The organism is Rhizobium sp. P1_B8, assembly GCF_056406515.1.
The window spans coordinates 57,672-103,401 of sequence record NZ_JBFTZZ010000021.1; the positions used below are offsets into that span (position 1 = coordinate 57,672).

A 45,730-nucleotide genomic window follows, 5' to 3' on the forward strand; every position below is an offset into this window, starting at 1 on the left:
CCCCGGCCTTTCGGCACTTGTGGCCACCGACAATTACCAGGCCGGCTATGTGTCGGGAGAGATGGCCGCGAAGCTACTGCCGAAGGACCGTCCGGCAAAGATCGGTATCGTCATGGGCGATCCCGCCTATACGATCGTCAAACTTGACACCGATGGTTTTAAAGCTGCGCTCGATAAAGCCGGTGCGAAATACGACGTCGTCGCCGAGCAGCCGACCAATTGGACGCCAGATGAAGGCGAAGCGGTTTGCCAGAACTTTCTGACAGCCCATCCGGACATCGACCTGATTTTCAGCCACGCCGACGACATGGCGATTGGGTGCGCGCGTGCCATCGAGGCCTCCAGTTCCAAGCCGATCCTGATTGCGACCGGAGGCGGGTCAAAACTGGGCCACGATGCGATCCTAGCCGGCGAAATGTATGGCTCCGTCTGCACTCGTCCTAAGCTTCTCGGTTCGCTGATGTTCAAGGCGATGTATGAGGCGGCAACCAATCCTGACACACCAAAAGCTCGCTTCGTCTCCTACGACATGCCCGCGATCACGAAGGAAACCATCGACGCCTGCCCTGAGCAGTGGTGAAATAGCCTTGTGAAGAAGAGCCAATGGGAGGCTGAGCCGATGCAACACGAAAACCCAATTATGCAACTGCGCGGTGTCGTGAAGGGGTTTCCCAATGGAACAATTGCCCTGCGCGGTGTCGATCTTGAGATCGAGCAGGGAAAAGTTCATGGATTGCTCGGCGCCAACGGCGCCGGCAAGTCCACCCTTATCAAGGTTTTGTCCGGTGCTTACTGGCCAACGCTTGGCGAGATTATCTGGCGTGGAAAGCCTGTCATCTGGGACAATCCCAAAAACGCCAACGACATGGGTGTTGCCACCGTTCACCAGCATATCCCTCTGGTTTCGACGCTGTCGGTTCTTGAAAATGTCTACCTGGGGGAAACAGGTTTTTGGCGGAATTCCGCCTCGATCAGACAACGTTTCGACGAGCTCTGTCGGCGACTGGGCTATTGGGTGAATCCAGATGCACCTGTCAGTTCGCTATCGATAGGCGAGCGTCAGATGGTATCGATCATGAAGGCAGTTGGCACTGGCGCCGACTTGATTGTGATGGACGAACCCACCGCCTCTCTTGCCGCGCAAGAGCGCGAACTCGTCTATGAGACGGTAAGACGGCTGTCGAAGGTTGAAAAAAAGGCCATCCTGTTCGTCTCGCATTTCCTGGATGAAGTGATGGCATTGACGGACCACGTAACCGTCCTTCGTGACGGCGTGGCGGTCATGCGCGCCCATACGTGCGACCTCGATGAGAATAAGATCGCGGAAGCCATTGTCGGAAAACAGATCGTTGCACTTGAGCGCCAAGCGCAAGACCGTCCGGCTTCCGGAACGGTGACAGCAGCGACAAGGCTGCAACTGAAAGATCTGGCCTCGAAGGGAAAACTATCTCCCGTGTCATTTGATCTCCGGCAAGGCGAAGTCATCGGCATCGCCGGCTTGCTGGGCTCTGGTCGCAGCGAATTGCTGCATGCAATCTATGGCTCTGACAAATATGCCACCGGCTCGGTCATTTTCGATGGACAACCGATCGCACGCAACACAGGTGCGGCCGTCCGCGCCGGCATTGGCATGGTTCCCGAGGATCGTATGGCCCAGGGTCTGGTGCCGGATTTCGAGATTTGGCGCAATACCACGCTTCCGGCACTGGGTGGCGTGTCGGTTCTCAATTCTTTGCCTGTTGCCGAACGGGAACGCGAACGCGGTTGGGAGGCAATCCGTCTGTTATCGATCAAGGCAAGCTCGCCTGATATTCTCGTGCGCGACCTTTCCGGCGGCAACGCCCAGAAGGTGACGATTGCCAAGTGGCTTTTCAGCGATGTGAAACTCTTCCTGCTGGATGAACCAACAGCAGGCATCGACATCGGCGCGAAGACTGACATCTTACGGCTCATCCGGCAGCTCGCCAGCCAGGGGAAGTCGGTGATCGTCGTGTCATCTGAGTTTGAAGAGCTGCTTGCGGTTTCCGACCGTATTTTGGTCATGCGCGACGGGGCCTGCGTTGCCGAACGCAACACCTTTGAAACATCCGAGCACGAACTGCTTCTGCTTGCCGGCGGGCAAAGCGCAGCCCCTGCAGGGGCGCACCACCAGCCGGCGTCCCATTAAAAGCGAGACTGATCCAATGACGACCACGACACAGACGAAAATTGAGCCCGCAGCCGCGATCGCCCCAACGGAGCAGGTTGACGGCAAGACAAATTGGCGACGCTTGTTCGGCCTGCGTGAGAGAGGTGTGTACTACGCACTGTTGCTGCTCATTACCGTGCTGACAATTCTGACAACTTACCTTGGCCAGACCAATTACCTCAGCCTGCTCAACCTCTCCAATGTCGTCTACCAGTCATCGCTGATGGCGATCATGGCGGTGGCGATGACCGTGGTCCTGATTAGTGGCAACTTCGATCTTTCTGTCGCTTCTGTCGCAGCTCTTGCTGCCGTTGTCCTAATCGGGAACGCTGATGCCATTGGCTTTGTGCCCGCCGCAGCGCTTGCGCTTGCCGTCGCCATGGGTGTTGGTCTGCTGAATGGTGTGATCGTTCAATATGTCGGGATCAACGCTTTCATCGTTACTCTTGGCACGATGACGGCGGTACGCGGCCTGGTGTTGATCTACACCGACGGCCGCTCATTGTCGGCCAGCAATCCCGACGTGATTGCTGCCATGAGAGCGTTCGAGGGAGGCCGACACGAGGTCTATTGGCTCGTCCTCGTGACCGGCGCATTGCTGCTTGCACTCGGCGCCATTGCGCTCTTCAGAGCCTGGAGCGCTGGCAAGGCCCTGCGGCCCTCCGCGTTCGGGATGGCAATCGGCGGTATCTTGTTCCTATTGATTGCCTACGCATCGGACGGTGAACTGTCCTTGCGCAACCCGGTACTTTACCTTGCAGTCTTTACTGGCATTGTCTGGGTTGTTCTCAGCTTCACCATGGTTGGGCGCCGCCTGTATGCTGTCGGCGGCAATCCGGAGGCTGCCCGCCTTTCGGGTATCAATGTCATGCGCTACAAGCTTCTTGCCTTCGTATTCTGCAGTGGCACTGCCGGATTTGCCGGTGTTCTCTTTGCGAGCCGCCTGCGGTCCATCAATCCGGCAGGTCTGCAAGGCGCCGAACTTACCGTGATCGCTGCGGCCATTCTTGGCGGGACATCGCTGTTCGGCGGCGCAGGCAGTGTTATCAAGACGCTTGCCGGTGCACTTCTGCTCTTTTCGCTGACGAACGGGTTCAACATGCTCAATCTGGGGGCAAACTGGCAGGGTTTGATCGAGGGCATTGTGGTCGTGGTTGCGGCAGCGATCTATACGGTTGGCGACAACAAATCGAAGTCGAAGACGGGCGGCTAGAGAACGACGCTGTCCTTCGCGCATTGCTCCGGTGAGCTCAAACCGGGCGTGCCGAAACCAAGGCAATAATAGAAATGCGAGAGACCATGACCAATATACCGACGATCGATTTTTCCGGCAAAGTAGCGTTCGTCACCGGCGCAGGCAGTGGTATTGGCCGCGCGACGGCGATAGCCTTTGCCAAGGCGGGAGCTTCCGTCACCGCTGTCGATATCAGCGAAAAGGGACTGGCGGACACGGTCGACCTTCTGAAAAGCGTCGGCGCCAAGGTACTGCCGGTCATATGCGACGTGACCAGTGGTGCGAGCGTCAAGGCTGCACTTGATGAGACGCTCAAATCCTTTGGGCGGCTGGATGCTGCGTTCAACAATGCCGGGATCGAGCAACCCGCTCAGCCCCTTGCCGAACTTTCCGAGGAGCTCTTCGACCGTGTTATCGCGGTCAACCTGAAAAGCGTCTTCCTGTGCATGAAATACCAGATCGAGATCATGCTGCGCCAAGGCAGCGGGGCGATCGTCAACACGGCGTCCGGCGCAGGCGTGCTTGCCATCCGCGGCCAGTCCAGCTATTGCGCATCGAAGTTCGGCGTCGTCGCTGTCAGCAAGGTTGCGGCACTCGAATGTGCCGACAAGGGCATCCGCGTGAATGCAATATGCCCGGGGATCATCGACACACCCATGATTGCTCGCTACACCGGCGACACCGAGGCAGGCCGCGCCAATATCATCGCTCAGGAACCGATCGGTCGTATGGGCCGGCCGGAAGAGATCGCGGGAACGGTGCTCTGGCTTTGCTCAGACGCTGGCGGCTTCGTGACGGGGCACGCCATGGTCGTGGACGGGGGCCAAACAGCCGGGATTTGATCCCGCCGTTTAGCCAAGGCATCGGATCAGCTCTGTCGCGTCGGACAGCTGCTCCAATCTCCAGGCGAGGTCTTGCGCCTTCGCCTGGTTCCCATCCGCAACAGGTGTGGCAGCAACAGAGCAGCATTCCCGGAATTTGCCGCAAATATCTTCCCAACTCATCGGATTCTCCGCGTTTCCCGGAACATTGCGGCCTTCCTCGATCCAATAACGACCGTCGGTGGCAACGATTTCGACGCGGCCCGGCGGCAATTCGAGTTTCCAGTCGAGCGCAGAATTCCTCACCAGGCTGATCCTGCGCCCGATATCAAGGACCTGGGGATCGCGCAGGCCGACCTCGGAAAAATCAGACACACTCATCCCGCCTCGCGCAATGGCTACGGATACAAGAAATGGCAGACTGAACTTGGCATCTGCGAGCGTCGCTGGAGCGCGGCGTTCCTCAAGCGGTTGACACATCAGGTCATGGTAGTCGCCGACGTGCAGCCGAATTTCTAAAATGTCGTCAAGTTCCAGATGGTTGTTGGCGACAATATCGATGGCCGCTTTCATGTGGCTATGCGCGGTGCCCACGCAGGGCCAGCGCTTATAGAGTGTGCCGCTTCCGAGGAACTCTTTGCCGAGATCCTGAAGGATGCTCTGCCGATCATAACGGCCGGCAAAATAGGTGTTCATGAAGCCGTATTCGCCCTCAAAGGCCTGATCAATGCCGGAGATGCCCTTCTGCGCCATCATGGCGGCGAGAACTGCACCTTTTGCCGAAAAGCCCGCATACATGCCGCGCAAGTCACTGCCGCGACCGGCAACCATCTCCATGATGCCGCTGGACTGCATTGTGGCAATGCCGATCGCATGCCCGAGGCGCGCCGGGGAAAGTCGCATAACGCGGCCAGCCGATGCCGTGGCTGCAAAGACTGCAAGAACGGTCGAGAGATTCCAATCTTTCTTCCATTCCACATTGCAGCGCAGCCTGGCGAAAATATCCTGTCCGGCCGCGACCGCAGCAATAAGATCACGGCCTGACACGCCACCTTGTCGCTCCGCGACCGCGAAAGCAGCCGGAATAATGGAGCTTGCCGTGTGCTGTCCCCACGGCGTCTGGTCGTCATAATCAAGGCAATGGGCGAGCGCCCCATTTGCTAGCGCTGCCATCATTGCCGGCGCCCTGCCCCCGAAACCCAAGAGTGTACAGTTTGGAGTTCCACCGCTTTCTTTGACGATTTCCACGAGGCCGCGCACCGCTGGTTCCGTCCCGCTTGCTGCGAGAATGACGCCCAGGGTGTCGAGGATAGTTTTTTTAGCCGCCAAACGCGCGGCTTCAGGTAAATCCTCATAGTTTAGCTTGGCCGCGTAATCCGCGAAGTGATGAACAAGGTCGCGTTGATCGGGCACGGCAATTCCTCCGGCAATAAAGACTGATGGGCTTTAGGGGCCAATTGTTTCGAACAGAATGTTTCGCATGTTCCGTGTTGATGGGCATCCGCAAGTTCCGTCGGTGAAGGACCGAAAACGCGTGTGATATAAGTTTGTATTATAGGGGAGATGTGCCGCGTTGCTTTTACTGTTCTCATTTGATCCCCAAGATGAAATCTAGTGGACTTTGAATCGTTCAGGAGGAGGCGACCGTGGGAATTCTAGCTGACAAGACCGTTTTGATCACCGGAGCACTGGGCACAATCGGGACGGCATTGGTGGCGCGCTACGTCGAAGAAGGCGCCAATGTCATCGCTTCGGACCGGCCCGGCGTTGAAAATGTCGACGAAAAGCTCGGCCAGGGCATACGCTATTTGGGCGTGGACTTGAACGATCTGGCAGGCACGGAACGCGCGGTCTCGGAACTGGCGGAGACGCTTGGCGGGATCGATATTTTGGTCAACAACGCCGCCTTCGTCGTCAACAAGCCGCATGAGCAGTTTTCGATCGAAGAATATGAGGAGGAAATTCGCGTCAACTCGTCGGCTGCCTTCGTCTTGTCGCGCGCGTGCAGCGTGCATATGAAACGCAAGAAATACGGCAAGATCGTCAATCTGACGTCGTTGACCCTCACTGGCCACTGGGAGGGATTTGTTCCCTATATTGCGTCCAAGGGCGCGATGTACGGCTTGGTCAAGGGCATGGCAAGGGAACTGGGTCATCACGGCATCAACGTCAACGGCATTTCGCCAGGCGCCGTGGTGTCTGATGCCGAGTGGCGGCACTTTGGTGAGAAGCGCGAGGCTTATCACCAGTGGATCCTCGAGCGGCAGAGCCTTAAACGCCGGATCGAGCCTATTGATATCGCAAACCTGGCGATCTTCCTCTCATCGCCGCAAGCAGACCTTATCAGCGGGCAGAACATCCATTGCGATGGCGGCTGGTGAACCGGAGGCAGGACGTCATGGAAACTGCCGTGAACCATCTTGAACCGGCACTTTTCGCCGATGGTTTCTTGTTCCTCGAGGCGCCGAAATGGCAGCACGATGAACTTTGGGTGTCCGATGTGTTCGACCACAAGGTTTACGCTTTGTCGTCCGTTGGCCAGCGCGTCAAGACGATCGAAGTCGCCAATCGACCTTCCGGGCTCGGGTTTCTGTCAGACGGTAGCCTCATCATTGCCTCGGCAAAGGACCGAAAATTGTTGCGTTTCGACGGATCCTCTTTGGGCGAGTATGCGGATCTTTCCAACCATGCAGCGGCGTGGCTGAATGATTTTGCCGTCGACCCGCAGGATCGTATCTACGTCGGCGATTTCGGATATGATTTCGTGGGAGGTGAGGCGCGAAAGCTGACCAACTTGCACCGGGTCGACGCTGATCGGTCGATTTCGAAAGTAGCATCGGGGCTCGATTTTCCCAACGGTTCGGTCGTGATCAATCAGGGGCGGACCCTGATCGTGGCCGAAACCTGGGAAGCTCGGCTAACCGCGTTTGATATCGACGACAAGGGTCAACTGAGCAACCGGCGGGTGTTTGCCGACTTGCACGGGCGCCAGCCGGACGGAATTTGCGCAGACGCCGAAGGCGCGATCTGGGCAGGAATCTACAATACCGGTGAGTTTATCCGTGTTCTGGACGGGGGAAGGGTGACGCACCGCGTTGCGTTTGACGGCTCCGGCATATCCTGCACGATCGGGGGCCCAGAGGGGCGCACCCTTTTCATGACTGTGTTCGTGGGAACCAATGACGATATCGCTGCTGGCAAGCGCAATAGCGCTGTTTTCACGATCAATCTGGAAATAGGCAATGGGGTTCGGCCCTAATCCGTCTGTTTTGTTAACATATAAGCAAATGTTATAACTGCCGCTGGCTTGATGCGCTGCACGGTTGATCACGAGGTGACGCGTCGATAGCGTCCGCACAACCACGGAAGAATAGGTAAGCCGACATGCAGCCGATTATCGCCTTTCCCGCCCTTGCGGGCATGACATATCCGCAACTCGAGGCGCGCGACCTGATGCGCATTGTGCCGGGCCTTGATGACATTCCCACCCTGCCGGAGGCAGAGCGCGCTGCGGTGCGCGTTCTTATGACAAGCGCGACGCGCGGATGCACCGACGATATCGCCGCTGTCCTGCCAAACCTCGGTTTCGTCATTTCACAAGGCGCAGGAAACGACCGTATCGAGACAAGCGCTCTTGAGCGCCGCGGCGTCAAAGTCCGTTGTGTTGGCGAAGCGCTGACCGACGATGTCGCCGATCTGGCTATTGCTCTCACCCATATGATATCGCGCAGCCTCGTACGGGCCGATGCTTTTGCGCGCAACGGAACTTGGCAGCAAGGGCGCTTCGAGGTTGGCGACAGTCTCGTCGGGATGACAATGGGTATTGCGGGATTGAGCGGACGGATCGGTCAGGCGATCGCCGCTCGCGCTCGGGCGTCGCGCATGAAGATTGCTGGGCTCGATCGGGGCTCGAACGCCGGTCTCGATGCCTCGCTTCACGACGGATGGCGTGCGTTGGCTGCGGCAAGTGACGTGCTTGTGCTGGCCGTACCAGGGACTGCCGATCTTAAGCACGTTATTGGCGCTGAGGAGCTTGCAGCACTAGGCCCAAAAGGTCGCCTGGTTAACGTCGGTCGCGGTAGTCTTGTCGACACGAACGCCCTGATCGCCGCGTTGGAGAACGGCACGATTGCCGGCGCAGCTCTGGACGTCCTTGATACTGAACCCGTCATTCCAGAACGATTGGCGGCGTTGGCCAATGTCGTGCTGACACCGCATATTGGCGGCCAGACATGGGGGCAACGTGCTCGTGGTGCAAAGATTGCCGAGGATGAGGTGATTGCTTTCCTGAAGGCCAAGGACGCTCTGCCGGCCGAGCGGTAAACACGCACGATTTTCTTCGGCGGTACAATCTTAACGAAACTCGGTCGGCACTATTGAAGCGGCGCGGCTCGAATGAGGATCAAGTAGCATGAACGACAAGCAACGATATCCCTATCCCCGTGTCGGCCTCCTGATTGACGGCGAGTGGATCTACGACCGCCCGGCACTTTGCGACGTCGAAAATCCGAGTGATGAAACCATCCTGGGTCAGGTGCCCAAAGCCACGCCGCAAGATCTCCAAAACGCCCTTGAATCGTCTGCGCGCGGCTTTGAGATCTGGCGCAAGACACCGCCGTCTGAACGCGCAGCGCTGATGCGCCGGGCGGCCGCCCTGGTGCGGGAAAGGGCAGCCGAAATTGCCCCGGTCTTTACGCTTGAACTTGGCAAGACGTTGAACGAATCTTTGGCCGAGATCGAGCGGTCCGCAACATTCCTGGACTGGGACGCAGAGGAGTTGCGTCGCATGTACGGCCGTATCGTTCCGACCGATCCGCCGATCCAGCAATATGTCGTGCGCGAGCCGATCGGTCCGGTCGCGGCTTTTACGCCTTGGAATGTCCCGATGAGTGCACCCTCACGCAAGATCAGCGCGTCCTTGGCAGCAGGGTGCTCGATCATTCTGAAGCCTGCAGAAGAAACGCCGGCCACCGCATGCCTGTTTGCACAGTGCTTTTTGGATGCGGGTCTACCAAAAGGCGTCCTCAATGTCGTGTTCGGCGACCCGGACGAGGTCTCCCGCGCGCTCGTTTTGTCGCCCATCACACGCCTGGTCACGCTGACCGGATCGATCAATGTCGGCAAGCATCTGACGCGCCTTGCAGTCGAGACGATGAAACCGGTCTTGATGGAACTGGGCGGGCATGCTCCCGTGCTGATCGATGAGAACGTGGATGTTGACGCGGTCGCCCAGATGGCGATCAATTGGAAATTCAGAATGGCGGGGCAGTTTTGCTCGGCGCCGTCGCGTTTTCTCATTCATCGATCCGGCTATGAAAAATTCGTTGAAAGCCTTGCCACCAAAGCGAGCAAGTTGAAGGTCGGAGACGGATTTATGGAGGGCGTGCAGATGGGACCCCTCGCCAATCGTCGTCGTCTGGCGGCGATGCAGGACCTGGTGGACGATGCCGTGGCTAACGGCTCGAGACTTGCCACAGGGGGGCAGCGTGTCGGCAATCGCGGCTGGTTCTACGCGCCGACCGTGCTGGCCGATGTTCCTCTGGATGCCCGGATCATGAGCGAAGAACCTTTCGGCCCACTTGCGCCTTGCGCACCGGTGGATTCGATGGACGAGGCGCTGACGATCAGCAACAGCCTGAATATGGGGCTGGCAGCCTTTGTGTTTACGAATTCCATGGAACGGGCGGACCATCTGAGCAGGGAACTCCAAGTCGGCTCTGTGGCGCTGAACGTGTTTACCAGCCCAGGTGCAGATGCGCCGTTCGGCGGTGTCCGTGAAAGCGGAATTGGCCGGGAGGGCGGACCGGAAATGTATCACAGCTACACAGTCGCCAAAACCATTGCTGAACGGCGCGTCCGGGTCTAGGCTAAGGTATTGAGGTGCTTACACTCCTCTTAACAGATGAAGAGGAGTAGAGTTCGTTCAATGACAATGGAAATCGATCCGAAAAAGCTGCTTTACTTCGCAGCCGTCATTGAGCATGGCAGCTTGAACCGTGCGGCAAAACTGCTGGGCGTTTCACAGCCGGCTTTAACCACATCGATGGATCGTCTCGAGGCTGAGGTCGGGGTTCAACTGCTCGAGCGCAGTCCAAAGGGAATCGTCGCCACGCGCAGTGGCGACATCCTGTATTGCCATGCGAGGCTCATTCGCGAAGAAATTCAGCTGGCAGAACGTGATCTCTTGAATGCCAGTGATAGCCGCAGCGAGTCGATCCGGATCGGAAGCCTGCCAAGCCTGGCAAGCAAGATCGTGCCCATGGCCCTGAGCAAGTGGCGTGAAACGCACAATGATGGTCACCTGGAGATCGTCGAGAATGCGCAAGTCGACCTGTTGACGGGCCTGTTGCGTCGCGATTTCGACTTCGTTATCGGCTTCACCAAGGTTTTTGACATGTTGGATGGACTGCGCCAACGGGTGTTGTTCCGTGACACTCTGTGCGTAATCGCAGGTCCCAACCATCCGCTACGTTCACGGGAGACCCTCACCTGGAAAGACCTTGTTGCCTATCCCTGGATCAGCCCGACATCCCGGCGCACGCACACGGTTTTGGAGCACATCATGCAGACGATGGATGCACCCTTGCCGCAGATCACGGTTTGCGGATCGGTGTCGCTGCTGAAATCTCTGGTAGCAGAAACTGAACACCTTGCGCTCTTACCCGCTCATGCCGTCAGCGAAGAAGTCGCCGAGCAACGTCTTTTTGCACTGCCTTTTTATGATCCAACGCTCAACCGCGACATCGCCGTGTTCTTTCGCGAGGGATATGTGATGGATCAGCCGCGCCGTGACTTGGTGACGTGCGTTACCGAAATTGGTCTTGAGCTCTGCCGCGATAAAAATGGCGACCAGCACGCGTAAGCGCCCGAGCCATCGCAGAGATCATTCATCCACGGAAAGAAGTTTGCTGGCGCAAAGGATTTTGCGCCAGCAGCGTGTCTTAGAACTTCGGTAGTGTCACCGTGAAGAAGAGCGCCTCTTCACTGGCCTTGATGTCGACCGGTGCGTCAGACGGAAGAAGCTCGATTGCCGTCTTTTCTCCATAGGTCTTGCCGTCGACGGTGACATTGCCCTTGCTCATGAAGAGCACTTCGATCTGCCCACGTGAACCCGTGTTAAAGGTGGCGCCGGCATCGACTTTGATAAAACCGATGTCGATGTTGCGTTCCGTGAAAGTCCCCAGGCGCTTGGTTGAAACACCCGGTTGACCGGTCGCAATCCAGTCGTAGCCCTTCGGATCCATCATAATGATATCGTCGTAGCGCGGCGGGGCAAGCACCATCTTTTTGCCCATCGCCTCTTCGTAGCACGCAGTCGCACCGTCCTGATTGTGCGTCTGGCCCTTCTCGTCAACCCACGTAAAAATGCCGTTCTTGAACTCGCCCTTTGCCTTCAGCGCTTCGTTGGCAGCTTCGCGTCGCGGCGTGCTCAAGAAGCCCGCTCCGCTCGCTCCGCCGAACTGGATGACCATCATTTCGAGACCTTCCGGGCGGTCCTGCGGACCGTAGTGGACGCTCTCCGGAAAGTAGGCGACAGAACCTTCATCCATGATCTTATGGGGCGAAGCAGGATATTTGCCCTTCAAAACATAGCGGATCTGATCGAAGTTGTGCCGATGGCGTGGTGTTCCCCAGCCGCCGCCGCCCGTCAGACCGACGTTGAGCAGATAGTTGTTCGGGGACCCGTCTTCTCCATACAGCAGGAACTTCTGGTCGAGCTTTCCATCGCGCATTGAACCGACGGCACCGCCCTCTGCGGTTGATGCTTCTGAGATACGCATTGTCACTCCTCTCGTGTCTCAAGTTTCGAATTGGATTGGCTTTGCCCAGATAATAGGAAAGTCTGGTGCTCTGACATCCTCTAAATTTTTCACTTATAACATTATGTTATCGCTGCTTCGCCGCTGGCTGGATGCAGGCTTGATAAGCAGGACCATAGACTGCAAAACCATAGGGACCGCGCACCGAATGAGTGCGCCAATGCAGTGCGCGATTGCTTCGCGAGTTTTGGATCCCCTATGACCGGTTTGGAAATTCCGACAAGAAACCTGATGAAGGCGAAGATGGACGCCGGCCAACTGGCGGTCGGAATGATCGTCCGCCTGATGCGCAATGTTGAGATTGCCGCCATTGCCAAGAGCGCCGGTTTCGATTGCCTCTACATCGACCTCGAACATTGCAGTTTCTCACTGGAGACGGTCAGCCAGATCAGCATGACGGCTGTTGCCTTGGGTGTGACGCCGCTTGTGCGTGTGCCAGGGCTCGACAAAGCCGAGATCAGCCGGACGCTTGAGGCCGGAGCGCAGGGCATTATCGTCCCGCATCTCGAAACGCAGGCGCAGGCCGAGGATGTCGTCGATGCAGCAAAATTTCAGCCGAAGGGAAACCGGTCGCTTCTTGGAGCCAATCCACACACTCTCTTTCGCGCCGGTCCCGCTGCGGAAACGATGGAAAAAATGAACGAGGCAGCGCTGGTTGTCGGGATGATTGAATCGGTGCGCGCCGTGGAGAACGCGGAGGAGATCGCCTCGGTCGACGGCATGGATATGCTTCTGATCGGCACCAACGACCTTTGCAACTCACTCGGCCTGCCCGGTCAACTCGATCATGTTCGGGTGCGCGAAGCCTACGAGCATGTCGCCGCCGCGTGCCGGGCAAAGGGAAAGCATCTCGGTGTCGGCGGTCTGAACACCCGCCCGGACGTAGCAAAAGACATGATTGCCCTGGGCGCCCGCTATGTTTCGGCGGGCAGTGACACCGGCTTCTTGACCAGCGCGGCAAATGCCACCGCGCAGTTGTATCGGTAGCTTGCAATCAGCCTGCGCGATGATGTGTGCCTATTCAAGCCCGTCGGCTCGAACCTGACAGACCGATCCTTTATTTTTGGAGATCAACCGTGAACATCGACACCGCCTCACAATCGCCTGAAGACGCTGAGGTACCTGCAGCCGCCCGCGACTTCAGCGTCAAGGACCGCGTTATCATCGTCACGGGGGCCGGACAGGGCATCGGCCGTGAAATCGTGCGCCAGTTTTCCGCAGCCGGAGCCGTCGCCGTCATTGCGGATCTGAGCATCGAAAATGCGCAAGCGGTGGCAGGCGAAATCGAAGCGGCGGGCGGCAAAGCTCTTCCCCTGCAGGTCGACGTTTCCAAACGGGAATCAGTTGATGCGATGGTGGCTGCAGCCCTGGCGGCATTCAAGCGCATCGATGTCCTGATCAATAACGCCTCCCTCTTTTCGACCCTGACCAAACGGCCATTTGAGGAAATTCCTTCCGCCGAATGGCAAAAGGTGATGGAGGTCAATATCAACGGCACGTTCTTCTGCGCCTCTGCGGTCGTGAAATCCATGCGTGAACAGCGCTTTGGCCGCATCATCAATATCTCTTCGGCCTCCGTCCATCGCGGCACGAAGAATTACCTGCACTATGTCACTTCCAAATCAGCCGTCATTGGCATGACAAACTCCCTGGCACGCGAGGTTGGTGCCAACGGCATTACCGTCAACTGCATTCGCCCGGGCACCGTTGCGACGGAAGTCAAAGCACGGGTCGCCAGCCTTACCGCAGACATTCGCCAGCGCAATATCGATCTGCAGTGTATTCCGCGAACCATCGTACCATCCGATCTGGCGGGGCTTGCCATGTTCCTCTCCACGCCGGCCGCAGCCTTTATCACCGGTCAGACGATAGCCTGCGATGGCGGCTACACCCACAGCTTTTGATCGAGCGCTTGCCGAGGAGATCGAACGTGAAACACTACGGAAACCTTTATATTGACGGCATGTGGGTGGCACCTGCCAATGCCGGTCAAAAGCCTCTCATCAACCCGTTCACGGAAACCGCCTTTGCAAGCGTTGTCACGGGCGGCGGCGTCGATGAAGTCAACAAAGCCGTCGTCGCGGCTCGCCGCGCATTCTCCACCTACTCGGCGACGACACTTGATGAACGGGTGGCGCTTATTGACCGCATCATCGCGGCTTACGAGGAACGCGCCGACGAGATTGCCGATATTATGGCGCAGGAAGTCGGCATCCCGGTCAGTGCCCGGGCACAGACCACCGGGCCAATCGGCCATATGAAAGTCGCGCGCGATCTCTTGAAGACGTACCACTTCGAAAGGCACCTTGGTGATACGATCATCCGGCGTGAGCCCATCGGGGTTTGCGCGCTGATCTCTCCTTGGAACTGGCCGGTTCAAACACCAGTCATAAAGGCGATCTACGGACTGGCCGCTGGCTGTACGCTCATCATGAAGCCCTCCGATGCTTCACCGGTCAGTGCTATTGTGCTCGCCGAGATTTTCGAGAAAGCCGGCGTTCCACAGGGTGTTTTCAACCTGATCATTGGCCGAGGCCGCGACGTCGGAGCCGCAATGGCCAGCCATCCGGACATCGACTTGGTTTCATTTACCGGTTCGACGCAGGCCGGCGCACAGGTGGGCGAAGCAGCAGCCCGTACGATCAAACGGGTCTCGTTGGAGCTTGGCGGGAAGTCGGCAAACATTGTTCTCATGGATGCCGATCTGGAAAAGGCAGCGCGTTGGAATATCCAGCGGTGTTTCTTCAACACCGGACAGTCCTGCCATGCTCCGAGCCGCATGCTCGTGCATGAAAGCCAGATGGATGCGGTGGTGCCCTATCTCGTCGATGAGGTTGCCCGGTATCGCCTGGGTGATCCCAAAGATCCCGAGACCACGATGGGACCAGTCGTCAATCAGGCGCAGTTCGACAGCATCCAACGCCATATCCAGATCGGTATCGATGAAGGCGCTCAGCTTGCCTGTGGCGGGACCGGCAAGCCCGACGGGCGCAATCAGGGCTTCTTCGTAAAGCCCACCGTATTTGCTGGTGTGTCACCAGACATGACCATCGCCAGGGAAGAAATTTTCGGACCGGTGCTGGCGGTCATACCATACAAAACCGAGCAACAGGCGCTCGATATTGCCAATGACAGCATCTACGGACTGGGCGGCTACGTTTTCGGCGGCGACCGCAAGAAAGCCTATGACTTTGCCTCCGGCCTTCGCGCCGGCCGGATCTGCTTCAATGGTGCAGCCACCAATTCGCTGACACCGATGGGCGGATACAAACAATCCGGTATCGGACGGTCGATGGGAAGTGTTGGGCTTGAAGAATATCTCGAAATCAAATCCGTGTACGGGTTCGATGAGGAAGCGAGCCGCTTGCCCGAGTTCACATTCTGATGCGTACCGGGATGCGCTCCTACAAGATTGCAGCTATTCCAGCCGATGGTATTGGACCGGAAGTCATCGGGGCCGGGCTCCAGGTGCTCAAGGCCCTGGCTGCGCGCAGCGGGGACCTCTCATTTGATATCACGCATTACGACTGGGGATCGGACTACTATAAAACGCACGGCGAGATGATGCCCTCCGATGGGTTGGCCCGGCTGAAAGCGCACGACGCGATCTTGTTTGGGGCGGTTGGCTCCACGGACGTCCCGGATCACATCACGCTGTGGGGACTGCGGCTGCAAATCTGCCAGGGTTTCGATCAATATGCCAATATCCGCCCGACGCGGATCCTCCCGGGGATACCGACCCCCCTGCTCGGCAAGGGGGTCGGTGACCTCGACTGGGTTATCGTGCGGGAGAATTCGGAAGGCGAATATTCCGGTCATGGCGGGCGCGTCCACCGAGGCCTGCCTGAGGAAGTGGCAACCGAGGTTGCCATCTTCACACGCACAGGCGTGGCGCGGATTATGCGCTATGCGTTTCGGCTGGCACAGGCCCGGCCGCGTAAGCTCCTGACGGTCGTCACCAAATCGAATGCGCAGCGGCACGGCATGGTCATGTGGGACGAGATCGCCGCCGAAGTGGCGCGGGAATATCCTGACGTCACTTGGGACAAGATGCTTGTCGATGCAATGACCGTGCGCATGACGCGAAGCCCTGAAAGCCTCGATACCATCGTCGCGACAAATCTGCATGCGGACATTCTGTCCGATCTGGCGGGTGCACTGGCTGGAAGTCTGGGCGTCGCTCCCACGGCCAATATCGATCCGGAGCGGCGCTTTCCCTCAATGTTCGAGCCAATTCACGGTTCGGCTTTCGACATCGCTGGCAAGGGTATCGCCAACCCAGTTGCGACGTTCTGGACCGTCTGTCAGATGCTCGAGCATCTGGGTGAAATGGAAGGCGCTTCGCGCCTGATGAAAGCAATCGAGGACGTCTGTGCTTCCGGCACAATGACGCCTGACGTCGGCGGACAGGCGACAACGCAGCTCGTGACCGATGCGGTCATCGAGGCGATCCGCGCGTCCAATGCCTGACATTGAACAAAAAATGGGAGGACCTCACATGAAAATCGGCGTTGTTGGGCTTGGCTCGATGGGCTACGGGATTGCCGCCTCGCTTCTGCGATCCGGGCACGAAGTGTTCGGCTCCGACGTGAATGTCGACGCCATCAAGCGGCTGCGTGCCGAGGGCGGGTCGAATGAAGATATTGCAGCCGCTGCACCTCGGCTTGATGCGCTCGTCGTGGTCGTCCTTAATGCAGCCCAAGCTGAGGACGTTTTATTCGGGAAAGAGGGGCTGGTCGGCTGGCTGCCGGCGGACGCTGTTGTCATGCTTTGTGTGACCGTTGCACCGGACTTTGCACGCAGCGTTGCGCAAAAATGCGCGGAGAATGAGGTCCATTTTCTCGATGCTCCAATCTCCGGGGGATCCGTCAAAGCCGCGCAAGGCAAGCTTTCGATCATGGCCTCCGGGACACCCGAAGCATTCACCAGAGCCCGGCCTGCACTTGATGCAATGGCCGAAACCGTTTTCGAACTGGGCGACACGGCCGGTGCTGGATCTGCAATGAAGGCTGTCAACCAGATGCTCGCTGGCGTCCATATCGCGGCGATGGCCGAAGCGATCACATTCGGCATGACGCAAGGAATTGATCCGGAAACGTTCATCAAGGTCATACCCCGTTGCGCCGGAACGAGCTGGATGCTGGAAAACCGTGCGCCGCACGTGGTGTCAGGCGATTTTACCCCTCACTCCGCCATCGATATCTGGCCGAAGGATCTTGGCATCGTTCTGGATGCAGCCCGGGCTTCAAAGTTCGCCGCACCGATCACGGCCGCAGCGCTTCAGCAATTCCTCGCAGCATCCGGGATGGGATTGGGGCGTGAAGACGACGCGGCAGTCGCCAAAGTTTATGCCCGCAATGCGGGACTGACATTGCCTGGCACAGGTAATTGATCTGCCATTGGTGAATTATCGCAGGACGGGATGCTGGCATGACAACATATTTCGGTGCAATCGCTGACGATTTCACAGGCGCGACCGATCTTGCAGGCCTTCTTGCGCGTTCCGGTGTCGAAGTATCCTTGCGCATCGGCGTCCCTGACAGCCCGCCCGCCAAGACAGCGCCACTTGAGATTATCGCTTTGAAATGCCGGACCTCGCCGGTCGATGAGGCAATAAAGGAAACCCGAGCTGCGCTCGACTGGCTTCGCGAGGCCGGCGCCAAAAGGTTCTTCTGGAAATATTGCTCTACCTTTGATTCGACGCCTCGCGGCAATATCGGCCCGGTTGCCGAAGCGCTTATGACGGCCCTCGGAACCGATCAGACGATATATTGCCCCGCCTTTCCGGAAAATGGTCGGTCGATCTTCATGGGCAATCTGTTTGTCGGCGAGCAACCATTGGCCGAAAGCCCAATGAAGGATCATCCGCTCACACCAATGCGCGATTCCAATCTCATGCGGCTGTTGGAGCCACAGGTCACCTTGCCGGTCGGACTTGCCAACCGTCACGCCGTCGCTAGGGGACCGAACGCGCTTCGCGACAGGCTTGCAAGCCTCAAAGCAGATGGCGTGGCACATGTCGTTGTCGATGCAGTTGCAAATGACGACCTTTCCATCATCGCTGATGCCTGCCAGGATTTGACGTTCTTGACAGGCGGTAGTGCAGTCGCGATGCCTTTGCCCAAGATCTGGCTGAGCCAGGGTTTGGTCAAAAGACGTCACGGCGAAGGTGAACACCGTTTCGAAGTCGGCCCTGCGATCGTTCTCTCAGGCAGTTGCTCGGCAATGACGAACCGCCAAGTCGCAGCCTTTCTCGGCCAGGGCGGCCGGCCCAGCTTGAAGTTGGACCCCCTGGAACTGGCCGAAAACGGGCCCGGCCCTGCCCTCGAATGGCTGTCGCACCAGGACTTAACGAAGACCCCAATTCTCTATGCCACCGCGGCGCCAGATGCCGTTCGGGCAGCCCAGGAGAGATTGGGTAGCGATCGGGCCGGCGCCCTGGTCGAAGCCGCTCTTGCCGCATGCGCCGCTGCGGCCAGAGACTTGGGCATCCGCCGCTTTGTCGTGGCAGGAGGAGAAACATCGGGTGCCGTCACCAAGAGCCTCGGTGTGACACGTCTCGATATTGGATCGGAAATCGCCCCCGGTGTTCCCTGGTGCTTTGCGCGGAGTGGAAACCACGACGTCGCAATCACCCTGAAGTCAGGCAACTTTGGCAGCGAAGACTTTTTCGCAAAGGCTTTGGAGGTGCTTGACGCATGACCGAAGAAACCCGCTTGCGCGACTTGATTTGCACGCTTGCGAAATCTCTGTTCGACCGCGGCTTGACGCATGGCTCGACGGGCAACATCTCAGCCCGAACCCACGACGGCGGTCTTCTCGTCTCGCCGACGGGATCCAGCTTCGGACGACTCGATCCCGGCCGGCTCAGCCGTTTCGATGTCAATGGCCGGCATCTGAGCGGCGATCAGCCCACCAAGGAGATGCCGCTTCACAGTGCCTTCTACGATACGCGCAGCCAAGCCGGTGCAGTGGTTCATCTGCACTCCTGCCATGCGGTCGCATGGTCACTGATGCCCGACGTCGACGAAGACGACTTTCTTCCGCATCTGACCCCATATGCCATTATGCAGCTTGGACGGGTCAAACTTCTGCCCTTCTTTCGTCCGGGCGATCCTGCCATGGGCGATGCGGTCAAAGGGTTGGCCGGCAAGCGCTCGGCGGTGATGCTGGCAAATCACGGACCGGTGGTGGCAGGCAAGGACGTCGAAGCGGCATGCAATGCTATCGAGGAGCTAGAAGCCAATGCGCGGCTAGCTGTGCTGACGTGCGGCTGTCGTCCGCGGCTTTTGAACAGGGGGCAGGTCGCCGGCATCGTGACCAGTTTCAACGTGGAGTGGGAGGCATGAGATTTTCCGCCAACCTTGGCTTCCTATGGACCGATCGACCGCTTCCAGATGCCATTCGGGCAGCGAAATTGGCCGGGTTCGACGCCGTTGAGTGCCACTGGCCCTATGCTGTCCCCTTTGCCGATACCAAGGCTGCGCTGGAGGAAACGGGTTTGACGATGCTTGGGCTGAACACCAGCCGGGGCAATACGGCAATTGGCGAAAACGGCCTAGCCGCCCTACCCGGCCGCGAAGCCGATGCTCGAGCGGCCATCGACGAAGCCCTTGCATATGCTGCCGGGCTTTCCGCACCCAGCGTTCACGTCATGGCCGGTAATACGGGTGGACCGCGCGCAAGAGGCACTTTCTGTGAGAACCTCGCCTATGCTTGCGATGTCGCAGGCGATAAGACGACGATCCTCATCGAGCCGCTCAATCCATACAACGCACCGGGCTATTTTCTAAACAGCACGGAACAAGCGGCAAGCATCATCAGGGAAGTGGGCAGGCCGAACCTTAAGTTGATGTTCGACTTCTATCATATTCAGATCATCGAAGGGGATGTGACCCGCCGCTTTGAGACCCTGCTGCCACTGATCGGGCATGTTCAGATCGCGTCGGTGCCTGATCGCGCCGCCCCCGATCACGGCGAACTGGACTATGCGTTTGTTCTGCACAGGGTGCGCAAGTTGGGCTGGGATCAACCCATCGGTGCGGAATACCTACCCGAGACGGGTATGCCCCCCGATACATCGTGGCTGAGCAGATACACGGCACTCTAGCGACCAACTTCACCGGCAAGGGAGGAATATAGAATGAGCGATAAACCAATCGTTGGATTCATCGGCGTTGGCCTTATGGGCCATGGCATGGCGAAAAACATCAGGACCAGCGGCTATGAGCTTTGGTACCTTGACCAGAGGCCGATCGACAGCCTCCTGAAACTGGGCGCGCGCGAGGCGGCAAGCGCGAGGGATATGGCGCAGAAGTGCGATATAATCCACATCTGCCTGCAGAATTCTGGCCAGGTCGAAAGTGTCATACGCGGTGACAACGGTATTCTTGCGGGTGCGCGGCCCGGACTTGTGGTGATCGACACATCGACCTCCGACCCCGCCTCGACGTTGAAGCTTGTTGAAGAGGTAAAGGGAAAAGGGATATCGATGATCGACGCCTCTCTCGGCCGCACGCCGAAAGAGGCGGAAGAAGGCACGTTGGATGCCATGGTCGCTGGCGACGACGAGATATTCGAACGCGTCAGGCCTGTGATAGAATGCTGGGCGGGCCGTATCATCAGGGTCGGCGCTGTCGGTAACGGGCACAAGATGAAGCTTCTGATGAACTTCATTGGTATGAGTTATGGCGCGCTCTATGCTGAGGCGGTCGTGCTCAGTGCTAAAATCGGCATCTCGCCTCAGACGCTGCGGGAAGTTATTGCCCCGAGCCGGATGGGCAGCGGCTTCTTCGATACATTTATGAAGTACGTCGTTGAGCGGGATCGGGATGCCCACAAATTCGCAATTTCATTTGCCGCCAAGGATCTGCGCTACGTCAACAATATGGCGGCTGAGTCGAAGATGATGAGCATTATGGCGTCAGCTGCTGTGCAATATTACGCTCATGCCGAGTCAACAGGCCATGGCAGTGACTATGTGCCAATGTTAAGCGACCTCGTGGGCGCGTTGAATGGAGTGGACATGGCAGAGGAAGTGCGCAAAGGCGCACATAACGTCGCCCTTTAAGCGCCCAATGCAACACGCATCATTGATTGAACCACAAGATGCTGAAACCCTCGGAACTGCAAGTTCCCTGGCGTAAATATTGTGAGCAATACACCTGTGGCACCAGCAACAATGGCTCACAGGTTCATCCAGTCATTCGATCGATATTCAGTCACCGGCGGTTTCACCCTCGCCGCATACAGTCTGTGGATCATTGCCGCCGATATGGGGATCGTCATGACGATCCTGCGCTATGCCGGCCCTAGCTGCTTTTGAGCACACTTCCCGATGCGGCCTTGCGCGCATGAAGAACAAGACGGCCAGTTGCGGTTTGGCAACCTTGGTTGAAGAAGGATAGCCGAAATCCTCCCGAGCAAGGTTATGATCGCGCCGCGCGCCGCAAGATGATGGTGGCGATTGGCGCCGCGCACACGACAAACAGCGCGCTGACCAGGAAGATTGCAGATAAGCCAGCGGCACTTCCCAGAAGGCCAAGCAGCGGTCCGCTGGTTGCGATCGTGAAGTCCAGGCAAGCGGAATAAAGACCCATGGCCATACCGCGATTGTCTGCCGGTGCGGCTGCGACGACCGCCACACCAAATCCTGGAAAGACCAGCGAGTAACCGACGCCGACTGTGGCCGCACCGATCATGCCAATGATCGGCTCCGGCGCAATCCATATGAGGAGCAAGCCCGCAACCTCAACCAGTACGAAGACCAATGCGGTCAACCCGCCGCCAAGTTTGTCAGGTAAGTGGCCGAGAAATGTCCTAGCCACGACGAGGGCAGCAGCAAAACACGTGACCGCTAGCCAAGGATTGGGCCACTGCCGACTTGCAAAAAGAAGAACGGAAAAGGTCAAAATGGCGGAGTAGCCGACGCTGCTGAAAGCCGCTCCCAGGCCTGGCAGCCAAACCGTGCCGATCACCTTTCGAAGCGACCCAGGTTGAGCGGGCCGTCCCGCCACGGGTGGCAAGGGAGCGATGATCAACGCCGTCAACAATGGTAGAACGATGGTGGCGGTCGCAATCGCGCCAAACCCCATGGACGAATACAGCGCGGTTCCAACCGGAGCGCCGGCAGCCAGCGCGCCAAACATAGCCGTGCCTACCCAGGCAATCACTTTGCCGGCGTTCTTCGGACCGGCGGTCGCAAGGCCCCAAGCCACTGACCCCGTTAGGATAAGACCTTCGCCAGCACCGAGTACAGCGCGGCCCATCAAGAGGATGGTGGCTGACGTGCCAGGCTGCTGCATAAAAAAGGTCGATACCATGTAAAGGCCGCCAGCTATAACCGCACATCCCAGGCCCAACGACACCGCCCTTTTCGGCCCGCGACGGTCGGCATAGTTCCCCGACCAGAGTCGCATCACAAACGACGCTGCAAACTGGCTGCCGCTGATCAGTCCGACCACGAACGTTCCAAACCCGAGATCGTTGTGGACATGCAAGGGCAGCACCGGCATGGCCATGCCAGCGATCAGGAAGCCGACGAAAACGACAATCATTTTCGGCAAAAGTATTTTAAAGACGGAGCTGTCACCGTCGGCATCAAAAGGGACAGGATCTGACAAACGGAATTCCAAACTAGCTGTTAGTTACCCGAAATCGGGCGCAGACGGATGACGATGTCGATGTTGACAATGTCGAATCCCTCCGGTGGGTCGGGAGGATTAAGAACCGCGATCTTCTGGTCGGGTACGTCGAGGATTTCCCCACGACCTTCAACATAGAAATGAAAATGCTCAGCGACATTGGTGTCGAACCAGGTGCGCAACCCTTCCACAGCGAGAACCCGCACGAGCCCCGCATCGGTGAATTGATTGAGAGTGTTGTAGACAGTAGCGAGAGACAATATGAACCCTCCCTCTCTTGCCTCTGCGTGAAGCTCTTCAGCCGTGACGTGCCGGTGCCCGCCTGCAAACAGCAAATTGGCAAGCGCGATACGTTGTTGCGTCGGTCTCAAGCCTGCTGATCGGAGGCGTTGGAGGGTTGTCGTCTGATGGGGCATGCTATTGGTCCATGTGAGCAGGTGCCACTGTAACAAATCAAGCGCATCGTCCGTACCTTAGTTATGCAAGCGCCGATTTGGATATAAGATCATGTTATCGCTCTGACGTCCCCGACGCAGGAGCAGGGGCCGGTGACGGCTGGGAACGTCATTGATCGGATGGAGCGGCATGCTTCGACGGCGGGCCGGAAGTGCGCTAGGCGGGATGGAAGCGGTTCGGCGCTCGAATTGCGAAAAAGCACCTCGCCATTGATGAACGGTGCTCATAACAGCAACCATTTTAATAGCGGTAGTAAGGGGCGGTCCCTCTCCCTACCTCTGCTTTCACCGCAAAGAGATGCTCGAGGGCATCGACGCGGCGAGCAACGACTGTAGTGGAGGGACAATGCGTCTCAATAGAACGATCATGGCATCGGTGCTGGTCGCCGCAACCGCCTTTACATCTCTTACCGACGCCAACGCCCAAAGCATCAATGCCGGCGAGCGTGGTGAGAGCACGGTTCGCCCGTTTACGAGCCGCGCGATTGCGGAGTTCGACAGGCCGTGGGCGCTAGCATTTCTACCCGATGGGCGCATGGTCGTGACTGAAAAACTCGGGAAGATTTTCCTTGTCACCCAAACCGGGCAGAAGACAGAAGTGGGTCACGTCCCCGTCGTTGCCGCAGCTGGCCAAAATGGTCTGCTCGACATCGCAGTAGCGCCCGACTTCCCGACAAGTTCACGACTTTATTTCACCTACACCGAGCCCGGCGATAACCGTAGCAGGCTTGTTTTGTCCCGAGCGACCCTGGCAATATCAGACAGCGGTGCATCACTATCCGACGGCAAGGTGATATGGCAGCAGTCACCATCTGGCGGCGGCGGCCAGCCTGGCGGGATCATTGCCTTTGATCCGGCGGGGCTTCATCTCTTTTTGACCGTTGGCGACCGCATGCAGGCAAGCACCGCGCAGGATCCCGATCAGGCGCGAGGAAAGGTCCTGCGCCTCAACCTCGATGGGAGCGTGCCAGGTGATAATCCGAACGCCGCCGCCGGCGGCGTCGCCGCGCAGACCTGGAGCACCGGTCACCGCAATCCATACGGTCTTGCATTCGCCGCGGATGGCCGCCTTTGGCTCCATGAAATGGGGCCGCGTGGCGGCGATGAACTGAACCTGATCGAGCCCGGGCGGAACTATGGCTGGCCGGACGTTTCCAATGGCGACAATTATAGCGGCACGCCGATACCGCGCCATGCCACGAGACCCGAGTTCGCAGCACCTGCCGTCTATTGGACCCCCGTCATCGCGCCTGCCGGGCTCGCCTTCTATGAAGGTAACCTCTTTGCGAAATGGCGAGGGTCCGCCCTGATCGGCGCGCTGGCGGTCCAATCTCTCGTGCGGATGAACTTCGATCCTTCTGGCCGAGCCGATGAAGTGGATCGCTGGGACATGGGCGCGCGCATTCGGGATGTGGCCGTGGCGCCGGATGGCGCGGTTTGGCTGATTGAGGACGGCAGTTCCGGCAACCTGTTGCGTCTGACGCCGCGAGATTAGTCCCCGTTTGTCGCAAAACGACCTGCCAGGCCACGCGCATGGCCGGGTGACCGCTCGTCGTGTCGGGCGCCGGTTCGCGAACCGTCGTTGCAAAGCCCGTTCATTCATGAGCGGTCCTTCTGACGACAAGCAAAATGAGCGGCCTAATATAGCTGCTTCGGATGAGTTACATTTGCTGTGTGGCGAAGTCAGGAGCTCGGTCGTCATATTGGGCTCCACGCCAACCGGAAATCTTTGCGGGAGATCAACGCCTGGTCCTTACCCCACACGTCGTGGCCCTCTTCGACCCTTGGCCCAGATCCTCCCCATTGGCGGGGCGAGAAGAGCAAAATTGGCCTAACGTGTGACAAGGGGCGCTCCATTGGAGCGCCCCTTCGTCATTTCGACCTACGCTTTTATCCGCGCTTGGCAGCCAGCTTTCGAACGCATGGCACCATTCCTGGCAGACCGTGCCGCTCAGCCCGGAGCGACACGGCCGCCGCTATCTTCAGCGCATCTGAAGTACGATTGGATTGCTGCTCGCCGGATCTGTGTGCTCACGCAAAGCCTTCACATCGTCGATGCTCACCGGTCCGCCGTGATTTCCCCAACTCGAACGCACATAGGTCAGAACATCGGCGATTTCCTTGTCTGACAGTTGCCCACGGAACGGCGGCATGCGGTAGGCATCAGGGATCCCCTTGGTGATGACACGCGCCGAGCCATTTAATGTCACGTTGATCTGCGAGGCATTCTCAACGGTCAGCGAAGACGCGGCACCCGCCAGGGGCGGGATCCACTGGTTCTGTCCTACCCCCTCCGGTCCGTGGCAAAATCCACATCGGCTGGCATAGGTTTGGGCTCCTGGAATTTTCAGACGATCGGAGACGGATAGGCTCGTGGCAGGTGGGACATTCCGGGGCCATGGTGCTCCATCGCGGGAAGGGTCACCTGGCAGCGATTTGAGATAAACGCTGATGGCCCGCAAATCTTCGTCGGTCATGAAAGCGAGCGAATTGTTGTAGGCCTCTGCCATCGAACCGAAGACGACAGCATGCTGGTTTCTGCCGTTCTTCAGGAAAGCGAAAATGTCATCCTCGCTCCAGCGCCCAAGACCGGTGTTGTGATCCTGGCGGAGGCTTGGCGCATACCAGCCATCAAGGAGTGCGCCGGCGAGATAATCCGGGCTGCTCTCGTCGAGCGCCTTTTCGTTCATCGTGAGGCTGCGCGGCGTATGGCAGCTGCCACAATGGCCTGCACCTTGCACGAGATAGGCGCCACGGTTCCAGGCGACGTCCTCTGAGGTCTTCTGCTGATAGGTTTCGCCGACCGTGAAGATCAGATTCCACATTGCCAGCGGCCAGCGCATGTTCATCGGCCAAGAGATCTCTGACAGAGCGTTCGGCTGGTTGACCGGTGCAACATCAGTCATGAAGAACGCGTAGAGCGCTCGGACGTCGTCGTCGGTCATCTTTTCGTAGGACGGATACGGCATCGCCGGATAAAGGCGCCGGCCATCGGGGGCAACGCCCTTGCGCACTGCACGGTCAAAATCGGCCAAGCTGTAATTGCCGATACCTGTCTGTTTGTCGGGCGTAATGTTTGTCGCGAAGATGGAGCCCAAGGGCGTTCCCATTTCAAGACCGCCTGCAAACGGTTTGGCGTTCGGCAAGCTGTGACAGGCCACGCAATCTGACAACCGGGCAACGTACTCTCCTCGTTGCGCAAGATCGACGGACGGAGGCGGCACTGCCATTTCGTCGAACGGAGACGGCGGCAGACGTGTCACGAACCACGCCAGACTGCCGCCGCCGACAACCACCAAAATGACGATGAGCAGGAGTATTTTTTTCAAGGACAATCCATCCTGTAATATGAGCAAAGAAACCAAAGCGGCCGGTATCGTCGCTGCAGTCGCGACCCATCGCACCGCCGAAATTTAGTGAGATGGGTCAGTCCGATGCTACGACGGCCGGCGGTCTAGCTCTCGAACCTGTATTGCGACAACGGCATGCTGCGGACACGCCGACCTGTCAGGGTGGACACGGCATTGGCCACTGCCGGAGGGATGGCAGGAAGTCCCGGTTCGCCGATGCCGCCCATTGCAGCGCCGCTTTCGACGATGCGGGCATGAACCCGCGGCATCCGGCTGGGCGGCAAGATGGGGTAGAGATCATAGTTGCGAGCGACCGGCTCGCCCTGCTCGTAAATGGCTTCCTCGATCAACACTTGCGACACTCCGAGGGCGATTGCCGAGTTGAGTTGCGCTTCGATGATGGCCGGGTTGACGATGCTGCCCGGGTCGATCGCTTCCCACACATCGTGGACGACCACTTCGCCAGCACGGATCGACACTTCCGCGATAGCCGCCGCGTGACTGCCGAAAGGCGACGCCATGGCGATGCCGCGCGCACGACGCGAGCCGTCCTCCGCCGTAAAAGGTCCCCTCTTCCATCCGCCTGACGCCTCCGCAACGGCCTTTAACAGGTTGCTGAGCCGCTCATTGTCCTTCAGGAGATGGAGGCGCAAGGCGAAAGGGTCCTGCTTGCCTGCATCGGCCATTTCGTCGAGGAACGCCTCGTAGAAGAAGTCGTTCATGGAGTTGCCGACCGAACGCCAATAAGCGAGCATCGTCGGGTTTTCCACATAGATCTGGGCGATCCGGCGATTTGGGATGGCATATGCCTTTCCGGTTAGCCCCTCGACAGCGGTTTCGTCGATCTTGTTTTCATCGTGTCCGGACAAACCTTCCGTCGGGCCTTCGCAGATACTGATGGCCTCGATGGCGGCGGGCATGCCGTCGTCGTCAAGGGAGCCGCGAAACCGCACCGAAGCCATCGGTCGAAGGGGATCGCGCAAAAATTCCTCTTCCCGGGTCCAGATCACCTTGACGGGCCGTCCAACCTGCTTTGCGAGTTCTATGGCCTGGGAAAACGGGCTAGCTGCCGCATAGAGAAAATGCCGGCCGAAAAAACCACCCAGCAAGGGACTGTGAACACTGATCTTGGACGCATCGAGCCCGGTCGTTTTGGCGATCTCAGCTTGAAACATCTCAGGCGCCTGGTTCGGCGCCCAGACATCGAGCGTTCCATCGTCGTTGAAGCGCGCCAGTGCTGATGGCGGCTCCAACTGCGCATGCCTCAGATACTGGCTGCGATAGGTCGCCGACACAACCGACTTTGCGCCAGCAAGGACGGCAGGTGCATCTCCCGCCGTTTCCGCATCCTTACCGGTTCCCGGCTCGTTGGCGAGGCGTTCGCTGAACGCTGCGGTGGAAAAGTCTGCGGGCATGTTACGCGTGCCGGGTATCAGCGGCTTGGAGCCCGCCTCGATCCAATCGACGACCAGCGCTTCTGCTGCGCGCTTCGCATTCCACCACCGCTCGGCGACCACCGCCACAGCACCAGGGAGCCGATGGACCGAATGGATGCCGGGCATCGCCCTGACATCGGCCTCGTTGCGAATGTTTCCAACCGCCATTCCCAGACGTGGGGCATGCTGCACAGAAGCTTGGAGCATGCCGTCGACCTTGCAGTCGATGGCATAGATCGCCCGACCGGTCGATTTATCGAGAATGTCGAGCCGCTTGATCGGTTTCCCGATCCAGCGAAACTGGCTGCGCTCCTTCAGCGACACACTTTCCGCAGCCGGAACGGGAAGGCTCATCGCATCCGTCGCAACATCGCCATAGGTAAGTTTGCGGCCGGATGCGGCATGGATGACCTGACCCGGCTCGCTCGTCATCTCCCCAACCGGGACATTCAGGCGCTTTGCGGCGGCCTCGAGGATCATTGCGCGGGCAAGGGCGCCCAGCCGGCGCATCGTATCGTAGCTCATGCGCACGGACATGCTGCCGCCGGTGATGCGCATCTTGCCGCCAATAATCAGATAATCCGAGCCAGTCGGCGCATTTTCCACGCTGAACGAACTGGGGTCCATATCGAGTTCTTCACCGACGATCTGCGCCATCGCCGTAAAGATACCTTGGCCTCCCTCCACGAATGGGCTCATGAGGCGCACGGTGTTGTCCGGGCGAATTTCGAGGAAGGCAGGAACGCGCGTTCCCGGCGTCATGACCGCGGGCGCCTGCGCCAGCGCGGGTCGTACCGGCAATCCGAAACCGAGCACCAGAGAACCTGCGGCCGTTCCGATGGAGCCAAGAAGAAATCCCCGTCGCGAAATGTTGACCGGTCTTCCGCTCGTAAAGTCGTTGTCCTTAGCGAGATCGCGAATGATATTGCTCATAGCGTTTCCACCTTCTGTCCGGCCACATCGTGAACAGCGGCCGTGATCGAATTGTAGGTCCCGCAACGACAGAGATTGATCATGACGGCAGCGATATCGTCATCGGACGGATTGGGCGTCTCTTTGAGAAGAGCCGTTGCCGCCATGACCTGGCCCGATTGACAGTAGCCGCACTGGGGAACCTGATGGGATACCCATGCGGCCACGACCTTCTGACCGACTGGATCGGCCTCGATCGCTTCAATTGTGGTGATCTTGCGGTCCGCGACGCTGTCCAGTGGCGTTACGCATGACCGGGTTATTTGGCCGTCAACCATGACTGAACAGGCGCCGCATTGCGCCAGCCCGCATCCATACTTTGTACCCGTAAGACCGAGTTCATCGCGGATCACCCAGAGAAGTGGCGTGTCTCCGCTCGACTCCACCTCATAGGTCTGTTCATTGATCTGAAGTCTCATGAAATTGCTCCGATGCAGTCTGCTTCAAAGGCGAACGGTGAAAAACGTAAAGAAACTAGCGCTTGAGGGGCCCAAGCTCGCAATCGATTTGAAATTGTAAACCTGCAGCAAGAGCATGATTAGGGGGGGAAACCCGATAGCTGTCATGACCTCCGCTCATTAGTGGAGAACCATCTTGGGTAAACCAAATGCACCGATGCGCGGGAAGGCGACTAAAATCGAAATAGCTCGTTGCGCAACAGGCTATGACGCCAAAATTCCCTGTCCAGACAGGTGCGTACCTACCGAGGCCAGTTCTTTTGAGCAATCGGTTCGGGATGTCGCTTGTTGACAGCGAACATGAGCGTCTTCGCGCAGGCCGGATCCTTCCGACGCCGCAGGGCAACTGATCGCGAACAGGCCGAGCATGACAACCCCTGCCAAACCGAAACCCGCGCCCAGCCGGCGGGAATCGACTACGTAGTCGTGTGGATCGTAGCTGTGCGGATCATAGGACATGAATGGCTCTCTTTGCAGCGGTTTTGGCAGAACGTCGCGTTCCGCCAGACGGTCACAAAGTGGGTATACCGATCGGCTGCGATTAGAGCCCTGAAAGCGTTTGTTGATATGAACTCAGCTCATCAATCTTCAGCAACCTGATGTGTGCCGGTGTCCGATACCCCTCCAACCAGGCTGAAGCCCAGCGTGGTCGCCGCCGCAAACGGATCGCAGGCTCCTCGACTGGGCTGCCGCCCATTTTGCCTGACGGTGTTTCGGCCACGGCAGATCCGCGGTTGGGCAAGGCCCGTCTTGGAAAAATTGACAATGCCCTCCCCTGCGAGGTCTCCCGGGTCCCAGCACCATTCCAATCTGTCCGACGGCCACCCGCCCTCACCCCAAAGCCCTCCCGGGAACATTTGCTCTACAGCGTTGACATTCTTTCGTGGTTTCGTGCCTGGCATTAAGGGGCCAACGGGGTCGCGGGGCGCTGCTTCCCACTCGCGTTCGGTCGGTAGGCGGTACCCTGCGGAAGCGAAATCAACGCTCACCAGGCATTCCTTGTCTGTTGGCACAAACGTGTAAGCCTGGCCAAGGCCCTCGCGGGCGCTTTTCCAGTTTGCAAACTTCACGGCATCGTGCCAACTCACCAGGACGACCGGATCATCCTCGCCTTGATCCATGTAGGGATTGTCCCAAGACGCGTCGGGCTTTTGTTCCCATTTTTTCCTCACGAAGATCCAGCCGCCTCCACGTCTCTCGCAGTCCGTGAGATATGAGGTGCGGCTTACAAATTCCCGGAAATCACCGACCGTTACTTTCCGTTTCTCGGCATGCACTTCGTTGGTTTGAGACGTCACGCTTCTCTCCTCCCGCGTTCTTCATGTATCCCCAGCCCGGCTACGCCGGCCACCTCCGTAAATGTGATCTCCTTGTGATGGCGTTGTGACCGCCGTCATCAATCCTTCGCTGTTCTATTCATCACTGTGGCGCTATAAGGGTCCAATCAGATGAGAAGGATTCATGAGTGCCGCGCGAAAATGTTAATGACCTCATGGCGTTTGTCGCGGTTGCCCGAGAGCGCAGCTTCACAAGGGCCGCCGCTAAATTCGGCGTATCTCAGTCCGCTTTGAGCCATACGATACGTCAGCTCGAGGCGCGGTTGGGTGTACGCCTGTTGACGCGCACCACGCGCGCGGTCACCCCGACAGAAGCGGGTGAGCGCTTGCTTGATGGCATTGCTCCGCATTTTGACGAGATTGAAATGCACGTCGATGCGCTCAGCGCCTTGCGTGACAAACCTGCCGGGACAATTCGTATTTCCGCCTCCGACTACGCGATCAAACATTTGCTGTGGCCAAAACTGCGCGAACTTCTCCCCGAATATCCTGATGTCAAAGTCGAGCTTGTACTCGACAATGGCCTGACCGATATTGTGACCGAACGTTTTGATGCCGGTGTGCGTATGGGCGAGCATCTGGCAAAGGACATGATATCGGCCCGCATCGGCCCCGACTTTTGTCTGGCCGTCGTCGGTGCGCCCTCGTACCTTCGAAACCATGCGGAACCGCAGCACCCGAAAGATCTGGTCAGCCATACTTGCATCAACTTCCGGCTGCCAAGTTCCGGCGGCCTTTACGCCTGGGAATTCGAGGAAGACGGACGCGAGATCCGAATTCGTGTCGATGGCCAAGCCAGCTTCAACAACACGTTCGATATCCTGGAAGCTGCCCTGGACGGCTTCGGTCTCGCCTATATTCCGGAAGAAATCATCCTCCCCTATGTTGCGGAGGGGCGCCTTGTGCGCATGCTTCAGAAATTTTCTCCCCACTGGGACGGGTACCATCTGTACTATCCCAGCCGCCGGCAGTCCTCTCCTGCGTTCATTGCGGTGCTCGACGCGCTGCGCCATCGCGACTAGCGAGAAGACCAGCGCGGGCTCATGCACCTGTTGCGTCCTCTAAAGCGCGGCCACGAGATCTTCGCTCCACACGCCTTCCAGATCGACCCATTACTCCACCTCGCCACCAACTCATGCCATAGTGCGTGATGACGGCTGGCAGGGCGACGACGCCGGCCCAATAACCGAAGAACGGCGTGACCGAGGCCGTAAAATCCCAAAAATCAAGGCTGTAGGTAAAGGTTAACTTGGCCCACACGCCAAGCATCCGCATGCTCAAAACGCCGAAGCCGGCAACCGCGACCGCAGTCAACCGCAGAGCCCAAATCGCGACCCTGCTTTGGCTTGTCATGCCCAGGCAGGATCGTACCACCGCCATGACCCGGGTCCAGTGGAGGCCGAGATGAACGCCGACGATGATCATCACCCAATAGGCCGAGAACCAGTGGATGTCGCGAAGATAAATGCTGTCAGGGATAGGAAGGGAGGCAAAGAGCGATTTTGATATGATGATGCTTGTGATCAACAGCACAAGCATGTTTCCGATCAGAAGCAGATGCAGCAATGCCGTGACCGTTCGACGGGCATCATAACGACCGCGCAACAGATTCGTGAACCAGAGCCGATTCACGCCAACGTGCCATGCTAGCATGACAAACAATGCCGTTCCGAACACTTCATGCGGCCGGTTGTCGAGCCACCAATAGGCAAGCGAGAGGAGCAGCAACGTTGCCATGCACCCTGGCAGCAAGAGGCGCGTTATAAAGAGTTTTTTCAAGGTGGTGGGCTCCCATCGAACGCCAACGCATCGCTGAACGTAAACATGAACTGGCGATCGCCGCGGGACCGCTGATGGCACGAATAACATTGCGCGATATTTTCATCGGCTTTGATGGTCTGATCGGGCCAAAACCATTGATACTGCCAGTCGTCGACGCCCTCTCCCATTTTTTGCGCAACGAGATAGCGCGTCAGCACATCGCTCTGGTAATCGACAAGCACCACATGCGTGCCGGTCGGTACGTTCTTGCCCGCCTTTATGGCACCAAGGGCTGTCTCGCTCGTTAGCATATGCTCTCGGGTAATGCCGCGGCGAACCGTCGTGTAGTGCGACAATTGGTCAAGCGGTGGAAAAGTCACCTGGTTTGCTTCTGCGAAGGCTGGCCTCGGTCCGTCTGTCTCGGGCGACATCAGGTAGCCACCCACAAGGACAATCAAGCCAGCTATCGAAGCGAGACTGCTGCGCAGTCCAAACTTTGCCATGTTTTTTTACATCCTTTCAGGACGAACGCCGGCACCCTGAGACTGCCCGATGTTCTTCGTGAGCCTTCCTTGTCATTCGGCGAAAACAAGGATTGCCTTGCGGGGCCGGGCAGATCTTGAATCCAGCCTTGACATGCGTGAGACATAGCAGCTCACCTGAAAGTCAATTAGGGGGTCCTAGCCGTTTGTAGCTATGAGCCTGATTCATCAATCTCCGCTGGTCTCTCTCGCGCGGAAAGACGCCTTCCGCGCCAACCCGATATCGGAAACTTTGCGCCGCCTTCAGGAGGCCGGCGTCAGCGTTTCGCCAGCCATGAATGTCAAGCCCGTGTCGACCGTGGCCGATAAGAGGAGAGACACAATGAAGCGTCTCGACCAGTAGGGATGTCGTCAGGACCAATGCTGCGAATGCAATGTTTGTCCAGCGGGCCTGAAGCGTGTGCTCTGGCGACAGCCCCGCGTCGACCGGATCCGGCTCTGGCCCCGGTATAAAACAAAGTTATACCGTTAATTGCCTGCAGCTTGTGGTGTGATGCGGCTGGAAGATATCGTCAGCGAATGGAGGAGTTCGAAGCGCCTTTTACGCGCCGCTTCATAAGAGCACGAACAACGCAGTGGGTGTCCTGCTGCCCGTTCACGAAAGCCCTGGGAGGGATCAAAAAATGGAAATGAAAAACCCGACGAGACGGAATGTCCTTGCAGGAGGGTTGGCGCTTGGCGCACTTGGGGCCATGAGTGGCCGCGCTGCAGCGGCAGATGTGATCCGATGGATTGTGGGCTATCCACCTGGGGGAGCGACCGACCTCATCGCACGGCTGCTGAGTGGCCCGATGTCCCAGAAACTTGGCCAGACAATCATCGTCGACAACCGTCCCGGCGCCGGCAGCTCAATTGGCGCAACCGCTCTCGCCCATGCCCATCCCGATGGCCTCACGGTCGGTGCTGCCGACAACGGCACCCTGATCATCAACCCGGTTGCATATAAAAATCTCCAATACGACCCGGACAAGGACTTCCGCCCCGTTGGCGCCTATGCTGACGTCAACATCCTGTTGGCCGTCTCGAAAGCCCAGCCGTACCAATCCGTCAAAGAATTTATCGATCAGGCAAAGACAACCTCCCAGCCTATCGCCTTTGCTAGCCCGGGCGTTGGTAGCCCCTTGCATTTGGCAATGGAAAGGCTGGCACGTCAAGCCGGCCTGAAGCTCGAGCACATCAGCTACCGGGGCATGGCTCCGGCATTGAATGACGTTCTGGCCGGCGTCGTCCCCTCCATCGTGATCGACTATGCCACGGCTCGCGAGGTCATCCGCTCCGGTGACTTGAGGCCGCTCGCGACATTTTCCGCATCGCGCTTGGCAGCTCTGCCAGACACCCCGACATTCGATGAAAAGGTTCTTCCGGGTTTCACCGCGGGGGCGTGGCAGGGCATGATCGTCCCACGTGCTACGCCCGATGAAGTGGTCAATCGTCTTAGCAGCGCGCTTGCCTTTGCCCTGCAGGACGAAGCCGTAAAAGCACGATATGCGGAACTTGGCTTGGGCGCGCCGGCGAGTGATCCACAATCGTTCTTGACGCGCTGGCATGACGACAAAGCGATTTTACAGCCATTGATACGCGAGCTTGGTATTTCGCTGTAATCCACACACGGCCTATCGCCGCTACGTGGCGATAGGCAACATCTCGCGGAGCTGAGCTCGTTCGTCTGGGGCACGAAGAACTTGTCCGCTATTTGGAGCAAATGCCACCAGCTCGGTCTTGTAGCTCAAAAAAGCAGTCCCCCGGAGCGAACCGCCTCCCTTCCAGCCCATTGCGGTCTGAATGACGCAACATGTGGTTCACGACAGCGCGTTCAATCAGATAGTTCTGTCAGCAGCCCGCTCTCGATGCTTAGCCATCGGATCAGTTGAGGCGAAATACTCCCGTCAAGAACGTCCTCACTGTGGCTTGTGCTGCCTCGGTCGCAGCTTTGTCGTAACCCACGGTCGAGCCGAGTTGCACACAAGCATCATTGAAGGTGAAGGGCTTGCCAGTCTCGTCATTGAGTATCCTGCCGTCTTCCTCGCGGCGCTGACAATTGCGAGAAGATTGTGCGCTTTGGGCAACGGAAACCAACCGTGCATCGGGGTTGTCGAACCCGTGGTGCGCGCCGGGATACTCGCTCATGACAGCGTCCTTACCGGCGGCGTTGAGACGCGTGATGTAATCAAGGCACGCCACAGCCAGGGTCGTGTCATCCGCCGCGCCGTGGAATTCGCGGACTGGTGCGTCGGCAATGTCGAGTTCATCGACAAAGTGAATGTTGCACGCAGGATAGAACGAAAGATGTGCGGCAATGCGCGCCTTTGCCGACCCATGGAGGGCTTGGAAGCGCCGCAGGCTGGTATAGAGCGCGGCGGAGCCACCGCGCGAAAAGCCCATCACGGCGATGCGTGATGGATCGATCCGCGGGTGAGCCGCGAGCACGTCGACGGCGCGATAGGTATCGTAGAATTGTGCCAAAGAGCTCAGCCGCGACTGGTCTGTCTCGACCTGATCTATGCCTCGACCGCCGAAACTATCAAGGCGGAACGTGGCGATGCCCATTCTGTTGAGAAATTCGCCCCATCGGACTGCTGGCGTGCTGTTGGCAGCACCATTGGAACCATGGAGCAGAATGACGGCCGGCAGATGCTCATTCCAACTGGGGAATCGGAGCTGGCCAGTCAGCGTTACAGCAACTCCGTTCGCCGTATTCCCCTGCAAGAACTGCTCGTCCGTCAGGGTGAGCGATGGCACTGTCAATGTCTCGTCTGGGGGAAATTTCGGGCGGACTTCCCCGGCGCGTCCGTAAGCTGCGAACAGTGTCACGATGCACAGAGTGAGGGCGGCTCCGATGACGCGTGCCATGTCAAGCACCTCCGACTGGCGCTCAACTTAGCACGTTACGCCGCCAAACCATATGACTCCCTCAACTCGGAGCCGGATTGACAATGCCAGCCAACCAGCAAGCCCGACCTCTTGTGGCATTTGCTGCCGAACTGCGGACTTGTCTCGCAACGGCCCTCGAGGCATTGCCTCAAAAAATGGCGATCGCGCGTTTGTCGACCTGAACTGTGCGAATGCTTCCCTAGCGGTTACGGCCATTGATCTTGAGCCGAATTCGGTAAAGCGAGTTCGTTGCGCAGACGTACATGATGTTGCGCCTGGGACCGGCAAAGGTAAGGTTCGCTGCAATTTTTCCAAGCTTGATCGTTCCCAGCAGTCCGCCGTCCGGCTCGTAACAATAGACACCATCCCCGGCGCTGATCCAGATATGATCGTCGCTGTCCAATCTTAAACCGTCAAAGATGCCGACAGGGCACTCTGCAACGACATTGCCGCCTGTGATGCGGTGGTCGATATCGACTTGGAAGGCCCGCAGGTGCGCAGGGCCGTTTTCGTGATGGCTCTTGCCACTGTCGACGACATAAAGTGTGCTTTCGTCGCGGGAAAAGGCCAGACCGTTCGGCATCACCATATCGGTGATCTTTGCCTCCACGGCTCCGGTATGCGGATCGACGCGATAGACATGGCAAGCCTTGATCTCTGACTCGGCTTTCATACCATCCAGATCATGCAGAATTCCATATGGCGGATCGGTAAACCAGACTGCCCCGTCAGAGGTCACGACCACGTCATTTGGCGAGTTCAGCTTTTTGCCCTGCCAGGTTTCGGCGATGGTGATGATGCTCCCGTCGTGTTGTGTACGACTGACACGACGGTGGCGATGCTCACAGCTGAGCAATCGGCCCTCAAGGTCCACGGTTTGACCGTTTGGATGGCCGCAATCGTGGCGAAATACACTGATTGATCCATCCGTTTCGTCCAGACGCATGATGCGATCGTTTGGAAGATCGGTGAAAAGGAGAAAGCGGCCGGCCGGGAAATAGGCCGGGCCCTCGGTGAAAAGGCCGGCGTTGAAAAGCTCTTCCGGCGGAAAAAGCACCGCGACTTTATCGTGGAAACGCTTGTCGAGAATCTCGTAGTGCTCAGTCACTATGTTGCTCCTTTCGTCATGTTGTTTCCTAGGGCGGCGAGCTCTATTGAGGGCGTCTTTCATCCCTTCCCACGTCGCGGCTGTCAGTGTGACCCGCACAGAGATTTTGTCGCGCGGTCAGGAGCGCCAAAAACGGAAAGAAGCGAGCTACAGGCGAGTTCATTTCGGGATCTGCACGGCCGTTGCATGTGTTGGTCGGCGACGCGGCTGATCGTGCAGCCAGCAATCCGCGCCGCCGGACTTTCGTCCCTGCGGCGCGGTGCCGGGAGGAAACCGTTCAATCAGTCTCCGGGTTACTTGGCGTGAATGACATTCGCAAGCGTCCAGTCATAGTCGTATTTCACCCAGGCTATGTCGCTGTCGGCCATGCCCTTATAGGTCGTTTTGAGATCCTCCAGCGTGATCGTGGGGATGGGAGAAATCATCTTCATGGGCACATCAATACCGCTGAGCTTTGCAACCGCCACGTTGACTGCGACGCTGCCAATACCAGGGTCGGTATTGATCGCCACCGATTGATAGCCAGACTTCGCGTTCAGCTCGAGAAGCAGGTTGGCATCGACGCCGTCAAAGCCGTAGATCTGCAGCGGTACGTCGCGCCCAGCGGACATGAAGGCCTGGGCCGCACCGAAGGCTGCAACGCCCTGGGAGAAAATGATGTTCACGTCGGGCAGTGTTGGCAGAATAGCGGAGACCCGCTGCTGGGCGACGGACTGGTTCCAGTCTCCGTAAACTTCCGCAACGATCTTGATGTCTGGATATTTCGTCAGTGCCTTGACATAGGCATCCTGGATCGCTTGCTCGGCCGCGTTTCCGGCCAATCCGCGTATGTTCAATGCATTGCCTTTGCCGCCCGTCCGTTCGGCGATGTAGCTCACATATTTTTCGCCTAGTTCGTCATAGTCGAACTGCAGATCGACCGCCTTGGAGTTGGTAACAGAGCCCAGCGCGGTCGTTAGCACTGGAATGCCGGCATTGACGGCATTGTCGATCGCGCCATTCAGCGCCGTATCCGACAAGGGTTCGAGAATGATGAAGTCGACCCCCTGCAGGGTCAGGTTGTTGATCTGCTGGATCTGGGTCTGCGGGTCGCCTGCGGCATCGACGACGCTGAGTTCAACCTCCTTGCCCTTTGCATTCAGTTCGGCCGCAGCCCACTGGGCCGCAGCCAGGAAGCCCTTCTGCCAACCATTGCCCTGGAACGGCATGGCGACACCGATCGTGATCTTATCCTCGGCCATCACAGGCCCGGTCGCCATCGCACCAGCGAACGCTGCCGCCAATAGCAGTCCGCCCACCATCACGGCCCGTCTTTTCGCGTTACCTCGTCGCATACATTCCTCCTCCTTGTTGTAGGTCTCTGTGTCCGCTGCTGCGGACTATCTGTTGTTCGATGACCGGGCCGCCACCAGGCAGACCGTCCCCAGGACGATCAGGCCCTGAATGACGTATTGAGCGCCAATGCTGAGCTGCAGAAGTATCAGGTCCGATTGGGCAAGGGTGAGCACCAGCGCGCCAAGCGCCGTGCCGAAAACCGAGGTGACGCCTCCGGTAATCCGGGTGCCGCCCACGACTACGGTCGCCACCGATCCCAGCAGATAACTGCGCCCGAGATCGGCCGAAACCCCTCCCTGATAGGTGGCTAGCAAGGCACCCAGCCAAGCGCCCAGTACGCCAGACAGCACAAAGGTCCCAAGTATCAGCCAGCCGCGCCGTACACCGGCCAGACGCGCGGCTTCGCCGTTCTGGCCCATCGCGTGCAATTGAAGACCAAAGACCGTGCGCGAGAGTACGATCGCCACCAAGACGAGCGTCAGCAAAGTGATAACCAAAACACCTGAAAGGCCGGCAATGCGCATCCGCAACGTCGCCTCGAACAGACCGCCGACACGACTGAAGCCTCCACTCTGGATGGCGACAATCAGACTGTAGATGATGTAGCCGGATGCCAGTGTTGCCACGATGGCAGGAATGCGCAGGCGCACTATCAGCAAGGCATTCAATGCACCAGCCAACGCACCTGCCATCAACGTGAGCGCCAACGATCCGAGGATGTTTCCCTGTCCCAGAAAGCCTGCAGACATAACATAGGCGCCGAAAGTTATGACGTAAGGCAGTGACAGGTCGAAATTTCCCGGACCGCTGGCGATCACCGCCATTTGGGCTATTCCGGCCAACGTTAGGAAGCCGGCAATGGTCGCATTGGCCAGGACGAAGGAAAGCGACAGGGATCCTGTCACCCATCCGGCCAGCAGCCACAAGGCGACCGCTGCGACCAACGCCCCCATCCAGGACTGAACCAGAAGTTTTCGCCAGCTGCTTACGGGTGTTTCAGGCCTCGGGTCGAGAGGTGTTGTCGTGATCGTCGATTGGCTCATCATACCGACCTCGAAATCGAGCGGAAACTCAGTGCGGTGATCAGCGCCAATCCGCCAATCGCAGTCGAGTATTCCGAGCTGATGCCAAGGAAGCCGAGGTTCGTCGTGATCAGCGATATGCCTACCACCGCCATGACGGCACCAATCGGAGCAACGAGGCCGCCCGCGAAACTTGCTCCGCCGACCACGACAGCGGCGATGGTAGCCAGGGTGAAGCTGGAGGCGACATGGACGTTGCCAGCGCCGGTCGCCGCGGTAAGAAGCAGGCCAGACAATACTGCGAAGCTTCCGGCGAGCGCATAAAGCGTGACACGTCCCGCAAGTGCTGAAAATCCAAGGGACACGTATGTCCGCCGGTTATGACCCAGAGCGCGTAGCCGGATGCTGTAACCCCAGCCCTGACAAATCCACAGTCCCAGAAGCGCAACGGCAATCAGGACGTAGCAGGCGAGTGGCAACGGCCACAACTTGACGTGAGCGACCGCAGCCAGCCATTCAGGCGAATGCCCGCCCGGGGTTTCGCGTACCATAAGCCCCAGTCCCAGCCAGACAAACGACGCGCCAAGTGTCGCCACGACGGATGACACGCCCAGAAGTTCGACAATCAGCGCCAGCAGAACATAGCCTGCGACCAGGCCAGCCAGCGCCAGGAGCCCTAGTCCCGGCGCATCGACCAGGTAGGTTGCCGCCAGAACGTTGGCGAGGCCGATCGCAAAGCCTAGCCCCAGGTCAATGTCACCGCCCAACAAGAACAACATCTGCGCCACCACGGCGAAGGCCAGCGGAATTGACGCCTGCAGCAGCAGCTCCAACCCGAAGGTGCTCAGCGCATTGGGTTGCTGCCAGAATGCCAGTGCAAACATGGCAATCATCAATATTGAAGCCGGCAAAGAGCGCCAGGCGATCAGCCGCCTGAGCGAGGCGCTGCGAAAGAGGCTTCGATCAGTCGCCGCAGCCATCGTGTTAAGCGGCGTGCTTGCACCGCTTGGATTGGTGAAAGACGCTTGGACAATGCGTTCTTCTGTCGCCTCAGCGCCACTGAGCTCGGCCACGACATGACCGCGTGCCATGACATAGACCCGGTCGCACTGATGAAATTCGGCAACCTCTGTCGAATAGAGAATTGCGCTACGACCGCTTTCCCTCACATTGCCCAAGATGGCATAGATCGAGGCCTTTGCATTCGCATCGACACCGCGTGTTGGATCATCCAGAAGCAGAAGCGGCGCTTCGCTGGCCAAGGCGCGACAAAGCAAAGCACGCTGCTGGTTGCCGCCGCTCAGGCTGACGATTTGCGAACCGGCACGATGGCTCAGTCCGAGCTCGGATAGCCAATTCTGAGCTGTTGTCTTCAAGGCAGAAAAATCCACAAACCCGAAGCGCGAGAAGCGGGGTGCGGCCGAGATTGCGACATTGTCCTCGACGTTCCACAAAGGCAGAAGGCCCTCGCGCTTGCGGTCACCGCTGACATAAGCCATTTCACTCAGCGACCGGATCGCGCCGGAAGTGCGACCCCGCGTGGCAAATAGAGTTTGCAGCAGTTCGCGTTGGCCCGCACCTTCGAGTCCGGCGACGCCCACGATCTCGCCCTTGCCGACATGGATGCAGATGTCGTGCAGCCGTGGGCCGGTCAGGCTCTGGACAGTCAGAAGATCCTGCAGGACCGGACTATTCGTTTGTGGTTCGGCGGTATGATGCTGATCTGCGGCAGCCCCGAGCAAACCCAACAACTGGTCGTGCGTGAGCGAACGCCCATCGCCGTCAAAGTGCAACTGTCCGTCGCGCAGCACGACCACGCGATGGGCAAGTTTCAGAGCCTCTTCGAGCTTGTGCGTTACATAGATGATCGCGACGCCCTCATCCGCCTTACGGTGCACGAGATCAGCCAGTTGCTCTGCCTCGTGTGTCGACAAGGCCGATGTCGGCTCGTCCAGGATGACCAAACGCGTGCCTTGCTCTGTCATCGCACGGGCGATTTCGACCATCTGTCGCTCAGCCACTGACAGTTCCGAGACCTCTGCACTCACATCAATCAGATTGCCGGGAAAAACTTGCAGTCGTTCACGGGCGATGCGCATCAGCTCTCGCCTGGACGTCGCGGTCCTTTGATGGGAGGTCAGCGCCAAATTTTCGCCGACCGTCAAATTGGCGAACGTCGAGAGCTCCTGAAATACCCGCTGGATGCCATTGGCGCGCGCCGCGCCGGCGATGTAACTATCGAAATCGATCCGCTGACCGTTGAGCGTCATGGTGCCCGAGCTTGCCGGAAGAGTGCCACCGATAATGTTCAGGAATGTTGATTTTCCAGCCCCGTTCGGACCCAGCAAGACGAGAATTTCGCCGGCGCGGATGTCGAGGCTGATCTCACGCAGCACCTTGTTGGCGCCAAAGCTCTTTGACAGTTCACGGACCGAGATGAGGACCGGTCCCTCCGACTCTGTTGCTTGCCTTGCACTGTCGTCTTTCACGCCTATCCTCCTCCCGAAGATCTTGTGCTTTTAACCCTTCAGTCTGTCATGGCAGGTTTCGATCAGCGGTCCTGTCCGGCTCTCATGCCGGACAGTGCTTAGGTCGTTCGTGAGGACCTGATCTGACGTTCCAAGCCATCGCTTGGGATGCAGCCCCTGTTACAAGCAGGCCGTCTGGCCACCGTCGACCGACACCACCGCGCCCGTCATGAAACTGGCGTCGTCGGTGAGCAGGAAGGCGATGACAGCGGCAATCTCCTCCGGTTCACCCATGCGCCCGATCGGATGGGCAGCCTTAATTCGCGCGACCGCTGCCGGGTCCTTCAACATGTATTCGACAAGAGGCGTGTTGGTCATGCCAGGCGCCACCGCGTTGACGCGGATGCCCAGCGGTCCAAGCTCCGGAGACATTGACTTGGTGATACCGGATACAGCGAATTTGGAGGCAACATAGGGCAATCGGTTTGCCACGCCCATCACACCTGCGCCGGACGAGATATTGACGATGGCGCGCGGGCCGTTGTCGTGTTGGACGGCTCGTACGAAAGCCTGGCACATGTTCACGGTGCCACCGAAGTTGACAGCCAAGACGCGTTCGAGCTTCTCCGGCTCGACATCGAGAATGTTGGCAACGCCCGTAATCCCCGCACAATTGACAAGGCCGTTTAACCGACCAAGCCGCGCCCGCGTTTCTGCTGCCAGGGCCAAAGCCGCCGACTGGTCACACACATCGAGCACCGCTCCCTGGACACGCGCGCTGCCGCCGAATTCCGAGACGATCTTATCCACGGCTTGGCTGGTTACATCGATGGCGACAACGTCCGCCCCCTCGTCATGCAGACGGCGCACACAGGCCGCTCCAATACCACTGCCAGCCCCGGTGACCATCACCGTACGACCTTCAAATCTATTCATTTCAGTCCTCCACTGCGACGCGATTGCCCACGTGTCGATCACGTCCCTTGTCTGCTTTGCAACGGCGGGTTGGCTTGCAAGCCTCCACTGCTTGCAGGTCAACGGTATTGGTAGCGCGTGGATTTTTGTCAACGGAGCGAAGGTGGAGGTTGCGGGCGCTGCGGCCCCACCTTGCTTGGTTAGTTTTAGAAAAAAGCGATATTTTGCAATGGGATAGAGACAGATTCGTTGCCGGCGCGCTGTATAGCCTACGATTATACCTGCTTTTTTGACCAAGCCGTTTTTCAACGCATAGAAGGAAGTAATTCTTTGAGGAACCCGACGCGCGACGAGGCTGCGAGGCATCTCGCTCATCGCGGCGGCTGGTCTGATTCCCCGTTTAAATCTCGTTTCGAGAGAGCCGATAAGACAAACAGGCAAGCAGCGCGCCGACCACCAGAATTCCTGCACTGGTAAGGAACGTCGCTTCGTAACCGAACGCGTCGAACAGAACGCCACCGATCGTCGCGCCCAAGGTGATTGCAAACTGGATGTTTGCAACCATCAGCCCTCCGCCTGCCTCAGCGTCGCGCGGCATAGAGCGTGTAAGCCACACACCCCAACCGACCGGCCCGGAGGTCGCAAGGCCCCAGAGTGCGAGAAGCATGGCGGTAGCGAAAATCCAACCGCCGGAGAGAGATAGCGCGATAGCAATGAGCGCCATAAATAGGGGAGCGAAAACCAGCACGCCGTACAAGGTCTTGTTCAACAGTTGTCCGATGAACATCGTTCCGGCAAATCCCGCGATGCCAACGATGAGAAGCAGCAGCGAAAGCATGGGGACACCGACATGGGTGACCGTTTCCAAGAACGGCCGCAGATAGGTGAACAGCGCGAACTGCCCCATGAAAAGAAAAAAGACTGCCATTCCGACAGCCACTGCGGGTCTACCAAGGAGGCGGAATGTGGCTGTCGCGCCGGATGCGCTTCCCCCCTGCATCCGGGGGAGCGAGAAAGCCAGCCAGCATGCTGCGACTGCAGCAAGCGGTACGACACAGAGGAAGGCGCCGCGCCAGCCGATCAGCCCACCGAGAAAGCTGCCGAGAGGCGCTGCGATGGTCGCAGCCAAGGCATTCCCACCGTTCAGGAAGGCAAGGGCCCTTGGTACCTCGATTTCGGGGACAAGACGCATAATCGTTGCCGTCGACATGGACCAGAACCCGCCTATGACAACTCCAAGGAGCGCCCGCCCCACCATGAGGACTGTATAGTTCGGCGCGAGGCCAACGACCGCGCCCGAGCCACACATCAGCGCCACCAAAGAAAGAAGCACGGTCTTTCGATCCAGGCCCCGAGACACGAAAGAGATGAACAAGCTCGTCGCGACTGCGAAAATGCCCGAGACCGAAATGGCCTGTCCAGCTTGTCCCTCGCTTAACGTCAATTCACCTGCGATGGGCGTCAGCAGGCTAACAGGAAGGAATTCGGACGCTATCAGCACAAACACACAAAGCGACATCGCAACGACTGCGCTCCAGTTGGCAGCTGTTGCTTCGCCAGGCGTCGTTTTCATCAGCATTATTTTCTCCAGGTGCTCATGTTTTCAGGCGCGAATTGACAACGCCAGAATGGCACGTTGATGCGAACGGACCTCGCAGATGCAGGTCACCGGTGGCAGGGATCAGTGTCGCTCCCACCATCTGTGGTAGAGCGATCGTCTTGTCTGTCAGTCCAGAAGCCTTACTTTGAGCGGAAATTTGCCACGGGTAAGGAGAGGCTCGAATCCGTCGTCAAGGCGGCCTAGGCGGATCAATCCGCTATCGTACCGGTAGTGACCATAGTAAAAGACGAGATTGCCCCATGGAGCATAGTAGCAAAGGTCTCCAGGAGCTTCGTTGGCAAAAGGCTTTCGCCCTTGTTCGGTAAGTTTTCGCGGCAGATAGGCGATCTTCTCATTCGTCGAATAGTCGTCCACTGTCAGGTCCAAAGGCATCATTGCAGCGAGGTCGCGCGCAGACGGATTATCCTCAAGGGTAGCGGTAAAGACAAAGTCGGCGAAAGAGAATTCTACTTTCATAACCGTTTCCTGAGCTATTGTTCTTGGCCGCTGCGACTGCGCGGAACCAGGCTTGGGGACTGCGCACACTAGGGTCATCGCCATAAGACTGCGACGCGTGACCACAGTGCTTTTCATTGTTTTTGCCTCAACGCGATTGATGGTTCAGTTTTAAAACTGGCAAGCCGAGCTCTTATTCTAGATGTCAGGTCTTCTAATTTAACGTCGCTCTATGATCATAGGATGCCATCGACTGGGCCGCCTTTTGATCACCAAAGACGCGCTTCGCCAAAGCAGAAAAGAAAAAAGGTTGCCGAGACAACAAGAACCAGGGCTGCGCTAGCACCAAGCATGATATCGGTCCAAAATGGGTTCCCCATATATCCATCCTCTAAACGATCGCCCGCCGGCAGCGACAATATCGTGTGCCTTTAACGCTGTGTGAGACCGGTTTAATTGATAGCAAAAGCACCACTCATTGATTAGCGGCTGCAATTTGCATACGGCTATGACCTAAGCTCATCAATTCGTGACAACTACCCGCCTGTGACACTCATATGCCTGGCGACGGCCGGGCGGTTATGGGTGCGGTCGATGATGAAGTCGTGGCCTTTGGGTTTGCGAGTGATGGCCTCGTCGATGGCGGCGTGGAGGAGGGCATCGTCTTCAGTGGCACGGAGTGCCGCGCGGAGATCGGCGGCGTCGTTCTGGCCAAGACACATGTAGAGCGTGCCGGTGCAGGTGAGGCGCACGCGGTTGCAGCTCTCACAGAAATTATGGGTCATCGGCGTGATGAAGCCGAGGCGGCCGCCGGTTTCCTCGACCCTGACGTAACGCGCCGGGCCGCCAGTCTGGTAATCGATGTCGACAAGGGTGAACTGGTCTTCGAGATCGGCGCGCAGTTTCGAAAGCGGCAGATACTGGTCGGTGCGGTCTTC

At 58.2% G+C, this 45,730-nt stretch carries 42 protein-coding genes (1 of these 42 running past the window's edge); 22 read left to right on the forward strand and 20 right to left on the reverse strand.

The window, feature by feature from the left end; all coding sequences use genetic code 11:
* The 4 genes from AC1D2N_RS23675 to AC1D2N_RS23690 form a co-directional block, all read left to right on the forward strand.
* Positions 1-580: the 3' portion of a sugar ABC transporter substrate-binding protein gene (locus AC1D2N_RS23675; RefSeq protein WP_032990343.1), read on the forward strand. It extends 356 nt beyond the left edge of the window; only the last 580 of its 936 coding nucleotides appear in the window; its start codon lies beyond the left edge, outside the window; its stop codon occupies positions 578-580.
* 39 nt (positions 581-619) lie between these two features.
* A complete protein-coding gene (locus AC1D2N_RS23680; protein WP_032990342.1) occupies positions 620-2,167 on the forward strand; it encodes a sugar ABC transporter ATP-binding protein in 1,548 nt (515 codons plus the stop codon).
* A complete protein-coding gene (locus AC1D2N_RS23685; RefSeq protein ID WP_245275437.1) occupies positions 2,109-3,401 on the forward strand; it encodes an ABC transporter permease in 1,293 nt (430 codons plus the stop codon). The genes AC1D2N_RS23680 and AC1D2N_RS23685 overlap by 59 nt, the downstream gene beginning before the upstream one ends.
* Positions 3,402-3,487: 86 nt before the next feature.
* Positions 3,488-4,264: a glucose 1-dehydrogenase gene (locus AC1D2N_RS23690; RefSeq protein ID WP_018517143.1), complete on the forward strand. Its 777-nt coding sequence runs from the start codon at positions 3,488-3,490 to the stop codon at positions 4,262-4,264.
* 9 nt (positions 4,265-4,273) lie between these two features.
* Here AC1D2N_RS23690 and AC1D2N_RS23695 read toward each other — a convergent pair whose 3' ends face one another.
* The gene (locus AC1D2N_RS23695) at positions 4,274-5,656 is read right to left on the reverse strand and encodes an MmgE/PrpD family protein (RefSeq protein WP_026242381.1); all 1,383 of its coding nucleotides are present in this window, start codon (positions 5,654-5,656) and stop codon (positions 4,274-4,276) included.
* Positions 5,657-5,889: 233 nt separating this feature from the next.
* Here AC1D2N_RS23695 and AC1D2N_RS23700 point away from each other — a divergent pair, with 233 nt between their 5' ends.
* From AC1D2N_RS23700 to AC1D2N_RS23720, 5 genes are all read left to right on the forward strand, one after another.
* Complete coding sequence (locus AC1D2N_RS23700; protein ID WP_018517141.1) at positions 5,890-6,624, forward strand: SDR family oxidoreductase; 735 nt, start codon at positions 5,890-5,892, stop codon at positions 6,622-6,624.
* A 17-nt stretch (positions 6,625-6,641) separates the two neighbouring features.
* On the forward strand, positions 6,642-7,502 hold the full coding sequence (locus AC1D2N_RS23705) for an SMP-30/gluconolactonase/LRE family protein (protein ID WP_018517140.1): 861 nt from the start codon (positions 6,642-6,644) through the stop codon (positions 7,500-7,502).
* A 125-nt stretch (positions 7,503-7,627) separates the two neighbouring features.
* Positions 7,628-8,566, forward strand: a complete 939-nt coding sequence (locus tag AC1D2N_RS23710) for an NAD(P)-dependent oxidoreductase (protein ID WP_018517139.1) — start codon at positions 7,628-7,630, stop codon at positions 8,564-8,566.
* An 88-nt stretch (positions 8,567-8,654) separates the two neighbouring features.
* Positions 8,655-10,109: an NAD-dependent succinate-semialdehyde dehydrogenase gene (locus AC1D2N_RS23715; RefSeq protein ID WP_477982122.1), complete on the forward strand. Its 1,455-nt coding sequence runs from the start codon at positions 8,655-8,657 to the stop codon at positions 10,107-10,109.
* A gap of 60 nt (positions 10,110-10,169) precedes the next feature.
* On the forward strand, positions 10,170-11,105 hold the full coding sequence (locus AC1D2N_RS23720; RefSeq protein ID WP_032990333.1) for a LysR family transcriptional regulator: 936 nt from the start codon (positions 10,170-10,172) through the stop codon (positions 11,103-11,105).
* Between the two features lie 79 nt (positions 11,106-11,184).
* Here the strand turns inward: AC1D2N_RS23720 and AC1D2N_RS23725 are convergent, their stop codons facing one another.
* Positions 11,185-12,024: a DUF4124 domain-containing protein gene (locus AC1D2N_RS23725; protein WP_018517136.1), complete on the reverse strand. Its 840-nt coding sequence runs from the start codon at positions 12,022-12,024 to the stop codon at positions 11,185-11,187.
* Between the two features lie 309 nt (positions 12,025-12,333).
* Here AC1D2N_RS23725 and AC1D2N_RS23730 point away from each other — a divergent pair, with 309 nt between their 5' ends.
* From AC1D2N_RS23730 to AC1D2N_RS23775, 10 genes are all read left to right on the forward strand, one after another.
* Positions 12,334-13,050 (forward strand): HpcH/HpaI aldolase family protein, encoded by a 717-nt coding sequence (locus AC1D2N_RS23730; protein WP_245275436.1) that lies wholly within the window; start codon positions 12,334-12,336, stop codon positions 13,048-13,050.
* A gap of 89 nt (positions 13,051-13,139) precedes the next feature.
* Positions 13,140-13,967 carry an SDR family NAD(P)-dependent oxidoreductase gene (locus AC1D2N_RS23735; protein WP_018517134.1) on the forward strand — a complete coding sequence of 276 codons (828 nt, stop codon included), beginning with the start codon at positions 13,140-13,142 and terminating at the stop codon, positions 13,965-13,967.
* Between the two features lie 26 nt (positions 13,968-13,993).
* Positions 13,994-15,448 carry an aldehyde dehydrogenase family protein gene (locus AC1D2N_RS23740; RefSeq protein WP_020572908.1) on the forward strand — a complete coding sequence of 485 codons (1,455 nt, stop codon included), beginning with the start codon at positions 13,994-13,996 and terminating at the stop codon, positions 15,446-15,448.
* Positions 15,449-15,459: 11 nt separating this feature from the next.
* The gene (locus tag AC1D2N_RS23745) at positions 15,460-16,533 is read left to right on the forward strand and encodes a tartrate dehydrogenase (RefSeq protein WP_026242379.1); all 1,074 of its coding nucleotides are present in this window, start codon (positions 15,460-15,462) and stop codon (positions 16,531-16,533) included.
* Between the two features lie 28 nt (positions 16,534-16,561).
* Positions 16,562-17,455: an L-threonate dehydrogenase gene (gene ltnD / locus AC1D2N_RS23750; protein ID WP_018517131.1), complete on the forward strand. Its 894-nt coding sequence runs from the start codon at positions 16,562-16,564 to the stop codon at positions 17,453-17,455.
* A 38-nt stretch (positions 17,456-17,493) separates the two neighbouring features.
* Positions 17,494-18,765, forward strand: coding sequence for a 3-oxo-tetronate kinase (gene otnK / locus AC1D2N_RS23755; protein ID WP_018517130.1), 1,272 nt, complete (start codon positions 17,494-17,496; stop codon positions 18,763-18,765).
* Positions 18,762-19,412: a 3-oxo-tetronate 4-phosphate decarboxylase gene (otnC, locus tag AC1D2N_RS23760; RefSeq protein ID WP_018517129.1), complete on the forward strand. Its 651-nt coding sequence runs from the start codon at positions 18,762-18,764 to the stop codon at positions 19,410-19,412. Before otnK ends, otnC begins: the two co-directional genes overlap by 4 nt.
* Positions 19,409-20,173 carry a hydroxypyruvate isomerase family protein gene (locus AC1D2N_RS23765; protein ID WP_032990332.1) on the forward strand — a complete coding sequence of 255 codons (765 nt, stop codon included), beginning with the start codon at positions 19,409-19,411 and terminating at the stop codon, positions 20,171-20,173. The genes otnC and AC1D2N_RS23765 overlap by 4 nt, the downstream gene beginning before the upstream one ends.
* A 33-nt stretch (positions 20,174-20,206) precedes the next feature.
* Positions 20,207-21,133: an NAD(P)-dependent oxidoreductase gene (locus AC1D2N_RS23770; protein ID WP_018517127.1), complete on the forward strand. Its 927-nt coding sequence runs from the start codon at positions 20,207-20,209 to the stop codon at positions 21,131-21,133.
* A 111-nt stretch (positions 21,134-21,244) separates the two neighbouring features.
* On the forward strand, positions 21,245-21,388 hold the full coding sequence (locus AC1D2N_RS23775; RefSeq protein ID WP_018517126.1) for a hypothetical protein: 144 nt from the start codon (positions 21,245-21,247) through the stop codon (positions 21,386-21,388).
* 103 nt (positions 21,389-21,491) lie between these two features.
* Here the strand turns inward: AC1D2N_RS23775 and AC1D2N_RS23780 are convergent, their stop codons facing one another.
* Positions 21,492-22,685, reverse strand: a complete 1,194-nt coding sequence (locus AC1D2N_RS23780) for an arabinose transporter (RefSeq protein WP_018517125.1) — start codon at positions 22,683-22,685, stop codon at positions 21,492-21,494.
* 20 nt (positions 22,686-22,705) lie between these two features.
* Positions 22,706-23,122: an iron response transcriptional regulator IrrA gene (gene irrA, locus AC1D2N_RS23785; RefSeq protein WP_018517124.1), complete on the reverse strand. Its 417-nt coding sequence runs from the start codon at positions 23,120-23,122 to the stop codon at positions 22,706-22,708.
* Positions 23,123-23,507: 385 nt separating this feature from the next.
* Between irrA and AC1D2N_RS23790 the strand changes: the two genes are divergently transcribed.
* Complete coding sequence (locus AC1D2N_RS23790) at positions 23,508-24,656, forward strand: PQQ-dependent sugar dehydrogenase (protein ID WP_130748095.1); 1,149 nt, start codon at positions 23,508-23,510, stop codon at positions 24,654-24,656.
* Between the two features lie 487 nt (positions 24,657-25,143).
* On the opposite strand, the gene AC1D2N_RS23795 is transcribed toward AC1D2N_RS23790, so the two are convergent.
* The 5 genes from AC1D2N_RS23795 to AC1D2N_RS23815 form a co-directional block, all read right to left on the reverse strand.
* Positions 25,144-26,490 carry a c-type cytochrome gene (locus AC1D2N_RS23795; protein ID WP_026242377.1) on the reverse strand — a complete coding sequence of 449 codons (1,347 nt, stop codon included), beginning with the start codon at positions 26,488-26,490 and terminating at the stop codon, positions 25,144-25,146.
* A 125-nt stretch (positions 26,491-26,615) separates the two neighbouring features.
* Complete coding sequence (locus tag AC1D2N_RS23800; protein ID WP_018517121.1) at positions 26,616-28,880, reverse strand: xanthine dehydrogenase family protein molybdopterin-binding subunit; 2,265 nt, start codon at positions 28,878-28,880, stop codon at positions 26,616-26,618.
* Complete coding sequence (locus AC1D2N_RS23805) at positions 28,877-29,338, reverse strand: (2Fe-2S)-binding protein (RefSeq protein WP_018517120.1); 462 nt, start codon at positions 29,336-29,338, stop codon at positions 28,877-28,879. The genes AC1D2N_RS23800 and AC1D2N_RS23805 overlap by 4 nt, the downstream gene beginning before the upstream one ends.
* 243 nt (positions 29,339-29,581) lie before the next feature.
* Complete coding sequence (locus tag AC1D2N_RS23810; protein WP_128408339.1) at positions 29,582-29,836, reverse strand: hypothetical protein; 255 nt, start codon at positions 29,834-29,836, stop codon at positions 29,582-29,584.
* Between the two features lie 122 nt (positions 29,837-29,958).
* A complete protein-coding gene (locus AC1D2N_RS23815) occupies positions 29,959-30,675 on the reverse strand; it encodes an SUMF1/EgtB/PvdO family nonheme iron enzyme (RefSeq protein WP_018517119.1) in 717 nt (238 codons plus the stop codon).
* 167 nt (positions 30,676-30,842) lie between these two features.
* Here AC1D2N_RS23815 and AC1D2N_RS23820 point away from each other — a divergent pair, with 167 nt between their 5' ends.
* Positions 30,843-31,736 carry a LysR family transcriptional regulator gene (locus tag AC1D2N_RS23820; RefSeq protein WP_018517118.1) on the forward strand — a complete coding sequence of 298 codons (894 nt, stop codon included), beginning with the start codon at positions 30,843-30,845 and terminating at the stop codon, positions 31,734-31,736.
* A gap of 19 nt (positions 31,737-31,755) precedes the next feature.
* Here the strand turns inward: AC1D2N_RS23820 and AC1D2N_RS23825 are convergent, their stop codons facing one another.
* Together AC1D2N_RS23825 and AC1D2N_RS23830 are read right to left on the reverse strand one after the other, a co-directional pair.
* Positions 31,756-32,493, reverse strand: a complete 738-nt coding sequence (locus tag AC1D2N_RS23825; RefSeq protein WP_245275435.1) for a DUF4405 domain-containing protein — start codon at positions 32,491-32,493, stop codon at positions 31,756-31,758.
* The gene (locus AC1D2N_RS23830) at positions 32,490-32,978 is read right to left on the reverse strand and encodes a hypothetical protein (protein WP_018517116.1); all 489 of its coding nucleotides are present in this window, start codon (positions 32,976-32,978) and stop codon (positions 32,490-32,492) included. The genes AC1D2N_RS23825 and AC1D2N_RS23830 overlap by 4 nt, the downstream gene beginning before the upstream one ends.
* A gap of 662 nt (positions 32,979-33,640) precedes the next feature.
* Between AC1D2N_RS23830 and AC1D2N_RS23835 the strand changes: the two genes are divergently transcribed.
* Positions 33,641-34,618, forward strand: a complete 978-nt coding sequence (locus tag AC1D2N_RS23835) for a Bug family tripartite tricarboxylate transporter substrate binding protein (protein ID WP_026242376.1) — start codon at positions 33,641-33,643, stop codon at positions 34,616-34,618.
* A 262-nt stretch (positions 34,619-34,880) separates the two neighbouring features.
* Here the strand turns inward: AC1D2N_RS23835 and AC1D2N_RS23840 are convergent, their stop codons facing one another.
* The 9 genes from AC1D2N_RS23840 to AC1D2N_RS23880 form a co-directional block, all read right to left on the reverse strand.
* Positions 34,881-35,867 (reverse strand): dienelactone hydrolase family protein, encoded by a 987-nt coding sequence (locus AC1D2N_RS23840; RefSeq protein WP_018517113.1) that lies wholly within the window; start codon positions 35,865-35,867, stop codon positions 34,881-34,883.
* 220 nt (positions 35,868-36,087) lie between these two features.
* Positions 36,088-36,999, reverse strand: coding sequence for an SMP-30/gluconolactonase/LRE family protein (locus AC1D2N_RS23845; protein ID WP_032990338.1), 912 nt, complete (start codon positions 36,997-36,999; stop codon positions 36,088-36,090).
* A 290-nt stretch (positions 37,000-37,289) separates the two neighbouring features.
* Positions 37,290-38,330, reverse strand: coding sequence for a substrate-binding domain-containing protein (locus AC1D2N_RS23850; RefSeq protein WP_104891212.1), 1,041 nt, complete (start codon positions 38,328-38,330; stop codon positions 37,290-37,292).
* A gap of 45 nt (positions 38,331-38,375) precedes the next feature.
* Positions 38,376-39,377 carry an ABC transporter permease gene (locus tag AC1D2N_RS23855; protein WP_477982129.1) on the reverse strand — a complete coding sequence of 334 codons (1,002 nt, stop codon included), beginning with the start codon at positions 39,375-39,377 and terminating at the stop codon, positions 38,376-38,378.
* Positions 39,374-41,842, reverse strand: a complete 2,469-nt coding sequence (locus tag AC1D2N_RS23860; protein ID WP_018517109.1) for an ATP-binding cassette domain-containing protein — start codon at positions 41,840-41,842, stop codon at positions 39,374-39,376. Before AC1D2N_RS23860 ends, AC1D2N_RS23855 begins: the two co-directional genes overlap by 4 nt.
* A 159-nt stretch (positions 41,843-42,001) precedes the next feature.
* Positions 42,002-43,111 (reverse strand): SDR family NAD(P)-dependent oxidoreductase, encoded by a 1,110-nt coding sequence (locus AC1D2N_RS23865; RefSeq protein WP_245494222.1) that lies wholly within the window; start codon positions 43,109-43,111, stop codon positions 42,002-42,004.
* Between the two features lie 25 nt (positions 43,112-43,136).
* On the reverse strand, positions 43,137-44,315 hold the full coding sequence (locus AC1D2N_RS23870) for an MFS transporter (RefSeq protein ID WP_018517107.1): 1,179 nt from the start codon (positions 44,313-44,315) through the stop codon (positions 43,137-43,139).
* Between the two features lie 147 nt (positions 44,316-44,462).
* Positions 44,463-44,897 carry a cyclophilin-like fold protein gene (locus AC1D2N_RS23875; RefSeq protein ID WP_020572906.1) on the reverse strand — a complete coding sequence of 145 codons (435 nt, stop codon included), beginning with the start codon at positions 44,895-44,897 and terminating at the stop codon, positions 44,463-44,465.
* 431 nt (positions 44,898-45,328) lie between these two features.
* The coding region (locus AC1D2N_RS23880) for a GTP 3',8-cyclase MoaA family protein (protein ID WP_477982133.1) at positions 45,329-45,730 on the reverse strand (402 nt) is incomplete at its 5' end.

Excerpts from the sequence above, each read along its gene's own strand:
- AC1D2N_RS23840 (WP_018517113.1), bottom strand. The coding sequence starts at position 35,867 with ATGGCACGCGTCATCGGAGCCGCCCTCACTCTGTGCATCGTGACACTG.
- AC1D2N_RS23875 (WP_020572906.1), bottom strand. The coding sequence starts at position 44,897 with ATGGCGATGACCCTAGTGTGCGCAGTCCCCAAGCCTGGTTCCGCGCAG.
- AC1D2N_RS23835 (WP_026242376.1), top strand. The coding sequence starts at position 33,641 with ATGGAAATGAAAAACCCGACGAGACGGAATGTCCTTGCAGGAGGGTTG.
- AC1D2N_RS23865 (WP_245494222.1), bottom strand. The coding sequence starts at position 43,111 with ATGAGCGAGATGCCTCGCAGCCTCGTCGCGCGTCGGGTTCCTCAAAGA.
- AC1D2N_RS23800 (WP_018517121.1), bottom strand. The coding sequence starts at position 28,880 with ATGAGCAATATCATTCGCGATCTCGCTAAGGACAACGACTTTACGAGC.
- AC1D2N_RS23705 (WP_018517140.1), top strand. The coding sequence starts at position 6,642 with ATGGAAACTGCCGTGAACCATCTTGAACCGGCACTTTTCGCCGATGGT.
- AC1D2N_RS23855 (WP_477982129.1), bottom strand. The coding sequence starts at position 39,377 with ATGATGAGCCAATCGACGATCACGACAACACCTCTCGACCCGAGGCCT.
- otnK (WP_018517130.1), top strand. The coding sequence starts at position 17,494 with ATGACAACATATTTCGGTGCAATCGCTGACGATTTCACAGGCGCGACC.
- AC1D2N_RS23680 (WP_032990342.1), top strand. The coding sequence starts at position 620 with ATGCAACACGAAAACCCAATTATGCAACTGCGCGGTGTCGTGAAGGGG.
- AC1D2N_RS23745 (WP_026242379.1), top strand. The coding sequence starts at position 15,460 with ATGCGCTCCTACAAGATTGCAGCTATTCCAGCCGATGGTATTGGACCG.
- AC1D2N_RS23715 (WP_477982122.1), top strand. The coding sequence starts at position 8,655 with ATGAACGACAAGCAACGATATCCCTATCCCCGTGTCGGCCTCCTGATT.
- AC1D2N_RS23765 (WP_032990332.1), top strand. The coding sequence starts at position 19,409 with ATGAGATTTTCCGCCAACCTTGGCTTCCTATGGACCGATCGACCGCTT.
- AC1D2N_RS23850 (WP_104891212.1), bottom strand. The coding sequence starts at position 38,330 with ATGCGACGAGGTAACGCGAAAAGACGGGCCGTGATGGTGGGCGGACTG.
- AC1D2N_RS23690 (WP_018517143.1), top strand. The coding sequence starts at position 3,488 with ATGACCAATATACCGACGATCGATTTTTCCGGCAAAGTAGCGTTCGTC.
- ltnD (WP_018517131.1), top strand. The coding sequence starts at position 16,562 with ATGAAAATCGGCGTTGTTGGGCTTGGCTCGATGGGCTACGGGATTGCC.
- AC1D2N_RS23710 (WP_018517139.1), top strand. The coding sequence starts at position 7,628 with ATGCAGCCGATTATCGCCTTTCCCGCCCTTGCGGGCATGACATATCCG.
- AC1D2N_RS23830 (WP_018517116.1), bottom strand. The coding sequence starts at position 32,978 with ATGGCAAAGTTTGGACTGCGCAGCAGTCTCGCTTCGATAGCTGGCTTG.
- AC1D2N_RS23725 (WP_018517136.1), bottom strand. The coding sequence starts at position 12,024 with ATGCGTATCTCAGAAGCATCAACCGCAGAGGGCGGTGCCGTCGGTTCA.
- AC1D2N_RS23870 (WP_018517107.1), bottom strand. The coding sequence starts at position 44,315 with ATGCTGATGAAAACGACGCCTGGCGAAGCAACAGCTGCCAACTGGAGC.
- AC1D2N_RS23810 (WP_128408339.1), bottom strand. The coding sequence starts at position 29,836 with ATGTCCTATGATCCGCACAGCTACGATCCACACGACTACGTAGTCGAT.
- AC1D2N_RS23790 (WP_130748095.1), top strand. The coding sequence starts at position 23,508 with ATGCGTCTCAATAGAACGATCATGGCATCGGTGCTGGTCGCCGCAACC.
- AC1D2N_RS23775 (WP_018517126.1), top strand. The coding sequence starts at position 21,245 with ATGGCTCACAGGTTCATCCAGTCATTCGATCGATATTCAGTCACCGGC.
- AC1D2N_RS23720 (WP_032990333.1), top strand. The coding sequence starts at position 10,170 with ATGACAATGGAAATCGATCCGAAAAAGCTGCTTTACTTCGCAGCCGTC.
- otnC (WP_018517129.1), top strand. The coding sequence starts at position 18,762 with ATGACCGAAGAAACCCGCTTGCGCGACTTGATTTGCACGCTTGCGAAA.
- AC1D2N_RS23730 (WP_245275436.1), top strand. The coding sequence starts at position 12,334 with ATGATCGTCCGCCTGATGCGCAATGTTGAGATTGCCGCCATTGCCAAG.
- AC1D2N_RS23805 (WP_018517120.1), bottom strand. The coding sequence starts at position 29,338 with ATGAGACTTCAGATCAATGAACAGACCTATGAGGTGGAGTCGAGCGGA.
- AC1D2N_RS23770 (WP_018517127.1), top strand. The coding sequence starts at position 20,207 with ATGAGCGATAAACCAATCGTTGGATTCATCGGCGTTGGCCTTATGGGC.
- irrA (WP_018517124.1), bottom strand. The coding sequence starts at position 23,122 with ATGCCCCATCAGACGACAACCCTCCAACGCCTCCGATCAGCAGGCTTG.